This is a genomic window from Arthrobacter sp. YD2 (assembly GCF_030410475.1).
Classification (GTDB): Bacteria; Actinomycetota; Actinomycetes; order Actinomycetales; family Micrococcaceae; genus Arthrobacter_B; species Arthrobacter_B zhangbolii.
Genome location: NZ_JAUHHB010000003.1, coordinates 743408 through 799710, shown reverse-complemented (window position 1 = coordinate 799710; position 56303 = coordinate 743408). Strand labels below are relative to the sequence as shown.

General features: G+C 66.2%; 54 protein-coding genes (2 of these 54 running past the window's edge). 27 read left to right on the top strand and 27 right to left on the bottom strand.

Annotation, left to right across the window (positions count from 1 at the left end):
- On the bottom strand, window positions 1-218 hold the beginning of the coding sequence (locus QWJ37_RS14690; protein WP_290245726.1) for a DUF5692 family protein. 754 nt of this gene lie to the left of the window's left edge; the window shows 218 of its 972 coding nt (coding positions 1-218); its start codon is at window positions 216-218; the stop codon falls past the left edge of the window.
- Window positions 219-344: 126 nt separating this feature from the next.
- Between QWJ37_RS14690 and QWJ37_RS14685 the strand changes: the two genes are divergently transcribed.
- Complete coding sequence (locus QWJ37_RS14685) at window positions 345-956, top strand: TetR-like C-terminal domain-containing protein (RefSeq protein WP_290245725.1); 612 nt, start codon at window positions 345-347, stop codon at window positions 954-956.
- A gap of 75 nt (window positions 957-1031) precedes the next feature.
- Here QWJ37_RS14685 and QWJ37_RS14680 read toward each other — a convergent pair whose 3' ends face one another.
- The gene (locus tag QWJ37_RS14680) at window positions 1032-1673 is read right to left on the bottom strand and encodes a hypothetical protein (RefSeq protein WP_227906035.1); all 642 of its coding nucleotides are present in this window, start codon (window positions 1671-1673) and stop codon (window positions 1032-1034) included.
- Window positions 1674-1787: 114 nt separating this feature from the next.
- Between QWJ37_RS14680 and QWJ37_RS14675 the strand changes: the two genes are divergently transcribed.
- The 3 genes from QWJ37_RS14675 to QWJ37_RS14665 all read left to right on the top strand — a co-directional run bounded on the left by QWJ37_RS14675 (window position 1788) and on the right by QWJ37_RS14665 (window position 5473).
- Window positions 1788-2612, top strand: coding sequence for a histidine phosphatase family protein (locus tag QWJ37_RS14675; protein ID WP_227929228.1), 825 nt, complete (start codon window positions 1788-1790; stop codon window positions 2610-2612).
- Between the two features lie 135 nt (window positions 2613-2747).
- Window positions 2748-4121, top strand: a complete 1374-nt coding sequence (locus QWJ37_RS14670; RefSeq protein WP_290245724.1) for a PIN-like domain-containing protein — start codon at window positions 2748-2750, stop codon at window positions 4119-4121.
- Window positions 4118-5473, top strand: a complete 1356-nt coding sequence (locus QWJ37_RS14665) for a hypothetical protein (RefSeq protein ID WP_290245723.1) — start codon at window positions 4118-4120, stop codon at window positions 5471-5473. The genes QWJ37_RS14670 and QWJ37_RS14665 overlap by 4 nt, the downstream gene beginning before the upstream one ends.
- A 95-nt stretch (window positions 5474-5568) precedes the next feature.
- Here QWJ37_RS14665 and QWJ37_RS14660 read toward each other — a convergent pair whose 3' ends face one another.
- The 3 genes from QWJ37_RS14660 to QWJ37_RS14650 are packed head-to-tail and all read right to left on the bottom strand — an operon-like array spanning window position 5569 to window position 8888.
- Window positions 5569-6489: a ribokinase gene (locus tag QWJ37_RS14660; RefSeq protein WP_290245722.1), complete on the bottom strand. Its 921-nt coding sequence runs from the start codon at window positions 6487-6489 to the stop codon at window positions 5569-5571.
- 24 nt (window positions 6490-6513) lie between these two features.
- A complete protein-coding gene (locus QWJ37_RS14655) occupies window positions 6514-7902 on the bottom strand; it encodes an MFS transporter (protein ID WP_227905832.1) in 1389 nt (462 codons plus the stop codon).
- 38 nt (window positions 7903-7940) lie between these two features.
- Window positions 7941-8888, bottom strand: coding sequence for a nucleoside hydrolase (locus tag QWJ37_RS14650; RefSeq protein ID WP_227905644.1), 948 nt, complete (start codon window positions 8886-8888; stop codon window positions 7941-7943).
- A gap of 411 nt (window positions 8889-9299) precedes the next feature.
- On the opposite strand from QWJ37_RS14650, the gene QWJ37_RS14645 reads away from it, so the two are divergent.
- Window positions 9300-10922, top strand: a complete 1623-nt coding sequence (locus tag QWJ37_RS14645) for an AMP-binding protein (protein WP_290245721.1) — start codon at window positions 9300-9302, stop codon at window positions 10920-10922.
- Window positions 10923-10967: 45 nt separating this feature from the next.
- Window positions 10968-12092, top strand: coding sequence for a hypothetical protein (locus QWJ37_RS14640; RefSeq protein WP_290245720.1), 1125 nt, complete (start codon window positions 10968-10970; stop codon window positions 12090-12092).
- A gap of 11 nt (window positions 12093-12103) precedes the next feature.
- Here the strand turns inward: QWJ37_RS14640 and QWJ37_RS14635 are convergent, their stop codons facing one another.
- Window positions 12104-12355, bottom strand: coding sequence for a hypothetical protein (locus QWJ37_RS14635; RefSeq protein WP_227905655.1), 252 nt, complete (start codon window positions 12353-12355; stop codon window positions 12104-12106).
- Between the two features lie 291 nt (window positions 12356-12646).
- Between QWJ37_RS14635 and QWJ37_RS14630 the strand changes: the two genes are divergently transcribed.
- The gene (locus tag QWJ37_RS14630) at window positions 12647-13738 is read left to right on the top strand and encodes a PLP-dependent cysteine synthase family protein (RefSeq protein WP_290245719.1); all 1092 of its coding nucleotides are present in this window, start codon (window positions 12647-12649) and stop codon (window positions 13736-13738) included.
- Here QWJ37_RS14630 and QWJ37_RS14625 read toward each other — a convergent pair.
- Complete coding sequence (locus QWJ37_RS14625) at window positions 13735-14235, bottom strand: GNAT family N-acetyltransferase (protein ID WP_290245718.1); 501 nt, start codon at window positions 14233-14235, stop codon at window positions 13735-13737. The genes QWJ37_RS14630 and QWJ37_RS14625 overlap by 4 nt on opposite strands.
- Window positions 14236-14312: 77 nt before the next feature.
- Here QWJ37_RS14625 and QWJ37_RS14620 point away from each other — a divergent pair, with 77 nt between their 5' ends.
- From QWJ37_RS14620 to QWJ37_RS14600, 5 genes are all read left to right on the top strand, one after another.
- Window positions 14313-15347 (top strand): patatin-like phospholipase family protein, encoded by a 1035-nt coding sequence (locus QWJ37_RS14620; protein ID WP_290245717.1) that lies wholly within the window; start codon window positions 14313-14315, stop codon window positions 15345-15347.
- A 79-nt stretch (window positions 15348-15426) separates the two neighbouring features.
- The gene (locus tag QWJ37_RS14615) at window positions 15427-16023 is read left to right on the top strand and encodes a hypothetical protein (protein ID WP_290245716.1); all 597 of its coding nucleotides are present in this window, start codon (window positions 15427-15429) and stop codon (window positions 16021-16023) included.
- Window positions 16023-16562, top strand: coding sequence for a hypothetical protein (locus QWJ37_RS14610; protein ID WP_227905665.1), 540 nt, complete (start codon window positions 16023-16025; stop codon window positions 16560-16562). Before QWJ37_RS14615 ends, QWJ37_RS14610 begins: the two co-directional genes overlap by 1 nt.
- Before the next feature lie 74 nt (window positions 16563-16636).
- Window positions 16637-17059, top strand: a complete 423-nt coding sequence (locus QWJ37_RS14605; RefSeq protein WP_227929219.1) for a hypothetical protein — start codon at window positions 16637-16639, stop codon at window positions 17057-17059.
- A 141-nt stretch (window positions 17060-17200) separates the two neighbouring features.
- Entirely contained in the window at window positions 17201-20224 is a 3024-nt protein-coding gene (locus QWJ37_RS14600; RefSeq protein WP_290245715.1) for a glycoside hydrolase family 38 C-terminal domain-containing protein, read from the top strand.
- A gap of 55 nt (window positions 20225-20279) precedes the next feature.
- Here the strand turns inward: QWJ37_RS14600 and QWJ37_RS14595 are convergent, their stop codons facing one another.
- Complete coding sequence (locus tag QWJ37_RS14595) at window positions 20280-20756, bottom strand: hypothetical protein (RefSeq protein ID WP_227905679.1); 477 nt, start codon at window positions 20754-20756, stop codon at window positions 20280-20282.
- Between the two features lie 148 nt (window positions 20757-20904).
- A complete protein-coding gene (locus QWJ37_RS14590) occupies window positions 20905-21738 on the bottom strand; it encodes a DUF1684 domain-containing protein (RefSeq protein ID WP_290245713.1) in 834 nt (277 codons plus the stop codon).
- 167 nt (window positions 21739-21905) lie between these two features.
- Here QWJ37_RS14590 and QWJ37_RS14585 point away from each other — a divergent pair, with 167 nt between their 5' ends.
- Both QWJ37_RS14585 and QWJ37_RS14580 read left to right on the top strand, forming a co-directional pair.
- The gene (locus QWJ37_RS14585) at window positions 21906-22571 is read left to right on the top strand and encodes a peptidyl-tRNA hydrolase (protein WP_290245712.1); all 666 of its coding nucleotides are present in this window, start codon (window positions 21906-21908) and stop codon (window positions 22569-22571) included.
- 35 nt (window positions 22572-22606) lie between these two features.
- Window positions 22607-23863, top strand: coding sequence for an MFS transporter (locus tag QWJ37_RS14580; RefSeq protein ID WP_290245711.1), 1257 nt, complete (start codon window positions 22607-22609; stop codon window positions 23861-23863).
- On the opposite strand, the gene QWJ37_RS14575 is transcribed toward QWJ37_RS14580, so the two are convergent.
- From QWJ37_RS14575 to QWJ37_RS14560, 4 genes are all read right to left on the bottom strand, one after another.
- The gene (locus QWJ37_RS14575) at window positions 23829-24593 is read right to left on the bottom strand and encodes an SDR family oxidoreductase (RefSeq protein ID WP_290245710.1); all 765 of its coding nucleotides are present in this window, start codon (window positions 24591-24593) and stop codon (window positions 23829-23831) included. The genes QWJ37_RS14580 and QWJ37_RS14575 overlap by 35 nt on opposite strands.
- Before the next feature lie 24 nt (window positions 24594-24617).
- Window positions 24618-25088, bottom strand: a complete 471-nt coding sequence (locus QWJ37_RS14570; protein ID WP_290245709.1) for a hypothetical protein — start codon at window positions 25086-25088, stop codon at window positions 24618-24620.
- A 137-nt stretch (window positions 25089-25225) separates the two neighbouring features.
- Window positions 25226-27052 (bottom strand): Na+/H+ antiporter NhaA, encoded by a 1827-nt coding sequence (gene nhaA / locus QWJ37_RS14565; RefSeq protein WP_290245708.1) that lies wholly within the window; start codon window positions 27050-27052, stop codon window positions 25226-25228.
- Window positions 27053-27059: 7 nt separating this feature from the next.
- Window positions 27060-27845 carry a tyrosine-protein phosphatase gene (locus tag QWJ37_RS14560; protein WP_290245707.1) on the bottom strand — a complete coding sequence of 262 codons (786 nt, stop codon included), beginning with the start codon at window positions 27843-27845 and terminating at the stop codon, window positions 27060-27062.
- 169 nt (window positions 27846-28014) lie between these two features.
- Here QWJ37_RS14560 and QWJ37_RS14555 point away from each other — a divergent pair, with 169 nt between their 5' ends.
- On the top strand, window positions 28015-29541 hold the full coding sequence (locus QWJ37_RS14555) for an acetyl-CoA hydrolase/transferase family protein (RefSeq protein WP_227905696.1): 1527 nt from the start codon (window positions 28015-28017) through the stop codon (window positions 29539-29541).
- A gap of 18 nt (window positions 29542-29559) precedes the next feature.
- Here the strand turns inward: QWJ37_RS14555 and QWJ37_RS14550 are convergent, their stop codons facing one another.
- Genes QWJ37_RS14550 through QWJ37_RS14540 form a run of 3 tightly spaced genes read right to left on the bottom strand, consistent with a single transcriptional unit; the run spans window position 29560 to window position 31158 of the window.
- Window positions 29560-29943 carry an RNA-binding S4 domain-containing protein gene (locus QWJ37_RS14550; RefSeq protein WP_290245706.1) on the bottom strand — a complete coding sequence of 128 codons (384 nt, stop codon included), beginning with the start codon at window positions 29941-29943 and terminating at the stop codon, window positions 29560-29562.
- Between the two features lie 13 nt (window positions 29944-29956).
- Window positions 29957-30865: a restriction endonuclease gene (locus QWJ37_RS14545; RefSeq protein WP_290245704.1), complete on the bottom strand. Its 909-nt coding sequence runs from the start codon at window positions 30863-30865 to the stop codon at window positions 29957-29959.
- A 2-nt stretch (window positions 30866-30867) separates the two neighbouring features.
- The gene (locus QWJ37_RS14540; RefSeq protein ID WP_227905704.1) at window positions 30868-31158 is read right to left on the bottom strand and encodes a DUF1540 domain-containing protein; all 291 of its coding nucleotides are present in this window, start codon (window positions 31156-31158) and stop codon (window positions 30868-30870) included.
- A 188-nt stretch (window positions 31159-31346) separates the two neighbouring features.
- Here QWJ37_RS14540 and zapE point away from each other — a divergent pair, with 188 nt between their 5' ends.
- Window positions 31347-32417 carry a cell division protein ZapE gene (zapE, locus tag QWJ37_RS14535; protein WP_290245702.1) on the top strand — a complete coding sequence of 357 codons (1071 nt, stop codon included), beginning with the start codon at window positions 31347-31349 and terminating at the stop codon, window positions 32415-32417.
- Here the strand turns inward: zapE and QWJ37_RS14530 are convergent.
- From QWJ37_RS14530 to QWJ37_RS14515, 4 genes are all read right to left on the bottom strand, one after another.
- Window positions 32414-33403: a hypothetical protein gene (locus QWJ37_RS14530; protein WP_227905708.1), complete on the bottom strand. Its 990-nt coding sequence runs from the start codon at window positions 33401-33403 to the stop codon at window positions 32414-32416. The two genes, zapE and QWJ37_RS14530, sit on opposite strands and share 4 nt — an antisense overlap.
- Entirely contained in the window at window positions 33400-33771 is a 372-nt protein-coding gene (locus tag QWJ37_RS14525; RefSeq protein WP_290245701.1) for a DoxX family protein, read from the bottom strand. Before QWJ37_RS14525 ends, QWJ37_RS14530 begins: the two co-directional genes overlap by 4 nt.
- Before the next feature lie 157 nt (window positions 33772-33928).
- Window positions 33929-34954 (bottom strand): LacI family DNA-binding transcriptional regulator, encoded by a 1026-nt coding sequence (locus QWJ37_RS14520; RefSeq protein ID WP_290245700.1) that lies wholly within the window; start codon window positions 34952-34954, stop codon window positions 33929-33931.
- A gap of 38 nt (window positions 34955-34992) precedes the next feature.
- Window positions 34993-36693, bottom strand: coding sequence for a glycoside hydrolase family 13 protein (locus tag QWJ37_RS14515; protein ID WP_290245699.1), 1701 nt, complete (start codon window positions 36691-36693; stop codon window positions 34993-34995).
- A 292-nt stretch (window positions 36694-36985) separates the two neighbouring features.
- Between QWJ37_RS14515 and QWJ37_RS14510 the strand changes: the two genes are divergently transcribed.
- The 3 genes from QWJ37_RS14510 (at window position 36986) to QWJ37_RS14500 (ending at window position 40926) form a co-directional block, all read left to right on the top strand.
- Entirely contained in the window at window positions 36986-38278 is a 1293-nt protein-coding gene (locus QWJ37_RS14510; RefSeq protein WP_290245698.1) for a maltose ABC transporter substrate-binding protein, read from the top strand.
- Between the two features lie 111 nt (window positions 38279-38389).
- On the top strand, window positions 38390-40006 hold the full coding sequence (locus tag QWJ37_RS14505; protein WP_290245697.1) for an ABC transporter permease subunit: 1617 nt from the start codon (window positions 38390-38392) through the stop codon (window positions 40004-40006).
- Window positions 40003-40926: an ABC transporter permease subunit gene (locus QWJ37_RS14500; protein ID WP_227905729.1), complete on the top strand. Its 924-nt coding sequence runs from the start codon at window positions 40003-40005 to the stop codon at window positions 40924-40926. The genes QWJ37_RS14505 and QWJ37_RS14500 overlap by 4 nt, the downstream gene beginning before the upstream one ends.
- 4 nt (window positions 40927-40930) lie before the next feature.
- Here QWJ37_RS14500 and QWJ37_RS14495 read toward each other — a convergent pair whose 3' ends face one another.
- Window positions 40931-41908, bottom strand: a complete 978-nt coding sequence (locus QWJ37_RS14495; protein WP_290245757.1) for an aldo/keto reductase — start codon at window positions 41906-41908, stop codon at window positions 40931-40933.
- 169 nt (window positions 41909-42077) lie between these two features.
- Here QWJ37_RS14495 and QWJ37_RS14490 point away from each other — a divergent pair, with 169 nt between their 5' ends.
- The 4 genes from QWJ37_RS14490 (at window position 42078) to QWJ37_RS14475 (ending at window position 47764) form a co-directional block, all read left to right on the top strand.
- Window positions 42078-43040, top strand: coding sequence for a CHAD domain-containing protein (locus QWJ37_RS14490; protein ID WP_290245695.1), 963 nt, complete (start codon window positions 42078-42080; stop codon window positions 43038-43040).
- A gap of 25 nt (window positions 43041-43065) precedes the next feature.
- Entirely contained in the window at window positions 43066-44634 is a 1569-nt protein-coding gene (locus QWJ37_RS14485; protein ID WP_290245693.1) for an MFS transporter, read from the top strand.
- 142 nt (window positions 44635-44776) lie between these two features.
- Window positions 44777-45850 carry a peptidoglycan bridge formation glycyltransferase FemA/FemB family protein gene (locus tag QWJ37_RS14480; RefSeq protein ID WP_227929207.1) on the top strand — a complete coding sequence of 358 codons (1074 nt, stop codon included), beginning with the start codon at window positions 44777-44779 and terminating at the stop codon, window positions 45848-45850.
- A gap of 315 nt (window positions 45851-46165) precedes the next feature.
- Window positions 46166-47764 (top strand): threonine/serine exporter family protein, encoded by a 1599-nt coding sequence (locus QWJ37_RS14475; RefSeq protein WP_290245692.1) that lies wholly within the window; start codon window positions 46166-46168, stop codon window positions 47762-47764.
- A gap of 87 nt (window positions 47765-47851) precedes the next feature.
- Here QWJ37_RS14475 and QWJ37_RS14470 read toward each other — a convergent pair whose 3' ends face one another.
- From QWJ37_RS14470 to QWJ37_RS14455, 4 genes are all read right to left on the bottom strand, one after another.
- A complete protein-coding gene (locus tag QWJ37_RS14470; protein WP_290245691.1) occupies window positions 47852-48718 on the bottom strand; it encodes a siderophore-interacting protein in 867 nt (288 codons plus the stop codon).
- A gap of 30 nt (window positions 48719-48748) precedes the next feature.
- Window positions 48749-49426 carry a uracil-DNA glycosylase gene (locus QWJ37_RS14465; protein ID WP_290245756.1) on the bottom strand — a complete coding sequence of 226 codons (678 nt, stop codon included), beginning with the start codon at window positions 49424-49426 and terminating at the stop codon, window positions 48749-48751.
- A 168-nt stretch (window positions 49427-49594) separates the two neighbouring features.
- Entirely contained in the window at window positions 49595-50593 is a 999-nt protein-coding gene (locus tag QWJ37_RS14460; protein WP_290245690.1) for a cation diffusion facilitator family transporter, read from the bottom strand.
- Between the two features lie 2 nt (window positions 50594-50595).
- Window positions 50596-51081, bottom strand: coding sequence for a transporter substrate-binding domain-containing protein (locus QWJ37_RS14455; protein WP_290245689.1), 486 nt, complete (start codon window positions 51079-51081; stop codon window positions 50596-50598).
- A 113-nt stretch (window positions 51082-51194) separates the two neighbouring features.
- Between QWJ37_RS14455 and QWJ37_RS14450 the strand changes: the two genes are divergently transcribed.
- The 4 genes from QWJ37_RS14450 to groL all read left to right on the top strand — a co-directional run bounded on the left by QWJ37_RS14450 (window position 51195) and on the right by groL (window position 54548).
- Window positions 51195-51527 (top strand): DUF3263 domain-containing protein, encoded by a 333-nt coding sequence (locus QWJ37_RS14450; RefSeq protein ID WP_227905743.1) that lies wholly within the window; start codon window positions 51195-51197, stop codon window positions 51525-51527.
- 70 nt (window positions 51528-51597) lie between these two features.
- Window positions 51598-52230 carry a LytR C-terminal domain-containing protein gene (locus QWJ37_RS14445; protein WP_227929204.1) on the top strand — a complete coding sequence of 211 codons (633 nt, stop codon included), beginning with the start codon at window positions 51598-51600 and terminating at the stop codon, window positions 52228-52230.
- A 120-nt stretch (window positions 52231-52350) separates the two neighbouring features.
- The gene (locus QWJ37_RS14440) at window positions 52351-52554 is read left to right on the top strand and encodes a cold-shock protein (protein WP_227905745.1); all 204 of its coding nucleotides are present in this window, start codon (window positions 52351-52353) and stop codon (window positions 52552-52554) included.
- 356 nt (window positions 52555-52910) lie between these two features.
- A complete protein-coding gene (gene groL / locus QWJ37_RS14435; RefSeq protein WP_227905746.1) occupies window positions 52911-54548 on the top strand; it encodes a chaperonin GroEL in 1638 nt (545 codons plus the stop codon).
- 110 nt (window positions 54549-54658) lie between these two features.
- Here the strand turns inward: groL and QWJ37_RS14430 are convergent, their stop codons facing one another.
- Window positions 54659-54949 (bottom strand): WXG100 family type VII secretion target, encoded by a 291-nt coding sequence (locus QWJ37_RS14430; protein ID WP_227905752.1) that lies wholly within the window; start codon window positions 54947-54949, stop codon window positions 54659-54661.
- A gap of 164 nt (window positions 54950-55113) precedes the next feature.
- Window positions 55114-56303 carry the 3' portion of a HAMP domain-containing sensor histidine kinase gene (locus tag QWJ37_RS14425; RefSeq protein ID WP_290245688.1) on the bottom strand. The gene runs 292 nt beyond the window's last position, so only the last 1190 of its 1482 coding nucleotides appear in the window; its start codon lies beyond the right edge, outside the window; it ends in the stop codon at window positions 55114-55116.

Sequence of the window (56303 nt, the reverse complement as noted above, 5' to 3'; positions counted from 1 at the left end):
GAGTACACCTTCACCCAGTGGAACCAGGTGCCCGTGGACGAACCGTCACCGGCAGTCACCGGCCACACGAACACGGTCAGCAGAATGGGCAGCGCCACGAAGAAGGCCAGGCCGGCCCACTTCCAACGTCGTGTCACCTCGTTGAGCGCGATGAGGGCAACCAGGACGACGCCGAACATCGCCCAGGAATACCAGGGAATTGATTCGAACAAGAACATCTTGGACCTCTCCGTTTCGGGCCCGCGGCATGCGTGCCTTCTTCTTCGAAGGTAAAAAAACCGCCCCGAGCAGTCATTAGACAGCTGACGCGATGTGTCCAAAAACGCCCGGTGCTACCGTCAGGCATGACCGACGAGGGCATCGACGCGCAGAGGGGAGCGAGGGCGCGAGCGGCTCTGGCGGCCGCGCTCAAGGCCCGGCTGCGCACCGAGCCGCTCGACAAAGTGACGGTCACGGAACTCACGCGGGACTGCGGACTGACGCGACAGGCCTTCTACTACCATTTCTCGGACGTGCGCCAGCTGGCGGTCTGGGTGTTCGAGACCGAGGTTGCCCGCCAGGTCAGGGCTTTCGCCATTGAGACGGGATGGGCGGACGGGTTAGTCCGGCTGATGCTGTACCTGCGCAACAACCGCGCGTCGACGCTCGGGGTGCTCGACGGCGTGGGGCGGCCCGGGCTCGAGCGCTTCCTGTTCCGCCAGATGCGCCCCATCACCGAGGCAGTCATGGAGCAGGACGGCGGCGGGCCGGTGCGCCCGGAAGACCGCGTGCTGGTGGTCGATTTCTACACCTCGGCCGTGCTCGCCATCGTACTCCGGTGGGTAGCGGACGGCATGGTCGAGCACCCCTACCGTGTGGTCGGCGATTTGGAGATTATGCTGCACGGCGCCGTCCGGGAGTCAGTCCGCCGGCTGGACGCACGGGCGGCTCCGCCGCGTGGACGCCGTCCGCGGTGAGCGTTCCCGCTACTGGGCGGACAGCAGAGTGCCCCGGCCGAAAGCAGCCGGGGCACCCGATAATGTGTGTGGTGACTACTTCAGGGCCACCAGGAAATCGTTGGCTCCGCCGTGGTTGAAATTCACCTTGACCATGCTCGAGGTGTTCGCGTGTTCGATCGGCATCTGCAGCACCGCATCGGCCGTCACCGTGAATCCCTTTTCCACCGGTTGGGCCTTGGTCTCGCCCTCCTTCAAGGCTGACACCGAATTAAACGTGGTGCCATACTCGTCGTCGGTCATAAAACCGCCGTCCCAGTTCTCGTTAACAATAGAGAAATCGGTCCCGACGTTATCAGCCGGCTCATCACCGGTGTATCCCCAGGTCGCATTGATGAACACCCAGGTGTTGCCGGGATCCGGCTCCACCTTTCCAAGGAAGCTGTCCATGGCTTTGAACTGCTCATTGCCGTCAAGGTTGACGCTGTTGACCGTGAGCGTAAAGTCACCGTCGACCATTTCCTCACCCAGGGCATAAGGGTTCGCGAGCGTTCCCTTCTCATCACCGGCCGGCCATTCGGCCGCGGGCGTAGTGGCGGTTTCCGCGGCGACGGGGGCCGGCTCAGCGGGTGCTTCGGCCTCATCGCCGCCGCAGGCGGTGACCGCAAGCAGTGCTGACAGGGCAATTGCAGCTCCCGCGCTTCGGCGGCGGACAGGGTGCTGTGATGTGAGTTTCATTCGTGCGAGTTTACCCAACAGATGAGGCTGACCGAATTCGACGGCGGGAATGGCCAATCCATGCTGCGCATAGGATAAAAACAGAACCTATTTCGTGTATTCCAGGAGGCCCCGATGGTTATGCCCCGCAACCTGTTTCTTGTCCGCCACGGACAAAGCGAAGCGAACGTGATGCAGCGGGCAGCCAAGGCCGGGGACCCGAGCCTGTATACCGAAGAGACGATGACCGTTCCGGACCGTTCGTGGCGGCTAACGGACCTCGGCGTGCAGCAGGCCAAGGTGGCCGGAGCCTGGATCGCGGCACAGAATATCCAGTTCGACCGTGCCATGGTCTCGGTTTATACCCGGACCCGCGAGACCGCCGCCCATCTGGGGCTGGATGTGCGCTGGGAAGAGAACCGGGTGATCCGCGAGCGTTCCTGGGGTGAGATCGGGTCCATGTCGAAGCAGGATTTCGCCCGGAAGTATTCGCAGAACGCCGCGTACCGTGACAGCGACCCGCTGTATTGGGCGCCGCCTGCGGGGGAGTCCATTGCCAACGTTGCCGAGAACCGTGTACGGAATATCCTCAGCACCCTGCACCGCGAGAACGCCCGGGACAATGTGCTCCTGGTAACCCACGGTGAGTTCATGTGGGCCACCCGCCTGGTGCTGGAGCGCTGGAGCGACGAAGAGTTCCTGTTGCGGGACGCCGACAAGGAGCAGGTGATCCACAACTGCACCGTCCTGCAGTACACCAGCACGGATCCGCAGGACCGCAACAACACCCGCGAAAAGCTCAACTGGGTCCGCCGCTGCTGGCCGGTGTGTGTGGACGGCGAGTGGACCATGTTCGTCGGCGAGTGGGAGGAATTCGACCGGAAGTACTACACCGGCGGGGAGCTGCTGGAGCGGGCGGAGGCAAACCGGCATTTCCTCCTCGGCTCCTTCGGGAGCTAGAACGGTTTTTCAGGCTGCAGCCAGACTTGCCTGAACCGCGGCATGTCATTGTCTGGGGTTCCAGCCAAGGCCGTGTAGTTTCATATCAGTCGGCTCGAACGAGTTTTCAGACTGGTCAAGGATGTGGGGGACATCATGAGTATTGCGCAGCGCCAGGAAACCACCGAAAGATCGATTTACTCGGATTTTGTGGAATACCAAAACCTGGATATCAGCGACGCGGCGGACCCTGTTGACGGAACGATTTATGCCATCGACACCAACGTCCTGCTCAACCTTTACAAATACAATCGCAAGACCAGGGACGACGTCATTGGCGCCCTGACGAAGATGTCCAACGTCCTGTTTGTTCCTCACCAGACGCTGCATGAATTCTGGTCCCGCCACGAGGACGTCCAGAAGGGCGGACACCACGGCGAAGCGTCTCATAAGATCGAGACAGCCGCGGCTGACATCAAGCGGACCGTTGACACGTGGCTGGCGCGCACCGGGCTGAGTGACGCGACCGACAGTGAAGCAGCGACCGCTATTGAAAAAGTGGTCGACGAATTGGGAAACGCGGCATCGAGGCTGCGGGACACGATCGATGAAACCAAACGCGAATCCCAGCGGGACGGTTCCGGAATCATCGAGGCATTGGAGAAAATTCTTAGCGGGCGGGTCGGGCCGGCGCCTTCGCCTCAGACGCGGCAAAACCTACTGGAAGTCTTCCGGAAGCGCGTGGATGCAGGCATTCCGCCGGGAACCAGAGACGTCGAGATAAAAAAAGGACAGACAGAGAAGGCCGCCGGCGATTTCTTGATCTGGCAGCAGTGCCTAGACGAAGCCAGCCGCAGAAAAGCAGTCGCCGGTCAAACATTCGACCTCACGCTCATTACCCATGACCTCAAGGATGACTGGGTTCGCGGCAAGCACACCTCGCGGCCGCTCGCCCAGCGTGCTCTCCTCCGCGAGTATGCAGAGAACGTCGGCGGAGTATTCCGCATCGCGACCACACTGAACCTGTTGGACACGGCCTCTGCGCACTTCGGTGCCACAGTATCCGAGGAAGCCAGAGCGCAGGTGAAGGAAGTCGATGACGCAGGCGGTACGGCCGGGTGGACGGTGGATAGCGCCCGAAAGTACCTCGGCGCTCTCTGGAGCAACGACAACTACAGTGGGCAGCTCGCTGTTCTCCTGGCTTCCTACGGCGCAGCGATGGAAGAACTTCCTCCCCTCAGCGTTGACGAGGCCCGCCTTGTCTCGGACCGTGAAAGCATGGCGGGTTTCTCCCGCCCGTACAAGACGATTCTCACGACAGCCAACATTGTTGGGGTTGGTGGCGACGACATAACCCTTCCGATGCTCAGCCGCGAGTTCGACGAAGACCTGAACGATTGGGCATACAAACTGCAAGGCGATCCGCTGACGGCCTTGGGCGAGGCCATCGCCCGCGAGCCTGATTACGTCCGGATCCTTACCGAAGCCACGGAACAGTTGAACACCATCCGACAGGCCGCCGACGGATGAGCGTCAGCTGCAGGCTGGTCCTGATATGCGATGTACGGCTCATCGGCGGGGCTGAAAACCTGTCCGATGAATGGCAGCCGGGCCCGTTCGTGGAGACCTACACCGATCACATGGGCCGGGACGTCAGAACCGACGCCGCCACCAGGGCCACGAACTTTCCCGCAAGCCTGGCCGGAAGACTCTTCGGCACGCCGGCCTCACAGCAGGTACGGTTTTCAACCGGAATTCTCGACGTGCCCTGGGACCGGGAGCTGCCGTGGACTGATGAACCGATCTTGCCGGCATCGACGACCCTACGGCATGCTGAACTCCTGGTCGCGGCACCCGAGGCGGAAAACCGGGAGGGCCAGCGGCCGGGAATCCTGGCCCTGCATCTTGACGTCGAGGGGGCAACCTTTGCGGACGCGGTGGGCGTGGCCAATCGCCTGGCCCGCCAACGTGGAGGTCAGGGCGAGTCGGCACTGCACGGTGCCCTTACGTACAAAAGGCTGCGGTCGCTGCATGCTTCAATGTGCGGCGGGGTTATGTTCCCCACGGATGATGACGCGGGTGCTGAAACCGAGTCCTCGATCTACTCCATGATCATGATCGACCAGGAGCCTGGCACAGGCCCGGTGGAATTGGACATCGAGCAGGCCTACAGTGCGGCATCGTGCCAGGACCCCGGAAAACTGCATGCATCCCAGAATGCACTGGAACGGGCCGCGAGTTCAGTCGAGCGGCTCAGTCGGAGCTGGAGTGCGCTGTTCCTGCGGCACGGTGCCGCCTTTATGGTCCACACCGATCCCGACGATGCCTTCCGGCGATTTATGCCGATCTACTTCGGCACGCTGTACACAGACGCCGTTATGCTCGTCCGTCTTCAGATGCTCATCGTGCGGCAGATGGAACTGGCCGCTGAATCTTTGCTGGAACGCGCGGCCGGCAACCCCCATCTGGGAGCTGTTTCTGAGGATTTCGACCACTTGGACCGAAGCCTGGCGATCAATTCAGCGCGTTACTGGATGAGGCGTTCAGAGTCCAACGCGGGGAACTCCATCAAAATAGTCCATCGAATCCAGGACGCCATGTCCTTCCCCACCCGGCTGGGCGCACTTGACGCTCACATTGACGGCCTGGCGCGGTTGTCGGATGCCGATGCCCAGAAGACCTACTTGGCGGCCCAGAACAGGCTGGCCACTGTGGTTGCCCTGATAGGAACAATCGCCGTTCCGGTCACGATTGCCATCGACGGATTCCAGCTACTGGAATTAGCGGTCACTCCGGGCAACATGGCTGGCTTGGCGGGGGCCATCCTGCTGCTGGGCGGCGGCATGTGGACCTGGCTCAGCAGATTGCTGCCCAGGACATAACTCTGAGCCGGTGCGGTTAGTACGCGCCGGTAAGGCAAAGGGCCCGGCATCCGCACGCTATGCGCGGATACCGGGCCCTTCTTGGTGCCGTGGAACTAGGCCGGTGTGGCCAGCTCCAGCAGCGCAGAGTATGAGGACTGCGCGCCCTCCCGGGTGGCAGCCAGTGCACCGGCCCGCGCAGCAAACGCGGCGGCGTCGGCCAGGGAATCCCCGGCGGCCAGCCGGGCGGCGGTTGCCGCCGTGAAGGCATCCCCGCAGCCGGTGGTGTCCACCGCGGTGACCCGGGTGGGGGCAATGGCCACGACCCGGCCGGCGCCGGAGGCGGTGCCGTCGAGGACAACGGCGCCGTCCCCGCCGAGGGTGATGATGGTGCGCCGCACGCCCAGCGCGTCCAGGGCGGCGATGACCGCTTCCCAGTCCGATGCGGGGTCCGCCAGGCCGGTCACAAGCGCTGCCTCATGGGTGTTCAACAGCAGCACATCGGTCAGGGCCAGCAGCTCCGGCGGAACCGCCCGGTACGGGGAGAGATTCAGCAGCACCTGTGCACCGGCGTCGTGCCCCGCCCGTGCCGCGGCGGTGACCGCCTCGAGCGGGACCTCCAGGCTCAGTGTCAGCACGGCAGCGCCGTCGAACAGGTCCGCCGGCAGCTCAGCCCCGGTGACCGTGCCGTTGGCGCCGGGGGAAACAATGATCGTGTTCTCCCCGGACGCGTCCACCACGATCATGGCCGTGCCCGTGGCGGTGCCGCTGCGGCGCAGGACGCGGGAGGCGTCCACCCCGGCACCGGCGGCCGCCTTCAGCAGGAGATCCCCGTGCCCGTCGGCGCCCACGGCACCGAAGAGCCGGACATCGGCGCCGAGGATCGCGGCGGCCGCCGCCTGGTTGGCGCTTTTGCCACCGGGCACAATCACCAGTTCCGAACCGTTGAGCGTCTCCCCGGGGGAGGGGAAACGTTCGGTACGGACGGTGAGGTCAGCGTTCAGCGACCCTACAACTACAACTTTTCCGGCAGGCATACGGGGATTCTCCTTGACGTGATGTCAGCGGTCGGCCGGCACGGCCTTGGCGGTGACCTCGGCGTTGACGGGCTTGGGGATGAGGAAGGACGTGGCCAGGGCCAGCACCAGGATCACCAAACCGGCAATAATACCGGCGTAGTAACCCGAGGTGCCCCCGCCGTCGGCCGGCGTGGCTGCAGTCTTCACAGCGTAGATGACCGCAAAGCTCAGGCCCGCACCCAGGTTGAACGCGCCGGCGTTGAGCCCGGGCAGGAAGCCGGGGTTTTCCTTCGGGGAGAGCACAATGCCCAGGCCGTTGAGCATGATGTTGCCGATGCCGGCGTAGGTGACGCCGATCAGCACTGAGACGCCCAGGACTCCGAGCCTGGAGTCGCTGCCAACTACCAGCAGCATCAGCGTCAGGGCAATCACGGAGCCGATCATGCCGATCCGCAGCACCTTGCCGTAGCCCCAGGTGGCTGCCAGGCGTCCGGCGATCGGACCCAGCACCAGACCCGCGATGGCGTACGGAGTCAGCGTCCACCACGCGGACTCCTCGGCGCCCATGCCAAAGCCGACGGCGCCGTCCTGCGCCAACGCGGGAATGATGCCGTTCATCACGGCAAAGACACCGGTCATGGTCAGCAGGGTGGTGAGCAGCAGCGCCCAGGTGGAACGTTCCTTGAGCAGGTGCGTTGCCACCAGGGGCTGTTCGGTCCGGTTCTCCACCTTCCAGAAGATCACGAAGGCAATGACGGCAACCACGATCAGGCCGATCACCAGCGGCCAGTTTGCGGCCCCCAGCTTGCCGGCCTCATTGAAGGCGGTCAGCAGGGTGCCCACGGAAATAACCAGGGGCACCACACCCAGCCAGTCCATCTTCTCCTTCTTCTCGGCCGTGGATTCAGGGGCCAGGAAGAACAGCAGGGCAGCAGCGACGGCACCTACGGCGGCCATGACCCAGAAGACCGAGGCAAAGCCGTGGTTCTGTGCCAGGTAGCCGCCGGCAATGGCGTCCACCCCGGCAATGCCGCCGTTCACGGCCGTAATAACACCCATCAGCGTGCCGTACAGCTTCGCGTCGGGGATTTCCACACGGAGCATGATCAGGGTCAGCGGGACCACCGGGCCGGAAACGCCCTGGATCAGGCGGGCAATAAAGAGGACTTCGATGCTCGGAGCCAGGGCGGCAACCACCGAGCCGATGGTCAGGACCACCAGCATGCCGGCAAGGACCTTCTTGCGGCCGATGATGTCGCCCAGCCGCGGCAGGAACAGGGAGAAGAGCGCTGCGGCGGTGAAGAACGCCGTCTGGCTCAGGCCTACGGCCGCCGAAGTGGTGTTCAGTTCCTCTTCGATGGTGACGAGGGCGGGGGAGAGCATGGAGGCATTGAGCTGGAAGGCCACGCAGGCTGCCAGCAGTGCCGTCATCAGTGCGCCGACGTTGACCCGGCGCCGGGTGGTTTCACTCACAGGTCTACCTCACCGATTCGTTCGAGTGCGTCAACAACAAGGCCCCAGAACTTTTCATGATCCAGGTCCACAGCCACCGAGGTGGTGCAGTCGGCAGGTGCCGGGGCGCGGAAATCCGCCACGGTCATACCGAGGGTCAGGGTGCCGGTGAGCTCGACGTCGAGCGGCACGCGGCGGGTGGTCATCACGGAGGGGTCAATCACGTAGGCCACTGCACAGGGATCATGCACGGGCGGGAAGTCAAAGCCCTGGGCATCCTTGTAGGTCTGGCCGAAGAATTCCAGGAGTTCACCGACGAACTTTGCCGGCTTGGTGCCCACGGCGGCGATGCGGGCCGCTACCTCGTCGGTGGCAAGTGCCTGATGGGTGAGGTCCAGGCCGACCATCACCAGCGGCCACTTCTCGTTGAAGACGATGTGGGCTGCTTCCGGGTCAATCTTGATGTTGAATTCAGCGACAGCGGACCAGTTGCCCACGTGGTAGCCGCCGCCCATCAGGACAACTTCCTTCACGCGCTCGGCGATGCGCGGTTCCTTGCGCACCGCGAGGGCAATGTTGGTGAGTCCTGCCGTGGGCACGAGGGTCACGGTTCCGGGCTCATGGGACATCACGGTGTCGATGATCAGGTCCACCGCGTGGCGGGGGTCCAGTTCCAGCGTGGGCTCGGGCAGGACGGGGCCGTCCATGCCGGACTCGCCGTGGATATCCGGTGCGTTTTCAATGGTCCGGACCAGGGGGCGGTCGCAGCCTGCCGCGAAGGGGACGCCTGTGATATTTGCGACACGGGCAATCGCCAGCGCGTTGCGTGTCACCTTCTCCAGAGTCTGGTTTCCGACGACGGTTGTCACCGCGAGGAGGTCGATCTCCGGGCTGCCGTGGGCCAGCAGCAGGGCGACCGCATCATCATGGCCGGGATCGCAGTCCAGGATGATTTTGTGGGGCATTGCATCTCCGCTTCGTTGAGGGTTCCCGCGCCGGAACCGAAATTCCGGCGGTGCAGCGCCCCGCTCCGGCAGGACCGCCGGGCGCGCAGCATTGCGGACCGATGGTTTTTGCGGAGTGTCTAGGGCTGGCCGGCCGACCGGAATGCCGGGCGGCGGGTGCCGGTAAGCCCCGGTGGGGGCGGGCACTGCGTTTTAACGATATCGGCGTTGGAGGGGTTCGGCATCCGCCGCCTGCACCAACCCCGTGTGCCTCCGCCGGAGGATTTGCCTGGCTGGAAACCGGTCCTTATCCTTTGCGCGGCAGGCAGCGCAAATCCCGCCGTCTATGTTTCCCGGCACTACGGACCGGATGTGATCCGCACCTCATTTCCCCTGTAGCGTGGAAGGCCCGTTACACCTCAAAGGAGAGACATGACCGGTCTGGATACCGCTTTGACCCCGCTTCGCTTTCTGGAACGTGCTGCCTCGGTACATCCGGACAAGCCGGCCGTGATCGACGGCGAGCGGCGGCTGACGTACCGGGAATTCGCTGCGGCGGTCACCCGGGCTGCCCATGCACTGCGTGCCTCCGGCCTGACCGAGGGGGCCCGCGCCGCGTTCCTCGGAACCAACTCGGCGGAGCTGCTTATTGCCCACTACGCGGTGCCGCTGGCCGGCGGCGTCCTGGTGCCCCTGAACACCCGGCTGTCCCCGCCGGAAGTGGCGTATATCTGCAACCACTCCGGGGCCACCCTGCTCTTCGGCGATCCCGATCTGCTCCGCGGACTGGGGTCCCTGGCCGCTCCGGAACTGGAAACCGTCACCGAAGTCATCGCGGTGCCCCTGCAGGACGGCAGCGAGGAGACAGTGGAGGGCACGACGTCGTACGCCACATTTGCGGCACGCGGCACCGACACGCCGCTGCCGTGGGAGGTCGAGGACGAAAACACGGTGATCAGCCTGAACTACACCTCCGGCACCACCGGCCGGCCCAAGGGCGTGATGTACACGCACCGCGGCGCCTACCTGAACTCACTCGGCGAGGTGCACCACCAGGGCTTCGACGCGGACACCACCTACCTGTGGACGCTGCCGATGTTCCACTGCAACGGCTGGTGCACCACGTGGGCGCTGACCGCCGCCTCCGGCACGCACGTCTGCCTGCGCGCCGTCCGGGGCCCGGAAATCTGGCGGCTGATCGACACCCACGGCATCGACCACCTGGCCGGAGCCCCCACCGTGCTGTCCGCCATCGCCACCGCGGAGGAAGCACACGTGCTGGAGCATCCCCTGACCATCGTCACGGCCGGTGCCCCGCCCAGCCCCACCGTCATCAACAAGATCCACCAGCTGCAGGCAACCGTGGTGCATGTGTACGGGCTCACCGAATCCTACGGACCATATGCTGTCTGCGAGCCGCAGGCGGCGTGGGTGGACCTGGACGCCGACGCACTGGCGAAGAAGATGGCACGGCAGGGCGTGGGAATGCTGACCTCCGAGCGGCTGCGCGTGGTCAAGGACGCAACCGGTGCTGACGGCGAGCTGGCGGACGTGGCGGGCGACGGCGTCGAAATGGGCGAGATAGTTATGCGCGGCAACTGCGTGATGGCCGGCTACTACCGGGACGAGGCCGGAACGGCCGACGCTTTCCGCGGCGGCTGGTTCCACACCGGCGACCTGGGCGTGATGCATCCGGACGGCTACGTGCAGCTGCTGGACCGTTCCAAGGACGTGGTGGTCTCCGGCGGCGAGAACATTTCCACCATCGAGGTGGAGCAGGCACTGGCCAGCCACCCCGCCGTCGCCGACGTCGCCGTGATCGGCGTGCCGGACGAGCGCTGGGGTGAGCGGCCCAAGGCGTTTGTGGTGCTCACCCCCGGCACCGAGGTCACCGGCGAGGACCTGCTGGCCCACGTGAAATCCCAGATTGCCAGTTATAAGGCACCGCGGTCAGTGGAGTTCATTCTGGAGCTGCCCAAAACCTCGACCGGCAAGATCCGCAAGAACGAGCTGCGCTCGCAGGAATGGGAGGGCCTGGAAGCCCGGATCAACTGATACCCCGGCCTTGCCGGAGGAGACCGTGCGTTCTAGCTTGTAGCCATGCAGCCTCCTTCCGAACGCGCGGTCGCCGCCCCTGGGAACACCCCGTTGGCACAGGCCCGTACCGGCGGGCCTTCCGGCAGCCCTGAAGACGGTGCCTCCGGGAGGCGCTTCGACGGGGAGACGGATCACCTGCGGATTTGGCGGTCGGAGGACTTCCGGGAGCAGGCACTCCACTGGATCGCGGTCCAGCTCGCCGGCGGGCACACTCCCGTCCCTGTCCACGGCCCGCTGAGCCTGCACCGGGTCCGCTTCTGGTCCGCGGTCTTCACAGTGGAGACCGGACGCGGGCGCCTGTGGTTCAAGGCGGCCAACCCCGGACAGGCATTCGAAGCGGCACTGCTGCAGGAACTGGCCAGACTGGTGCCCGGGCACGTCATCTCCCCGTTGGCGGTGGACACCGTCCGCGGCTGGCTGCTGCTACCCGACGGCGGAACCGTCCTTGCAGGGGAGGGGGAAAGCACCGCAGCTCAGTGGCGGGGCCTGCTGGAGCAGGCCGCCCGGATGCAGGCAGACCTGGCACCACACGGGGAGGAACTCCAACTGGCCGGGTTGCCGGTGCTGCGCGCGGACCAGGCGGAGCACTACGCCGCCGGGATGATCGAGGACCTTGCCATGCTGCCGGCATCCCACCCCCAGCATCTCTCTGCGGCGCAGGCCTGCCTGCTGGAGGCCGGCCTGAGCTCCGCCGCGGGTGCCTTCAGGGCATTGGATGAATCCGGGATTCCCCACTCACTGCAGCCCAACGACGTCACTTTGCGAAACGCCTTCCGTGCCCGCAACGGTGCCGGCCTGCGGCTGTTCGATTTCGGGGACGCCTTCTGGTCCCACCCCTTTGCAGCACTGCAGCTGCCGCTTCGGATGGCCGCCGGGAGCTGGCCGGATCCTGCGCCGCCCGACGACGCCGTCGTCCAGCGTATGCGCAGGTCCTACCTCAGCCAATGGCCTGCGGTGGAAGGCGACATCCGGCGTGTGCTGGAGGGAGCTGACCGGCTGGCAAGCCTGCACCGCTGCGAATCCTGGCGGCGGCTGCTGGCCTGCACTCATCCGGAGGCACTGGGCACCCGGACACCGCGGCTGGCCGACTGGCTGGCGGACGCGCTCCGGCCCGCCAGCCAGTCCTGAGGAAGCAAGCCCTACCAGCGCACCTTGCGCTCGCGGGGGCCCTGCCTACCGGTTGACTGGGTGGGTTTATGCCCCTTGCCCAGGCTCTGCCACCCCGGAAGCGCCGACTCGGCGGCGCCTCCGGCTGTCGGCAGGGCCTGACCCGCGTCGTGGAGGCGCGCCTCCGCCGACGGGGCCAGATGGATTTCCAGTCCCGGTGCAGGCTGCCGGACGGGTTGGACGGTTGGTTCGCTGCCTAACAGTTTCTTCTTGGGTGCACGCATGGCTTCACTCCTGTAACTGGCGCTGCCGACGCCGGCACGGGCCCTTCCGGGCAGGCCGCTATCACGGGCCATAAACGGGGACTTGCAGACGGAAGGACTCGGAGGCCGTGCCTCAACAAGCGGTGGATGGTTGTCTGCGAAGGTTCGAGAGGGCGCGTGCGCTCGCTACTCGAAAATCAGGATCTCCATGCCGGGAACCCTAGCACCGGGGCGCTCCTGCGGATAGCCCTTTTCTGAAAGCGGGAGGGGGTGCGCATCCTGTCCTCAGATCCGGGCACGTAGGCTGGACGGGTGATTACCCCTATTGCCCGGGACCGCAGCTGGTCCGAGGCCGCCATCCGCCGGATCGAAGCAGAAGCCGCCCGGTCCGCGGACACCCACCTGTTCCAGATCCCGGTGCCGGCAGGCTGGGCGGTAAAGGTCTATCTCAAGGACGAGTCCACCCACCGCACCGGCAGCCTCAAGCACCGGTTGGCCCGGTCCCTGTTCCTGTTCGGACTGGTCAACGGCTGGATCACCGAGGGCACCACCGTGGTGGAGGCCTCCAGCGGATCCACTGCAGTCTCGGAGGCATACTTCGCGCAGCTGCTGGGCCTGCCGTTTATCGCCGTGATGACCCGGACCACCAGCGCCGAAAAAGTAGCCCTGATCCAGCAGCACGGCGGCACCTGCCACTTCGTGGATGACCCGTCCGAGGTGTACGCCGCAGCGGAGGACATCGCCCGGCGGACCGGCGGCCACTACATGGACCAGTTCACCTACGCGGAGCGGGCCACGGACTGGCGCGGGAACAACAACATTGCCGAATCGATCTTCAACCAGATGTCCCTGGAAGAGCACCCGCTGCCGGAATGGATAGTCGTGGGCGCCGGCACCGGCGGAACCAGTGCGACCCTGGGACGCTATATCCGCTATCACCGCCATCCCACCCGGCTGGCAGTTGTGGACCCGGAGAACTCCGCGTTCTTTCCCGCCTGGCGGAACCCGGCGGCCCCCGCCGCCGGCGGGCCGTCCCGGATCGAGGGCATCGGCCGGCCCCGGCCGGAGCCGAGCTTCATCCCCGCCGTGATCGACCATATGATCCAGGTTCCGGATTCCGCGTCCGTGGCCGCGGCCCAACACCTGCGGCGGACCGCCGGGCTGCATGCCGGCCCGTCCACAGGAACCAATCTTTGGGGTGTCTGGCAGCTTGCCGCGGCCATGGAGGCCGAGGGCCGGGCCGGCAGCATCGTCTCGCTGATGTGCGACTCCGGTGACCGGTATGCCGCCTCATACGGCGACGGCGCCTGGCTGGCTGCCCGCGGCCTGGATCCCGCTCCGGCCACCGCCGTCCTGGAGGAACTGTTCAGGACGGGGCGGTGGCCCGCGGGAAACCCGGCTTAACGAGTAGGCGCCTGTGCCAGGAAACGCTTGAACCCGATGTGCGATGCCTCGAAGCCCAGGCGTGTGTAGAAACGGTGGGCGGAGTCCCGGCGCTTGTTGGAGGTGAGTTGGGCCAGGCCGGCACCGTTGCGCCGGCCTTCGCCGACGGCCCAGTCCATCAGCGCCGTGCCCAGGCCGCGCGAGCGAAGATCCGCACGGATGTGGACAGCTTCGATCTGCAGCCGGGTGGTTCCGCCGGCGGCCAGGCAGGGGATCAGCGTCAGCTGCAGGGTGCCGGCGAACCGGCCGTCTGCATCCTCAACCGCGGCCAAAAAATGGGCAGGATCAGCGGCTATAGCGTCGTAGGCCTGCAGATAGGGTTCCAAACGGTGCTCGCCGGTCCCGGCCGGTCCAAGGCCGTCTGCCTCCAGCAGTTCCACTATCTGCGGCACGTCAGCCCGTACCGCCGGGCGCACCGTGAATGCCCCGTTGAGCAATGAGGTCTCCCTGATGTCCATGCCCGCAGTCTTGCACACCGGCATCCGCCAAACGGGCCCGTTCCATTGACCCGGCCAGCCGGAGCCGGGCAGGGTTAATGGACCACCGGACCCGCGCCGTACGCCGTCAGGAGCCGTTTATGCTTCGCATCCTCTCCATTGATGGCGGCGGCATTCGCGGCATCATCCCCCTGACCTGGCTGATGGCGCTGGAAGAGCAGACCGGCCAGCGCACAGCGGAACTGTTCGATCTGGTGGTGGGAACCTCAGCCGGCGGCATGGCGGCCCTGGCGCTGGTTTCCCCGCAGCACAACGGGCACGGCTACAGTGCCGAGGAGGTGCGCCGGTTGAACCTGGACAGTGCCTCGCAGGTTTTTCCCCGGTTTCCCGGGCACCCCGCGCATGCCGCTGCCCCTGCCGGGGCACCAAGGTATTCCGCGGAGCCGCTGAAGCATTACCTGGACGAGGCACTGGGCGATCTTCCGCTTTCCGCTGCGGTCCGCCCGGTGGCGGTGACCACCTGCGACCTGGCGCATACGGAGGCGCTGCACTTCGCCGGTGGTGGCCTGGAACCCTCCGTCCTGGGGGATGCACCGATGGCGCTGGCAGCACAGGCGACGGCGTCGCTTCCCCGGTATTTCCCGGCCGTACCGTTTACGGACACCGAGGGCACCGCCAGGCAGCTGGTGGACGGCGGGCTGGCCGCCGATGATCCGGCGTTGCTGGGATACTCCCTCGGCACGGTACTGCCTGAGGCGGTGGACGGGGTACTGATGGTCTCGCTGGGGACCGGAACCAGTGCCGGAAACCGGAACGCGGGGCTGCGGCTGGGAGCTGAACAAACCCAGCAGACACCGGAACTGCAGGTACTGGAGAAGGACCTCTCCATGGTGCTCAGCGGCCCCGGGCAGGTGGCACGCGATTGCCTTGAGCTCATCCTGGGAGACAGGTACGTGCGGATCCAGACGGAGCTGTTGCCGGACGCGAGCCACGATTCGGATAACGCAGATGAAGAGAACCTGCAGCGGCTGATCGCCACGGCAGAACGAATGGTCCGGGACACCGCTGCGGACCTGGACCGGCTGGCCCGGCTGCTTCCGCAGGGGCCGGGACCTTGGCTGGCAGGGGAATGAGGGGAAGAATGGCGGGAAAGCGTTTTTGTGCCGTTCCGGACGGCTCGGCCTTCCCTGCCGGACATAAACCGGGACCATCATGGAGGTAGCTGTGGGCAGGAACCTCAAGCGAATCCGCCGAATTGCGCAGGCGCAGTTCGGTCATCCCGGCACGGGAGACAATTTCACCCAGACCTGTGCCCGGCTTGATGCAGCCATTTCCGCCACCGCCGCCAGCCAGAGCATGCTCAGGAACCAGACCCGGGCAGCCTGGGAAGTGCTGCGGCATTACAGTGCCGTTACCCGCTCCTATGAAACACGGCTGCGGTGCCTGGAAGAGGTCATCGCCGAAGAACGGCTCGACGCCGGGGAAACCGTCAGCCTTGCCCAAACCGCGCGCCGGATGCACGATCTTGCGGCCCGCATCGAAGCCACGGCACGCCAGCACTTTGACGTTGTCCGTTCCAAGGAATCCCGTGTGGAGGATTTGATGCACAAACTGACAAGTTCCAAATCCCAGCTAAAACTGGCCCAGACAGCCCAGAGCCATCGAAACCGTCTGCGCACCCTGGAAACCGCCGTTGGGCAGGACCAGATAATCCATAGCAGGGATGTCTACGACCATGAGCTCAGGGCGGCGTCCCGGCTCGCCCGCGAAGCCGAAGCGCTCGCCGGGCTGAAAGGCGGCTGGTCCTGATGTCGGCACAGATCAACCCGGTACTTATTGCCCTTCCCCTGAGTCCCCGGCGGACCCACTCGGTTCGAACGCTGGTTGGGCTGAGCATGGCAGCGGTGCTCTTCCTTTTCCTGGGCGGCGGCGACCTCGTGACCGTCCTCATCGGGATGGGATTCGCCGTCCATCCGGTGCAGGCCGCGGTGGACCGGCTGGTCCGCTGGCCGCGCCAGGACCGGACGGATGCCCAGGCCCTCACCGGGGTGGTCCGGGAATACTTTTACAACGCCCCGGAAGTGGACGCCAGGAGTGTCCGTGATCTGGTGCGGAAACGGCAGCTGCAGGTGAACGACGACGGCGGCGGGCAGCTGCGCATCGGCCTCACCGGGCGGCGGCACGCCACCGCATCCGGCAGCCGTCCCGAGGCCCGGCTGTCCTACAAATGTGGCGACGTAGGCCTGACGGATTTCGACCGTCTGCTGCAGAACGCGGAGCGGGACCCGCAGGTGCGCCGCGCCACCACCCGGATGCGCCGTCCGGACACGGGCACAGCCGCTGCGTGACCCGGGTGCTCTGCGGACACTGATGTGATGCACGCCCGGCAACGGACGGGCTCCGGGGCTGGGATCATGGAGGTATGCGAAAACTCAGCCTTCAGGAAGCCACCCGCCTTGCCGAACAGACCGCCGGGGTAGCCGAAGGCCACATCCCCTACGGCTCCGGGCTGGGAGCCCCTGCCTCCTTCACTCTGGCCTGGCTGCTGCAGGAAGCCGGAGTGGAGGAGATCCGCGTTGCCAGTGGAAGTTCCGGTATGGGGGATCACTTCTGGGTGGAAACGGACCAATGGCGGATCGATCCGACGCTCCGGCAGTTCGCCCATCTGAACAGCCGTCCGCTGGTGGAACCGGTGTCCGAGCCCGGAGGATTCCCGGCCGATAAGTACCATGCCATTCCCCGTTCCCGCCAGGAAGCTGTCCGCGAGGTGTCCTACGGATTCCGCAATGCGGCAGAAACCGAACAGTTTGTCCGCGAAATGGAGGCGGCAATCCGCCTGCAGTGACGGGCCGTCGTCGCACACCCGTAGAGCTATCCGCGGCCGTGTACTAGCCTCGGGCAGACCGGCAGGCACACGGCTCGGGCTGCGTCCTGCCGTAGCCTCGGGGTCCTCTCGCGCCGAGCGGGAATGAAAGGGCGTACCGCGATGCATAACAACCGCGAACTGGTGGAAGCCCGGATCAGCAGGTTCCTCCGTGACCGCCTCACCGGGAGCGTCTGGCGGGACCGGCGTCCGGCGGACCTCACCGCCCTGGACCTGCCCGGTGAACCCGAGCCCTTCGAGGTGGCCGTGGTCGGGCAATTCACGCCGTTCAGCACCGGCACCCCCTGGGGCGCCCCGTGGGGCACCACCTGGTTCCACGTTTCCGGCACGGTGCCGGCGGACTGGGAGCTGCAGGACGGGGACCGCCCGGAGCTGCTCCTGGATCTGGGCTTCAGCGACGGCGGCCCGGGATTCGGGGCCGAGGCACTGGTCTACCGGCCGGATGGCAGCATCGTAAAAGCCGTGGAACCGCGGAACCTGCACATTCCCCTGCCGCGGGAACCCGGGATGCCCTTCGGGTTTTATGTCGAAGCGGCATCAAATCCCAACGTGGCAGCGGGATTCAGCTTCGCGCCGACACCGCTGGGGGACCGGACGACGGCGGGGACCGCGCCGCTCTACATCTTTCGTTCCGCTGACGTGGCCGTGCTGGACGCCGGTGTGTGGAACCTGGCCCGGGACTTTTGGACGCTGAACGGGCTGATGCATGAACTGCCGATGGACCTGCCCCGACGGCACGAAATCCTGCGGGCGATGGAACGGGCCGTGACCGCCGTGGACCCCGCCGATGTTTCCGGAACAGCTGCTGCCGGGCGGCAGCAGCTGGCACGGGTCATGTCTCTTCCTGCCTACGCCAGCGCACATCGGGTACACGCCGTCGGGCACGCGCACATAGACTCGGCCTGGCTGTGGCCGGTGCGTGAAACGGTCCGGAAAGTGGCGCGCACGTTCGCCAACGTCCTGGAGCTGATGGACGCAGATCCGGAGTTCGTTTTCACGGCATCCTCGGCGCAGCAGTATGCCTGGCTGCAGGAGTACTACCCGGACCTGTTCGCCCGCGTGGCGGCGCGGGTACGGGAGGGACGGTTTGTGCCCACCGGCGGTATGTGGGTTGAGTCGGACACCAATATGCCAGGCGGGGAGTCCCTGGCCCGCCAGTTCGTGGCGGGCAAGCGGTTCTTCATCGAGGAGTTCGGGGTGGACCCGGAGGTGGTATGGCTGCCGGACTCCTTCGGCTACTCGGCGGCCCTGCCGCAGATTGCCCGGGCAGCGGGATCGCGCTGGTTCCTGACACAGAAGATCTCCTGGAATGAAACAAACACGATGCCGCATTCCACCTTCCTCTGGGAAGGCATCGACGGCACGCGGTTGTTCACCCATTTCCCGCCTGTGGACACCTACAACTCCGAATTGTCCGGGCGCGAACTCGCCCTGGCGCAGCGTCAGTTTGCCGAAAGAGGTTTCGCCAACACCTCCCTGATTCCCTTCGGCTGGGGCGACGGCGGGGGCGGCCCCACCCGGGAAATGCTTGCCGCCGCGTACCGCACGCAGTCCTTGGAAGGATCACCGTCGGTCCGGCTGTCCAGCCCGGAAAGGTTCTTTACCGCGGCCGAGGAGGAACTGGCTGATCCGCCGGTCTGGTCCGGGGAGCTCTACCTGGAATTCCACCGCGGCACTTACACCAGCCAGGCCAACACGAAGAAGGGCAACCGGCAAAGCGAGTCACTGCTGCGCGAGGCCGAAGTGTGGTGCACCGCAGCCGCCGTCGGTGCCGGTGCCGAGTACCCCTACCGGGAACTTGAAGAGGCCTGGCGGACAGTGCTGCTGCAGCAGTTCCACGACATCCTGCCGGGCACTTCGATTGCCTGGGTGCACCGGGAAGCGGAGCGGAACTATGCCCGGGTAGGCCGGCAGCTGACGGAACTGATCGGCACCGCGGCCCGGGCCCTGCTGGGATCCGGCAGCCGTACTGCGGTTCTGAACGCCGGGCCCTATCCGGTGCAGGGTGTGCCGGCATCCGGTGCCGGACCTGTCCCGGACCCGGGACTGTGGCGGTGGGAACCGTCCGGGGACGGCTGGAGCATCAGCAGCGGCAGGCTGAGGCTGCAGGTCAGTGCAGAGGGCCTGTTTACCTCCCTTGTGGAGTCCGGCTCCGAGCGGGAGGTTTTCCCGCCGGGACGCCCGGGCAACCTTTTCCAGCTTTTCCGGGACACCCCCAACCAGTGGGATGCCTGGGACCTGGATGCCCATTACCGGTTCAGCAGCACCGACCTGATGCAACCGGATGCCATGGGATCCGAGGACGGCGGACGGGTGCTGAGGATCGAGCGGAGCTTCGGTCATTCACGGATCACGGAGCGGGTGGCACTGAGCCCTGACGGATCGGCGGTGGACCTGGACCTTGAGGTGGACTGGCATGAGCGGCAGAAACTGCTCAAGCTCGCCTTCCCGCTGGACGTCCATGCTGACCGGGTGGCGTCGGAAATCCAGTTTGGGCACATCTTCCGGCCAACGCATGCAAACACGTCCTGGGACGCGGCACGGTTTGAAACCGTGGCGCACCGGTGGATTCACGTGGGGGAGCCCGGCTTCGGTGTTGCGGTGGCCAATGATTCGACGTACGGGCATGACACCTTCCGGGAGGTTTCGGACGGGAGGAGCTGCACCGTCCTGCGGCTTTCGCTGCTGCGCGCGCCGCTGTTCCCGGATCCGGACTCCGATCAGGGAGTACACCGGTTCCGGTATTCGCTGCGGCCGGCAGCGGAGATTCCCGACGCCGTGGCGGAGGGCTACCGGCTCAATCTTCCGTTGCGCACCGTCACCGGCATAGCTGCGGCGGATCTGCCGTCGCTGCTTACTACGGATAATCCTGCAGTGGTGGTGGAGACAGTGAAGCTGGCGGAGGACCGCAGCGGAGATGTGGTGGTCCGTCTCTACGAGGCACACGGCAGCCGGACGGAGGCGCGGTTGCGGACGGGATTCGAGTACGTGGCCGCCTGGGCTGCCGATCTGCTGGAGCGTCCGGTGGAGTCGGAGGTGCTCTCCGGTGCAGCGTCGCGGGACTCCGACGCGGTGCTGCGGCTGCGGCCCTTTGAACTGGTCACCCTGCGATTCCGCCGGGACTGACGGACTGCCGCGCCGGCCCGTCGGGGAGCTGAGACCACAGCGGGCCCGGTGCCGGCTACTTTGCGATGTTCTCTTCCGCCACGCTCAGCAGCTGTTCCTCGTTGGTGCGCACGTCCACCGGGCGTTTGCCGGAGAGCTGCCGGTTGGGCGTGAAGAACCACAGCGCAATCTGTTCATCCGGCCAACCCGCGTAGCGACCCATCCGGATCACGTCCTTGACGGCGGGGATGACCCGGGCGCTCGCCGAATCGAACTGGAACCCTGGATACAGGAAGTGTTCGCCACGCTTTACGGCAAGAACACGTCCCTTCCCGGTCAGCTGCCTTGCCATGGCATTGGGCCCGCCTCCGAACCCCAGCCGCTGCGCTATCTCGGCCACGGTGAAAAGGCCGCCTTCACGCTCCATAACCTGCCACTGCTTCTCAGCTTCACGATCGGCGGCCGGGTTTTTGCCGGCACCGCGTTTCGCCGCCGGTGCAGTGCCCGGCACCGCCTTCTCGGAGCTGTGCCGCTGGGGTTGACGATCGTTCATGGCGGCAACGCTACCGCCGCTGTCCGGCCAGCGGCAGGGGAAGGGACAACATTGGTCCGGTAACCGTCCAGAGGCATGTCCCGGGCCGGCTACAGGCAGGCCCCGGGCAGCAGCGGCCGGGCAGATCCCAGGCGGCGCCCGGCCGCTTTCAGGCAGCGTCCGGGCGCTTTTCCCCCGCCTCTACGGCGGCGGGTATCCGGTTGCCCTCGACCGGCATGGGACAGGTGCCGAACTCGGTAAACGCGCTGGGATAGTTCACGGCCCGGTTGAAATCGAGGACCAGCGGACCGGCTGCCGCCCCGCCGTTGGGTGCCGGGAACGTCAGGCTGCGCCACCCGGCCGTGGCAGCGCCGTTGGTCTCGTCATGGAAGGTCAGGTTGAGCCTGCCCGGTCCGGCCGCGCTGACCTGCAGGCGAAGCTCCGCAGCGGCTCCCGGCAGGGAAAACACCACTTCACCCACTGATCGCTGGGTTCCCGGGACCTGCGGATGGGCGGTGTGAATGGCCACGTCCACGGGCCGGGGGTAGTGCTCGAAGCGACCGGGGAGAACCCACCCGGGGGCATAGTCATAGACAGGCACTGAGCTGAAGGAAACTGCCACCGGTGATTCCGCATCCCGCGGGCGCACAGCGTAACGTCCGCCGCGCCTCGCCAGTTCCACAACCACGCGGTGGCCGTCCGGCCCGCCGTACCGGACCCACAGCAGCGACTCCTCATCGTCCAGGGATGCGGTGAACAGTCCGTCCACCGGACGCCCGGTCTCCACAAACGCCACCCCGTCCCCGGGACGGGCGGCCAGGGCCGCTTGGCCACCGGTTGCGGACCACAATCCCGGCAGCGTGCCCAGGGCGGCAGGGGAGTCCGGCAGCCAATGGAAGCCGGTGAGGCTCAGCCAGCCGTGGTCCTGCTTCAGGTCTGCTTCGCGCCGCTGCCGGAACACCTCCCATTCCCGCCGTGCCGTTGCTGCTTCTGTCTGGTCCACGAATCCTCCTCCGCCCTGCCGGTGCCGTCCTGTCCCAGCATGACCGATCACCCTGGCGCCGGTCATCTTTGGGGCGGGGGTTTCCGGCGGGCCGTCCCCGGCGGGCAAAACCCGGTGGCTCCGGCCGGCGGGGATCAGGAGCTGCCCATGCATGGAAAACTGGAAGGATGCAGCCGTTCGACAAAGTTCAGCCCATTGTCCTGCTCGTGGATAAGTCCGAGCCTGCCGCCCACCGCGATGCCGTAGCGGCAGCCGCCGTGGCCAGTGTGCGGTCCTATGCGGCAACCCATGACAGCCAGGCGTGGGAGAACTGGCTGTACGGACGGTTCACCAAGACCGTCCGCCGGGCTAATCCCAGTACCTTCGAGCGCCTGGCAGCCGAGGCGCCCTCGGGCCCAGTGTCCGTGGGACGGGCACAGGCCATTGCCTTCGAGCCGGTTACCTACGGGGAGATGCCGAAAAAGCTGGCCAAACTGCAGGTCTCCGGCACCCAGCTGCCCGATGAGCCGCCGGCACCTCAGCCGGATACTGCGCCCTGCGTCATCCTGAACCTGGATCTGGAGATGTCCACCGGCAAGGCGGCGGCACAGGCAGCCCATGCACTGCTGTCCTGGTATCTGGCGCTGCCCCTCCCCGAGCAGCTCGCGTGGGAACACGCCGGCTGGCCTGCTGCGGTCCAATTCATCCCCGGCGCCCGGTTCACGGAGCTGGCGGCAGGGCCTGGGGCAGGGCCGTTGATTGTTGATGCGGGGATGACCGAAATAGCACCGGACACCGCCACGGCCTTTGTCGCCCGGGCGGACGCAGGTTCGGCCGCAGCCTCGACCGCCTGACGGACTGCCGCCGGGGTCCGTGATAGAAAGAGCCGGTGAGCGAGACCCAGCGGACACCGGCAAAAAACACCGGACGTGGGCGTCCGCTCCCGTTCTGGATGGTGCTCCTCGCGGTGATCCTGGTGGCAGTGAACCTGCGGCCCGGAGCGTCCTCAGTGGGTCCGGTGCTGGCCGAACTGCAGGCCGCGCTGGGATTGGACGCCACGGCTGCCGGTGTTTTGACCGCACTGCCCGGGCTGACGTTCGCGGCCGTGGGCGCCTTCGCCGTTGCCCTCTCGCGCAGGACCGGAATCAACGGTGCCGTGGTCCTCGCCCTGGGCGTGGTGGCGGCGGGCCTGCTGGTGCGCGCCGTCGTCGGAACAGCGGTGCTGTTTATGCTGCTGACGGTGCTGGCCTTTGCCGGCATGGCCATCGGCAACATCCTGGTTCCCGCCTTCATCAAACGCCACGGCGGCAGGCGGCTTCCCCTCCTGAACTCCGTCTATGGCACCAGCCTGGCGCTGGGTGCCACCCTTCCACTGCTGTTCGGCGGCGTGCTGGCGGGTACGGGCCCTCAGGGCTGGCGGCTGAGCCTCGGGATCTGGGGTGCCGTGGCCCTGTTGGCCTTTATCCCGTGGGTTTTCCTGATGTGGCGGGCCGGACGGGATCCGGTGGCCACTGCCCGCAGGACGCGGACGGGGGCCAAAATGCGCTCCTCACGCATCGCCGTCGCCCTCAGCATTTTCTTCGGCGTGCAGTCAATGCATGCCTACGTCCAGTTCGGCTGGGCAGCCCAGATCTACCGGGACGCCGGGCTCGGGCAGGGCCAGGCCGCGCTGATGGCAGCGATCATCGCCGGGCTGGGCATTCCCGGCGGGCTGCTTATGCCTGTCCTGGTGGCACGCTCACCGCGGCTGCGGTCCTACATTGTCGGACTCGGTATCTGCATGGTTGCCGGCTACTCCGGGCTGCTGCTGGCGCCGAACACCCTGCCCTGGCTCTGGGCCGTGTGCCTGGGAGTTGGCGGTTTCGCCTTCCCGACGGCGCTGGCGCTGATCACCGCCCGGTCCCGGGAGCCGCAGGTTACCGCACGGCTTTCCGGTTTCATCCAGCCGGTGGGCTATCTGCTGGCGGCCATGGGTCCCTTCGCCATCGGTGCCCTCCACGACATTTCCGGCAGCTGGACGCTGCCGCTGGCGCTGCTGATCGCCTCGGCGGCGGTGATGGTTGGCGCCGGCATCATCGCGGCCGCTCCCGGGTACGTTGACGATGAACTGGCTAGCGGAGGTACGAAGCCCCGTTCACATCAATGATGGTGCCGCTCACCCACTCCGGGGCGTCAACGGCCAGCCACAGGACCGCGGCAGCGACCTCTTCGGGTTCGGCCACGCGGTTGAACGGACTCTGTGCACGGATGGCGACGCCGCTCTCTCCTTCCAGTGCCGGACGGCCCATCCGGGTGTCCACGAAGCCGGGGGCAACGGCGGTGGAGACTATTCCGTGCGGCGCCAGCGCCACGGCCAGTGACTGGGTGAGGGCATGCAGGCCGGCTTTGCTGGCTGCGTAGGCCGGCGTCTCGGCTTCGCCGCGGAACGCGCCCCGGGAGCCAACATTCACAATCCGGCCGCGGCCGCCCCCGCCGTCCTGCGCGCGGTTGATCAGGTGGTCCGCCATCAGCCAGCTCAGGTTCGCGGGAGCAAACAGGTTGAGGTTCATGGTCTGCCGCCACACATCCTGCCAATTGGCGTAGGAGGTGCCCGGCACGGGATGGGGCCGGTAGGTTCCGGCGTTGTTCACGAGCACATCCAGCCCGCCCAACCGGTCAGCAGCCTCCCGGAAGACCCGTTCGCATTCGGCCGCAGTGGAGAGATCCCCGATGACAACGGTGTGGCCGCTGCCGGGCAGGGAAGCTGCCACCTTGCGCCCCGCCTCGGCGTCATGACCAGCGTGGACCGCCACGCGGTGACCGGCTCCCGCAAGTGCGGCTGCAATGGCTGAACCGATGCCCCGGCCGGCGCCGGTGACCAGGCTGTGTGTACTCATGCACGCGAGCGTACCGGGCCGGGTCTAACCACAGGTATATGTGACGCCGTCCACGAAATGCTCACCCGGGCCCAGGTCATTGCAGACCTCAACCAGGTGCGCGATCACGGTAAAGAAGAAGATCCCGAAAATGATCGTTCCGAGGATGGACAGGATCGAGAGCACAATACCGATGACCGCGGGGATGTTTCCCATGCTGGCCCGGCGGGATTTACGCAGGCCCAGGATGCTCACGATCAGGCCCGCAATGTTGGCCACGGGGAAAAATGCCAGCACCAGGCCCACAACGCCCAGCACCATTCCCGGATTTTGCGGGGGCTGTCCGTAGGGCTGGACGGGATAGCCCGGCTGGCCGGGCTGCTGGCCGGGGTAACCCGGTTCCCGGCCGGCGGTCTGCCCGGGATATTCCCCGGGCGGAAGGGGTGGGGGCTGCTGCGCAGGTGTGCCCCGCCCCTCGGGATCCTGCCCGCCGTCGTTCTCCTGATACTGGCTCACCTGGTGCCGCCCTTCCCTACCCTTATTCCGGTTGCTTATTCCTGTTGCCGGGCCCAGAGTAGCGCCGCGCCGGCCCGGTGGCCCGGGTAACCGGTGGCGGATACTGCCGGCGGGGGCGGATACTGCCGGCGGGCAGATCAGGCTTCCTGTGGCCGGTCAGCCTCCAGCAGCCGGATGAGGGTGGCGGAGTCATAGGGGCCGTGGTGCCGCCGGTTGCCGATGAAAAAGGTGGGCGTGCCGTGCAGGTCCATGGACTCGGCGTCCAGGGCATCATCCAACACCCGGTTACGGATGTCTGCTGAGCGCAGGTCCGCTTCGAACCGGTCCGGATCCAGCCCCAGGGTCTCTGCCGCCGTGAGCAGATCTTCAGGGTCCAGCTGCTCCTGATGTTCGAAAAGGTAGGCGCTGTAGGGAAAGAACTGTCCCTGCCGATGTGCCGCTTCGGCCGCCTCTGCCGCGGCAACCGCGTGCGGGTGCACCCGCGTCAGTGGCAAATGGCGCCAGACGTAGCGCAGCTCGGAGCCAAAGTGGCGGCGCACCTCGGAGATGGCGCCTGTGGCCCGGCTGCAGAACGGGCACTCGTAATCACCGTATTCCACCAGGGTCAGCGGTGCGTCAGGGTTGCCGGCAACATGGTCCCGGGAGGCATCAACGGGTCTGGCCAGGACCTGTCCGGGAGGAACAGCAGGGCTCCGTTCCACAATCCTGAAGATGAGGGTACCCGCGGCGAATGCCAGCACCGATGCGGCCAGGACACCCACGCGTGCTTCGTTCTGCACGGCGGGGTCCGGGATGGCGAGACCGATGATGAACAGGGAAATGGTGAAGCCGATACCGGAAAGGGCAGCCCCTCCGGCAATCCGTCCCAGTGTCAGGCCGGGACCGAATTCCCCGGCGCCCAATCTGCGCAGCACCGCGGAAGCACCGAAAATGCCAAGGAATTTTCCCAGAACCAGACCGCAGATGATGCCCCAGACCAGGGGCGAGGTCACGGCGGATGCCACCGTGGAGCGGTCAAGCCGCACACCGGCGTTGGCGAGGGCGAACAGCGGCAGGATGGCGTAATTGACGTAGGGCGTGTACGCGCCGTGCAGCCGCTCGTTGATGGAAATGGACTCGCGAAGCCCGGACGCCGCCGCCCGGGCGTACCCCGAATTGGGGGACTGGCGGAAGACCTGTGCCAGCTGCACCGCATCTTCAACCTCCCGCCGGCCCGGCTGGAAAACGGGAACCAGCAGGGCAATGCCCACACCGGCCAGGGTTGGATGCACCCCGGACGCGTAGAACGCCAGCCAGGTGAGCACCGCCAACCCTGCATAGGCGGGACCCCGCCCGGCGGGCAGGTACCGGGCGCAGTACACCGCGGCCAGCCCGAGCAGGGCCAGCGGCAGCGGCACCCACTCCAGCCGCGCCGTATAGACCAGGGCAATGATGCTCAGCGCGGCGACATCATCCACCACCGCCAGGGTCAGCAGGAAAATCCGCAGCCGGCCGGGGAACCGGGGGCCGGCAATGGCCAGTGCCCCGAGCAGGAAGGCCGTGTCGGTGGAGATGACAACGCCCCAGGCGGCGGCGTTGCCGGTGCCGGCGGTGAACAGCAGGAAAATCAGTGCCGGCACCAGCAGACCCGCGGCAGCGGCCGCCACCGGAACCGCTGCCCGGGCACGGTTGGTCAGCTCCCCGAGGGCGAACTCCCGCCGCACCTCCAGGCCCACCACAAAAAAGAACACGGCCATCAGCGCATCATTGACCAGTTCCCGGAAGGACAGCTCCAGGACCATGCCGCCGGCACGCAGTTCGGCGGTGGAGTGCCAGAACTCCTCATAGGAGGCCGCGAACGGTGCATTCGCCCAGGCCACTGCCAGCACGGTGGCCAGCAGCAGCAGGGCTGCGGGCCGTTTGTCCGCGGACCCGCCGCCCGACGGCGCCGCGAGGCTGGTGGACCGGCCTGAACGGCGGGGCACCGGGATCCTAGAGCCCTGAGGGGACCGGCTGCACCAGTTTGCCGTGCAGCCGGCCGGCCAGGTCCGTGGTCAGCCCGCCCGCACGCAGCACCCCGGTGATCCCGCCGGAATGTGAGTCCAGAACGGCGAGCATGGTCCGCATTGCCGCCGGATGGGCGGCCAGCACGGGGTGGTCCAGGGGAATGTCTGCGCCGGCGCTGAGCTCGGAAAGGCCCATCCTCCGGTAAACCTCCGGCAGGCGGTCCTGGGTCCGGGAGTAGTCATCGGCAATGTCCTCGGGATCGGCACCCAGCACGGCGAGCAGGGCGGCTGCAAACATCCCGGTCCGGTCCTTGCCGGCAGCGCAGTGGAACAGCACCGTGCCGGGGGCATCGGCCACCGCCTCCAGTCCCCGGACCAGGGCTTCCTTCCGGCCGGTAAAGATTTTGGCGTACCACTGGCCCACATGCTCGGGGGTGCGGACGGACGCAAGGAACTGTCCGGCCAGCTCCGGGGGCGCGGCCTCCGCATCGGTCAGGGGCAGCGCCAGATACCGGAGCGGATGATCCGCCGACGGGCCGCGTCCGGTGCGCTGCGCCTCCTGCGCGGAACGCAGGTCGATGATGGTGGACAGACCCGCCTCCACCAGCTCGGCGACCTGGGCGGGCGTGGTGGTGGCGACGTCGTCCGAGCGCAGGACCAGGCCGGGGCGGATGCGTCCGCCCCGGACCGGGATACCGCCCAGATCACGCAGATTCGCCAGCGGGGCTGGAGCGGGGGCGGACGCAGAGGCTGGACGGGTTGCTTCGGACATGGGCGGGTTTTCCTTCCGGCAACGGTGGCGCGCCCGGCCGTGCCGGGGCCGTGGAACGTTTGGGACCATCTTAGGACGGCTTGGAAAAGTGTGCGCGGACACCCGAGTATGAGGCACGGCTCACAGGGAGATAGGGTGAATTGATCAAGTTCTCTGAAAGGCCCTCTCCATGCACCGTCGCATTGCCCATCCCGGACTCCAAAACCTCGTTATGTCAGCAGAGCAGGCCGCGGCCATGATCAGGCCGGGAATGACGGTGGCCATGAGCGGTTTCACCGGGGCGGGGTATCCCAAGGCTGTGCCGGGGGCGCTCGCAGCCCAGATGGAAGCGGCGCATGCCAGGGGCGAAGACTTTCAGATCAAGGTGCTGACCGGGGCCTCCACTGCGCCGGAACTGGACGGTGTCCTGGCCAAGGCCGGCGGCATGGAGCTGCGCCTGCCCTACCAATCCGATCCCACGCTGCGGAAGCGGATTAACGACGGCGAACTCGAGTACATCGACATCCACCTCGGCCACGTGGCCCAGTACACCTGGTTCGGGTTCTACGGGCACGTGGACCTGGCCGTCATCGAGGTGGTGGGCATCAATGAGGACGGCAGCCTCATCCCCTCCTCCTCGGTGGGAAACAACAAAACCTGGATTGAGCAGGCGGACAAGATCATCCTCGAGGTCAATCTCCAGCAGCCCGAGGCCATGGACGGCATGCATGACGTCTACTACGGCACGGCACTGCCGCCGCACCGCAAGCCCATCATGCTGGTGAACCCGGATGACCGGATCGGCGAGCCGTACCTGCGCCTGGACCCGGAGAAGGTCATTGCCGTGGTGGAAACCGACGCCCCGGACCGGATGACGCCCTTTGCCGCCCCGGATGAAACCTCCCAGCAGATTGCCGGGCACCTGCTGGACTTCTTCGACAGCGAGATCAAGGCCGGACGGCTGACGGATAAGCTGCTGCCCCTGCAGTCCGGGGTAGGCAACATTGCCAACGCCGTGCTCGCCGGGCTTTCCACTGCGGGTTACACCGGACTGACGGCGTACACCGAGGTGATCCAGGACGGCATGCTGCACCTGATCCGCGACGGCGTCATCCGCGTGGCGTCAGCAACGTCCTTCTCGCTGAGCCCGGCCGGAATCGAGGAGTTCAACTCCAACATCGACTTCTACCGCGAACGGATCATCCTGCGCACCCAGGAGATTTCCAACCATCCCGAGCTGATCCGCCGGCTGGGCTGCATTGCCATGAACGGCATGATCGAAGCGGACATCTACGGCAACGTGAACTCCACCCACGTGGCCGGCACTGCCATGATGAACGGCATCGGCGGGTCCGGGGACTTTGCCCGCAACGGCTTCCTCTCCGCCTTTATGTCCCCTAGCACCGCGAAGGGCGGAAAGATTTCCGGCATTGTGCCCATGGCGGCACACGTGGACCACACCGAGCACGACACGATGCTTATCATCACCGAGCGCGGGCTCGCGGATCTGCGCGGACTTTCACCCAAGCAGCGTGCCCGCACGATCATTGAAAAGTGCGCCCACCCGGACTTCCAGCCCCTGCTGCAGGACTACTTCGACCGCGCCAGCCGGGAGAGCTTCGGCAAGCACACTCCGCACCTGCTCGATGAATCCCTGTCCTTCCATCACCGTTTTGTGGAAACCGGCACGAGCCTGCCGGCAACGGCAGGCCTCTAGGCCAGGTGCCGCGGCGGGTCAGCTCCCGCCGCGCAGCCGGTCCAGTTCGCGGCGGTCCCGCTTGGTGGGACGGCCGGCACCGCGGTCCCGGACCGGAATTCCGAGCGCAGGAACGGCGGGGCGCGGCGGGGTATGGTCGACAAAACAGTGCGCCGCCGCCTCGGCCCCCACACGCTTGCTGATCAGCTGGCGGACTTCCAGGATCCGTTCAAAGCCGGGCTGGCGCACCCTGATGGTGTCCCCGGGCTGCACGGAATGCGCCGCCTTGGCCGGGCTGCCGTTCAGCCGGACGTGGCCGGCGCGGCAGGCTGCGGTGGCAGCGGAACGGGTTTTGTAGGCGCGTATCGCCCACAGCCAGGCGTCGAGCCGTACGGTCTTGGAAGTGCTTGCTGGAATGCTCATGGAGCCTCCGAGTCTAACGAAGTCCGCGCAGCTTGGCAGCGTCCTCCAGGGACTGCTGCTGATGCGCGCTCACCACGCTTCCCGGGACCGGACCCGCTGCGGGCGGGGCAAAACCGCCCGTGTCCTGCCCGCCGGCCAGCATGCGGCGCACTTCGGCGGGTGTGTAGGGGACGGGAACCCGGGTATGCGCCACGGCATGGCAGGTGGGGCAGAGCGGCACCAGATCAGACACCGGGTCCAGCTCATACCCGTCGGACAGATCTGCTCCGGGGAGAAGATGGTGGATCTGCAGCACGTGTTCCGCGCCCGGGCCGTAACGCTCCCGCGGCACGATTCCGCAGGCGGCGCAGGAGCCGCCGTGAAAGGCCAGGCACACCCGGCGCGCGGCGGCGTCATGCTCATAGCGGTTCACCGGCCGGGCAGAGCGGACCCGCGGGTCCGTGGTGCCGGGCAGGGGAGCGAGCGGATCCGTGTGGGCGAGGTCCAGTGATGCCAGATGTACCGACCATGCCCGCCGCAGCGGCGGAAGGCCCGCAGGCGGAACGGTTCCACCGGTCCTCAGCGCGCCCCAGCCGACTTCGGGTACGGCGGTCCGGAGATCAGCGACCGGCAGGTGTTCCCCCAGCGGCAGCAGGAGGTCAAAGCGGATCTGCCCTGCCCCGGCACTGCCTGCTGCCGGGCCTTCCGTCGCGTCTGCCTCGCCCGGGACGAATCCATGCCCCAGCAGCCCGCCGCCGGCAGTGCTTCCGGCGGCAAACAGCCACACCTCGTCACCCGGAGCTGCCGGTGCCTGCAGGTTCTGCGCCGGAGGGCAACGCCAGGAGAATTCTCCGGTGGCAGCCACGGCGGCGACAGCCGGCCCGTAGCCGCCCGCCCAGGCATCCGGCCTGCCGGTATCCCAGACCAGCAGGACCGAACGCACCGTTAGCGCGGCTGGTAGGTCAGGCAGTCGGCCATTTCCGCGCCCGGCCCCACCCGTACGTCATGTGCATCACACATCAGGTGATTGTTGAACGCGCACTCATTGCGCTGGCAGGCGCCCACCTGGGCCAGGACCTTTGGCAGCCCGCCGGTTGCCGAGGTGTCGATAAAGGTGGAGCAACTGGCATGGTCACGTGTCCCGCCCACGGTGATCGCGTAGGCGGTGCACCCGTCGTGGTTGAAGTCGCAGTTCGAAACGGCGCAGTCCTGCACATGGGCAACATGATCGGTCATGATTCCTCCAGCGGGTATCCGGTGTGGCGGGGTATCTTTCCGTGCCTGGCTTTCGAACGTACCACCGTGGCAGCTGAATAATTAGGGCGAATTTGCTGCACCTATTTCCCGTCGGAGCCCTGGCCGGCCGGGGAGTGCATACCGGCGTCGTTTTGTTGTGCGGCGCCGGGGTTGGGTAGAACGGGAGTATGACCGCAACGCAGGCCGCACAGGTGGCCCACAGCATCCGCAGCAGAGCCGAAGCGGAGGGTCTGGTCCTGGATGATGCCCAGCTGGCGGTATTGCCGGCGCTATCCGCAGCCGCTGCCGCAGCTCTCTCCCCGGACCCGGCACCGGGTTCTGCATCGCTGTACCTGTGGGGTCCTCCCGGACGGGGTAAAACCTGGCTGCTGGACGCCCTGTATGACGGTGTTGATGTTCCGGAGAAGCGGCGCCTGCATTTCCATGATTTCTTTCGTGAACTCCATGAGCGGGTTTTCCAGGGTTACGGTGCTCCCGGCTACCGGAAGGACTCGGCCTTTGCCGCAGCCCTGGAGCAGATGCTGGGGTCGGTGCGGCTGCTGTGTTTTGATGAATTCCACGTCAACGACCCGGCGGATGCCGCATTCATCACCCGGATGCTGCGTACCGTCCTGGACCGCGGGATAGTCCTGGCAGCTACCTCAAACTACGCTCCCCAGGAGTTATTGCCGGATCCGATGTTCCACCATCTGTTTGAACCGGGCATCGCCATGATCACCGATCAGCTGCAGGTCCTGGCATTGGACGGGAACGTGGATTACCGCGACAGGCCGCGGGACGGGGCCAAGGCCGGGTTCGCCGCCGGGCACCACCTGCGCCAAGCTAACCCGGAGTCCCTCGCCTGGGCAGGACTGGTGCCGCCCGCCCACGGAGAGTCGGTGACGCTCACCCCCGGCAGCCGGGCGCTGCGGGCCCTGCGCGCTGCGTCCGGGCAGCTGTGGTTCGACTTCGAGGATCTCTGCCACGCACAGTCGGCCACCTCTGACTATCTGCAGCTCTCGCGGACCTACCCGCACTGGGTGATTTCCTCCGTGCCATCCACCGCGGGCTCGAACCCGTACGGCTGGCAGCGGTTCGGGAACGTAGTGGACGTGCTTTACGACGGCGGCTGCCGGTTGGACGTTATCGGGCTGCCGGATTATTCCGGCGTCTTTCCCGGAACGGCGCACCCCACTGACCTGGCCAGGATCAGAAGCAGGTTCGGGATGCTGCAGCGGAAGCCCACCGACGCGGACTAGGCCTCGGTCTCTGCTGTTTGGCTGGCCTCAGTGAGCTTCTGCCGGGCCTTTTCCGCAGCCCGGCGTGCCGCCCGGGCCGTACGCCGGGCGTTGTCCCGAACGCGTTCGAGCCTGCCGGATTGCCGGTCCACGGAAGCGACCTCCCGCTCCAGGGTCCGGATACGTTCTCGGAGCTCATCAATCTCATCGGTAAGGTCATCCCGCCGGGCGGCGGTTTCCTCGACGTCCCGCTGGGCCGCGTCCAGGGCGTCCTGCGCTTCCTGCTCCCCGGCCTCCGCTTCCTCGAGATGCTGCCGGGCTTTTTCCACGGCACGCTCGGCCGCGGCCCGGCGCCGCCGCGCCGCGGCGCTGTCGGTTACGGCGCTCTTTCCGGGTGTGCCCTGGCCCGATGTGCCGGCGTCCGGTCCGCGTCCCCGGCCGGGACGGAGCCCCTCTCCGTGCTTCACCGAGCCTGCATCCGCGACCGCGTCCTGGAGCTCCACCTCCTCCCAGCCGCTGGCCTGGAGCGACCGGACGAGCTGACCGCTGGCCACGACGTCGGACGCAGCCGCATCGGCCATCGCAGCCCACAGCGTCTGTTCCGCTTCGGCCGCGATGCCTTCGCTGACCGGGTGGTCCAGCTCGGCGGCCAGCTCGCGGGCATCCCGGATAATCGCCCGCAGCAGCCGCTGGCGTTCAACGCTGAGCCTGCGCAGCTGCTTCTGGTCCAGATCCTCCTGTGCCTCGCGCAGCGCCGCCCCGAGTTCCAGGACGCCGTCCAGTTCCTCCCTACGCCGGTGGGCCAGCAGGTTTACCAGCCACGCAGCCATGGACGGTTTCGGCAGCCGCTTGATCCGTTGGGCGAGGTCTTTGTTGCCATCACGTCCTGCCGCAGCGGATCTGGCATTCCGGGCCGCCGTGAAATCCGAGGGCAGCAGTGCGTAAAGCTCTGCGATAACTTCGCCCAGCCCCGGAGTTTCCTGCGGATGCTTCGCAGGCGACGTCACCCGAAGACTCCGAACCGTCCCAGCGCCACCAGCAGGGACAGGACCATGAGGATTGCCGCCAGCGCTATGCGGTTCCGTTCCCCGCGGCGCATATGGACAAAGATGGCCAGCGCCATCAGCACGGTCAGCCCTGAAGCGGCCACCGGCGTCAGCAGGGGAAGGGTCCCGGTTGCCTCGGGGACAACCAGCCCCACGGCAGCCAGTACTTCCAATATGCCGATGAGTTTTACGGTGGCCGGCGGGAAATCCTCCGGCCAGCGCAGGTTCTCGGCCAGCCGTTTATGGCGCTGGGTAATCTTCATAAAACCGACGCCGGCAAAAAGTAACGCCAGGACCAGCTGGACGAGCCATAGGACCAGAGACAGCATGGATGGGCGACTTTCTCGGTAAAAGGGTCAGGGACGGCGCAGGAACCGCCGTGAAACCATAACAACCCAAGCATGGTCTGCAGCCGGGGAACTGCGCAATAACGGGCGTGGCGCGGCCGCCGTGCCGCGGGCCCGTAAGGGGTGTCTGCGGCTGTCGTCAGGCCCTCAGACTGCCGGGCACGGCCGTGCTGGAGCGCACCACAAACTCCGTGGGATAGAACCCCGATTCCCACAGCGGGTCCGTCGGTTCGTTCTGCATCAGCGCCAGGACCGCTGCCACCGCGGCGGCGCCCTGCCCAACGGGGTCCTGGCCAATGGTGGTGAGGCCGAAGACCTCACCCATATCGTGCCCGTCGATCCCGATCACTGAAAGATCCTCCGGGACCCGGAGCCCCAGTTCGCGGGCTGCGAGGATGGCACCCACGGCAATTTCATCCGCGGCGCAGAAAACCGCGGTGGGCCGCACATCCGGCCGGGCGAGGAGGGCCTTGGCGGCCCGGAACCCGCCGGCAACCGAGAACTCGGCACTGGAGATCCAGCTTGCCTCCGGAGTCAGCCCGGCGTCCCCCATAGCGGATTCGTAGCCGTTGCGCCGGGTGCCGCCGAGCTGGAAATCCCGTTCCAGCTCCTCCCCGCCGCCGATGTGCGCAATGCGGGTGTGCCCCAGGGAGATCAGATGCCGGGTGGCCAGGGAGGAGATCCCGGCGTCATCCACCCGGATGGTGGTGGTGCCGGGCAGCGGGCCGCCGATGGCCACGATGGGCTTATCCACGGCCCGAAGCTGGGCCAATTCCTCCTCGGTCAGCCGCAGGGCGACCGTGATCACTGCATCCACCCGCTTGCGCCGGAGCATCTCAGTGAGCACGCTTTCCCGGTGGCCGGGCCCGTCGCTGGTGTTGTACAGCGTTAGGTCATAGCCTGCCTCGATCAGCGCCGAGGCAGCTCCTTCCAGCACCTGGGCAAAGTACCAGCGGCCGACGCTGGGCATCACCACTCCCACATTGCGGGTACGCCCCGAGGCGAGGGAGGAGGCGTTGTAGGAAATGACAAAACCCAGTTCCTCGGCAGCACCGAGCACCCGTTGGCGCGTCGCTTCCGAAACGGCGCCGTTGCCGCTGAGCGCGCGGGAAACGGTCGCCGAGGAGACGCCGGCGCGGGCGGCTACCTCTTTGATTCCTGGCAAGGTTTCCCTCTTCTACTCTTTGGCGGGCAGGGGTCAGCTTAGTCGAGTCGAACCCAGGCACTGTTGTCGGGAAGCAGGAAGCCGTCGTAGACAGCGCCGTTGCGGCTGCAGGCAATCAGCTCTCCCTGGGGCAGGGGAACGGCGTCGCTGCCCATGTTCATCAGGGCCGCGATGTTGCCATTGACGTAGGCAAGCACGCTGTCCGGGTATCCGGTGAGCCAGGCGAGGGATCCGTTGCCCAGGTCCAGCTTCCGGCGCAGATCCAGGGCCGTCCGGTAGAGGTTCAGTGTCGAATCGCGGTCCTGCCGCTGGACGTCCCGCGCCAGGTGCTGCCACTCCTCCGGCTGCGGGAGCCAGGAACCGCCGGCAGCACTGAAGCCGAGGGCGGGCGCCTCCGACGTCCAGGGGAGCGGAACCCGGCAGCCGTCCCGGCCCAGGCGTTCCCCGGCGGTGCGGTGGAAGGTGGGGTCCTGGCGGAACTCGTCCGGAAGCAGGGTGTGGTCCGGCAGTCCCAGTTCCTCGCCCTGGTAGAGGTAGACGCCGCCGGGCAGGCCCAGCATCAGCAGCGTGGCGGCGCGGGCCCGGGAGATACCCAGCCCGTGGTCCGGCTGCGGGTCGGCGGCTCCTATCCCGTCACCGGGCCGATCCTGATGCGTGGTGATACCAAAGCGGCTGACATGGCGGACGACGTCGTGGTTGGAGAGCACCCAGGTGGTGGGGGCACCGACCTGGTCGAAGGCGCGCAGGGAGGATTCGATGACGTGGCGCAGCGCCGGGGCGTGCCAGGGGTGGTGCAGGTAGGCGAAGTTGAACGTCTGGTGCATCTCATCGGCGCGTACCCAGTCGGTGAGGCGTTCGATCGGGTCGATGGTCGCTTCGGCGCAGAGCACCCGGTCCCCGTCGTAGGAGTCCAGGATGTTCCGCCAGGACCGGTAGATGTCGTGGATGCCGGGCTGGCCGAACATGGGTGCTTCGGAGCCGGGGTAGCCCTCGGAGGAGGATCCGTCGGCGCGTCCGCCCCAGTCCGGCAGGCCGGTCTTTTTGATCAGGGCGTGGGCGACGTCCACACGGAACCCGCCGACGCCGCGGTCCAGCCAGAAGCGCAGGATGCGTTCGAATTCGGCGTGCACGGCGGGGGAGTCCCAGTTGAAGTCGGGCTGGGAGGAGTCAAAGAGGTGCAGGTACCACTGTCCGGGGGTGCCGTCAGGTTCGGTGATGCGGGTCCAGGCCGGTCCGCCGAAGTGGGACTGCCAGTTGTTCGGCGGGGTGTCCCCGTTTTCGCCGGTGCCGTCGCGGAAGATGAACATGTCGCGTTCGGGGGAGCCGGGTCCTGCGGCCAGGGCTGCCTGGAAGAGGGGGTGGGCGTCGGAGCAGTGGTTGGGGACCAGGTCCACGATGACGCGGATGTGGTGGCGGGAGGCTTCGGTGATGAGGGCGTCGAAGTCCTCCAGGGTGCCGAAGATGGGGTCTACGGAGCAGTAGTCGGCGACGTCGTAGCCGGCGTCCTTTTGCGGGGAGCGGTAGAAGGGTGAGAGCCAGACGGCGTCGATGTCCAGTTCGGCCAGGGTGGCCAGTTCGGCGGTGATGCCCTGCAGGTCACCGATGCCGTCCCCGTTGAGGTCCCGGAAGGAGCGCGGGTAGATCTGGTAGATCACTGATGAGCGCCACCATTCACGGTCTCCGGAGGACGGATGAACGAGGGTGAGCGCCGAAGAATCGTCGAGTACAGAACTGAGCATGCCCACATCCTAGGGTGCTTTTCGGCAAAAACTGCAAACGCTTCCATTGCGTTTTCCCATGTGCCCCTTTTGGCCGCGTAAACCCCTCCGTAAGCGCCTTTCACGGCAGAAAATCCTCAGCATGCTGATGCATTCTCAGCGGCAAAAAAGCAGGTGTTGGACGGATTGTGTGCACGCGCTTACACTGACCTGTGTCGTAGCTCGCATCCGCAGTGCCCGGGCAGGGTCCCGTGCTTCTTCGCGGCAGCGATCATTTCCCCTTTACCGGGGTCCAAACAGAAGAGGTTCACCAATGAAGGTGCACACAACGGGTACGCCGGCCATCCGCCGCCGTACTTTTGCTCTCGGTGCCGTGTCGGTCACCGCTGCTCTTGTCCTCTCGGCCTGCGGAGGCGGCGACGCTGCCGACTCCGAGTCCGATGCCAAGGATCTCGCCTCGGGCGGAGCCACCACGCTGACGATGTGGGTGGACGCGGAACGCTCCCCGGCGCTGACCGACGTCACCGCCAAGTTCAAGGAAGATACCGGAATCGAAGTCAAGCTGGTCACCAAGGACTTCCAGCAGGTTTCGGATGACTTCATCACCCAGGTGCCCACCGGCAAGGGACCGGACCTGATTGTGGGTCCGCATGACTGGGTTGGAAAGTTTGTGCAGAACGGCGTGATTGCTCCGATCGAACTCGGTGACAATGCCGACAAGTTCCAGAAGACCGCCGTCCAGGCCATGACGTATGAAGGCAGCACCTACGGCGTTCCATACTCGATTGAAAACATCGGTCTGCTGCGCAACGCGGACCTCGTGCCGGAACCTGCCGAGACCATGGACGAAGTGATCGCCAACGGCAAGCAGGCCGTCGCCGAGGGCAAGGCCGAGTTCCCGTTCCTGGTGGGCCTGGACCCCAAGCAGGGCGATCCGTACCACCTCTACCCGTTCCAGACTTCGCTCGGAGCACCCGTTTTCGGCACCGATGAGAGCGGCAGCTACGACGCCACCAAGCTCGAGCTGGGCAACCCGGGCGGCGCCGAGTTCGCGGCAAAGCTGAAGCAGTGGGGCGAGGCAGGCGACGGCATCCTCAACTCCAGCATCACGCCGGACATTGCCAAGGAAAAGTTCAGCGCCGGAGCGTCCCCGTACTTCCTGACCGGCCCCTGGAACGTTCCGGATGCCGAAGAAGCAGGCATCAACCTGGTAGTGGATCCGATCCCCACCGCCGGCCCGAACCCGGCCCAGCCCTTCGTGGGCGTCAACGGCTTCTTCATCAGCGCCAAGAGCCAGAACGCCCTGGCAGCCAACGAGTTTGCCCTCAACTACCTGAGCACCGAGGCAGTGCAGGACGAAATGTTCAAGGCCGGCGGACGGCCACCGGCCCTCACCGCGTCCTTCGACAAGGCCGCCTCTGATCCCGTCGTGGCAGCCTTTGGCGAGATCGGCATCAACGGCGTGCCGATGCCCGCGATTCCGGAAATGGAACAGGTCTGGGCGGATTGGGGCGGCACGGAGCTGGCCCTGATCAAGGGCCAGGGCGACCCTGCTGACTCCTGGGCCACCATGGTCTCCAACGTTCAGTCCAAGATCAGCAAGTAGGTAGGCGCGGGCCAACCTGCACTAACCGGCGGCGCAGAGCCGCCGTCCGGCGCGGACCGGGGCGCGGTGACATGCCGCGCCCCGGTTCGCCGCCCGTTCAAGGAGAACAAGATGGTTGATCAGCTGGATACGCCGGTGAACACAACCGGCCCCGGCGCCGGACGTGCACTGCGGCCCGGACGCGCGGCACGGAGCGATTCGCTGGGCGGCACACTGGCCAAGATTATTCTGCTCGGCATCACCGATGCCTTTGCCGTTTATGTGCTGATAGCGCTGTTCCTGAATGAAAAATGGGCGGTCCTGACCGTGGCAGCCCTGGTCACTCTGCTGATCAACTGGATCTACCTGCGGCGTGGGGGCCTGCCCGCCAAATACCTGGCCCCAGGTGTCCTTTTCCTGGCCGTATTCCAGGTTTTCGTGGTGGCCTACAGCGGGTATGTCGCCTTCACCAACTACGGCGACGGACACAACAGCACCAAGGCCGATGCCGTGTCGGCAATCCAGATGACCGCGCAGAAACGCGTGCCCGATTCCCCCTCCTACCGGATTACCGTGGTGGAAAAGGGCGGGACACTGTCATTGCTGGCAACGGATCCGGACGGAACTGCCGAACTCGGCAGTGTGGATGAGCCCCTTGAGGAAGTCACTGCGGAGAAGGATGCCTCCGGCAAGGCCGTGGCCGTCGACGGGTATGAAACCCTGCAGTTCTCCGACCTGCTGCAGCGGCAGGACGAAATCCTGGCGCTCACCGTTCCGTTCTCCGAGGACCTGGACGACGGCACGCTCAAAACGTCCGACGGCGCGACGGCCTATGTCTTCAAACCGTCCCTGGTTTACGACGAGGCAGCCGGAACCTTTACCGACTCCGAGAACGGAAAGGTCTACTCCGACATCGGCGAAGGAGCCTTTGTAGCGGAGGACGGCGAGCGGCTGCCCACCGGTTGGAAGATCAACGTCGGTTTCGACAACTTTGCGCATGCCTTCAGCGACCCGGACCTCCGCGGCCCGCTGGTTGCCGTCATCATCTGGACCTTTACCTTCGCCGTGATGTCCGTGCTGCTGTGCTTCGGGCTGGGGCTGTTCCTGGCAGTTACCTTCAACCACGCCACCCTGCGCGGAAAGCGGATCTACCGAACCATCATGATCCTGCCCTACGCCTTTCCGGCGTTCCTTGCCGGGCTCGTCTGGTCCGGAATGATGAACCAGGACTTCGGGTTCATCAACAACACGTTCTTCGGCGGGGCCGACATTCCCTGGCTCAGCGACCCCTGGCTGGCCAAGGCAAGCGTGCTGCTGGTCAACACCTGGCTGGGGTTCCCCTACATGTTCCTGGTGTGCACCGGCGCCCTGCAGTCGCTGCCGGAGGAAGTCAACGAGGCCGCCCGTATGGACGGCGCCTCGGCCTGGCGCATTTTCCGCTCCATCAAACTGCCGCTGCTGCTGGTTTCGACGGCGCCGCTGCTGATTTCAACCTTCGCGTTCAACTTCAACAACTTCAATGTGATCTTTATGCTCACCGGCGGCGGGCCGCGCTTTGAGGATACGTCCATGGACATCGGCGCCACCGACCTGCTGATCACGCTTGTCTACAAGGTCGCCTTCGGGCAGGGCACCGGACGCGACTACGGCCTGGCCAGTGCGCTGGCCGTGCTGATCTTCATCATTGTGGCCATCATTTCCGCGATCAGTTTCCGGCAGACCAAGGCACTGGAAGAAGTGAACTCATGACAAACCTGCAGACGCTCCGCAAGTCACCGGCACGCCCCGCCGAGCCCGCGCCGGCGAAGCGCGCATCAGCCGGGGCATGGCTGAAGGAGAAGGGGTGGCGGCACCTGGTGGGCCTGGTCATTGGCGCCTTTGCGCTGCTGCCGCTGGTCTACGTGCTGTCCGCCGCCCTCAGCCCCACCGGAACGCTGGTTTCCACCAACGGGCTTTTCTCGACGGTCTCCCTCGATAACTTCTCCGCCCTGTTCTCCGACCCGCAGAAGCCGTTCGCCAAATGGTTCCTGAACACCCTCGTTATTGGACTGGTCACCAGCATTGGCACCGTCTTCCTCGGCGCCCTGGCTGCGTACTCCTTCTCCCGAATGCGCTTCCGGGGCCGGCGGATGGGCCTGCTGAGCCTGATGCTCCTGCAGATGTTCCCGCAGATGCTGGGCGTCGTCGCGATCTTCCTGTTGCTCAGCGGCATTTCCGACGTCGTTCCCTGGCTCGGCCTGGGCAGCCAGATCGGGCTGATCATGGTCTATCTGGGCGGCGCGCTGGGGGTAAACACGTACCTGATGTACGGGTTCTTTAACACGGTGCCGGTGTCCCTGGACGAAGCAGCACGGATTGATGGCGCAAGCCACATCCAGATCTTCTTCACCATCATCCTGCGCCTGGTCACTCCCATCCTGGCCATCGTCGGACTGCTGTCCTTCATCACGGCCACCGGCGAGTTCCTGATCGCCTCCATCGTGCTCAATGACCCGGATACCCAGACCCTCGCCGTCGGACTGTATTCCTTTGTGGGTGACAACCAGTCCCGGACCTGGGGAGTGTTCTCTGCCGGTGCGGTACTGGCGGCACTGCCGGTGATGGCGCTGTTCCTGTTCCTGCAGCGCTACATCACCTCCGGGCTGATTGCCGGGTCGGTCAAGGGCTGAATGGTCAGAAGCCAACCACGGGCCGGGGCCGGTAGGCCTCTTCAAGGACCGCGTATTCCTCCTCGGTGAACCGGATCTCGAGGGCCTTGATGTTCTCGTCCAGGTGGGCGGCGGCGGTGGCGCCGATCAGCGGGGCGGTGACCACCGGGTTGGCCAGGACCCAGGCCAGGGCCACCTGGGCACGGGTGGCGCCGAGTCCCTCGGCCACGTTGCCGACGGCGTCCACGATGCGGCGGTCGGTCTCCTCGTTGCCGCGATAGAGCTCATAACCCTGCTCATCGAAATCCTGCCGGGCCGTCCGGGCGCCCCACGGGCGGGCCAGCCGGCCGCGGGCAAGCGGGGAATAGGGCAGGGCGCCGATCCCGCGGTCCGCACACAGCGGCAGCATCTCCCGTTCCTCCTCCCGGTACAGGAGGTTGTAGTGATCCTGCATGGTGACAAAGGGAGCCCAGCCGTGCTCCTCCTGGAGGAACAGTGCCTTCGCGAACTGCCAGGCATACATCGACGAGGCGCCCAGATACCGCACCTTGCCGTCCCGGACCAGCTGGTCCAGGGTCTGAAGCGTCTCTTCCAGCGGGGTGTTCCCGTCCCAGCGGTGTACCTGGTACAGGTCGATGTAGTCCGTACCCAGCCGCCGCAGACTCTGTTCCACCTGCCAGATGATGTGTTTCCGGGACAGGCCCCACTCATTGGGCCCCGGGCCCATTTCGCCGTGGACCTTGGTGGCAATCACCACCTCGTCCCGGCGGCAGTATTCGGCGACGGCAGCACCCAGGATCTCCTCGCTGTGCCCGGCCGAGTAAACGTTGGCCGTATCGAAGAAATTGATGCCCAGCTCCACGGCGTGCCGCAGCAGGGACGTGGCCTCATCCTCGCGCAGAGTCCAATTATGGGCGCCCCGGCCAGGGTCCCCGAAGCCCAGGCAGCCCAGCCCAATGGCAGAGACCATCGCTCCCGATCTGCCCAGTCTGGCGTACGTCATCGCAGTCATCGGCCAAGCCTCCGCCCAGATTGTCTCCGCGGTCCACTAACCGGTGATGCTACCCGTGACACCCCGGGCAGGATAGGCCCGGGGCCGCCTGGACAAAGGTAGGGCCCGGGGACGCCCGGGGGCTCCCTGATGCGGCCGCTGCAGTCCTATACTTGCCCACATGGTCACCCAAGCAGGTACCACACCCGGGGAACCCGGACCGGACACGGAACCCGCAAGGGGAGCCCCTGCCGGCAGGGAACCAGAACCTCCCACCGCCGACGGGCCGGTGGGCGCACTGCTGGTGCAGTACCTGCGCGGACAGTACCGGGAACTTCTGCACCACGAACCGCGGGTGCGCCGGAATGACGCGGACGGGGTGCACAAGATGCGGGTTGCCACCCGCCGGCTCCGTTCGGCACTCTCGAGTTACCGCTCCACGATGCAGCCCGAACCCGCGCGCTCGCTGCGCGGTGAACTCCGCTGGCTGGCGGGAGTCCTCGGCGAGGCCCGGGACGCCCAGGTGATGCGGCACCGGCTGAAGGAGCTGATTGCCGGTGAGCCGGAGGACCTGGTGATGGGTCCGGTGAGCGCCCGGGTGGATGAAGAACTGCTGCATGACTACCGCCAGGCCTACGGGCTTGTCATTGAGGCGCTGGACTCGGAACGGTATTTCCGCCTCCTGGACGGCGTGGAGGCGCTGGTGGACGGGCCACCCTGGAACGGAACCGCAGAGGAGCCGGCCGGGACGGCGGCTGCCGCCATGATCCGCCGCGACCGCAAACGGCTTCACCGAAGGGTGCGGATGGCACGCGGACTCGCCGGCGAGGAACACGCAGAGGCACTGCACGAAGCACGCAAGGACGCCAAAAAACTGCGCTACGCGGCCGAGGTCTGGGAGGCTGTGCAGCCGGTGGAAGCCAAAGCCATGGTAGAGGCCGCGGAACACATCCAGAAGATCCTTGGGGAGCACCAGGACAGCGTCGTGACCCGGCAATACCTGCGCCGGATGGGCGCGTCGGCGTCCGCCGCAGGGGAAAACGGCTTCACCTACGGCCGGCTGCATGCACTGGAACAGGCGAACGCCGCGGCGGCGCGGGAGCGGTTTGCCCATGCCTGGAAAGGCTTCCCGTCCAGCCCCTGACCGGGCGGTACACGAAGGGATCAGGATGGACTCGCCATGGGCGCCGCTGCGGCGGCGGATGTTCCTTATCCTCTGGGTAGCGCAGTTGGGCTCCAATATCGGCACCTGGATGCAGACCGTGGGAGCGCAGTGGTTCCTGGTGGAGAACAGCGACAACCCGGCGCTGGTGTCCCTGGTCCAGACAGCCAACCTGGCCCCGTCCCTGTTGCTGGGCCTGGTTGCCGGGGTGCTGGCGGATGCGTTCAACCGGCGCCGGCTGATCCTCGGGGCAAATATTTTTGCCGCAGGTGCTGCGGCTACCCTCACCGTGGTGGCAGCCCTGGGATTGCTGAACCCTGATTCACTGCTGCTCTACACCTTCCTGATCGGCTGCGGAATGGCACTGAGCGCACCGGCCTGGCAGGCCATCACCCCGGCGCTGGTGCCGCGCAAAGAGGTCCAGGCCGCCGCGGCGCTGGGCAGCGTGGCCGTGAACACCGCCCGTGCGGTTGGCCCGGCCATCGCGGGGCTGCTGGTGGCCCTGATCGGCCCGGCGTTCGTTTTCGGGCTTAACGCCCTCTCCTTCATCGGTACGGCAACAGCCATTTATTTCTGGCGCGCTCCGGCACAGGATTCAGCGGAGCGGGAGCACATGCGCGAGGCGCTCGCCGCAGGCATGCGCTATATCCGGGCGGCACCGCGGATCCGGCGGATCCTGCTGCGTAACGGGCTCTTTATGTTCCCGGCCAGCTCCCTGTTTGCGCTCCTGCCCATCGCCGTCAACGGACACCTGGGGCTCGGCTCCACCGGTTACGGACTGCTGCTCGGCGCACTGGGGGCCGGAGCCATCCTGGGGGTGCTGCTGCTGCCGTCGGCCCGGAGGCTTTTCAGCGCCAACGCACTTCTGGGGATCAGTTCCGTGGTTTTCGCCGCGGGTGCCTTCGCCGCCGGTTACTGGCCGGCCTGGGCGGTTGCCCTGCTGCTGGTACCGGGCGGAATCGCCTGGATCTTTACCTTCTCCACGCTCAACGCCGCCATGCAGCTGACCCTGCCCGAGTGGGTGCGTGCCCGCGGGCTGTCCGTCTACCTCATGATCTCGGCCGGCTCGCAGGCCATCGGCGCCATGTTTTGGGGATCCGGGGCAACCGGCGCCGGCTACGCACCCACCCTCGCCTTTGCCGCCGTCGTACTCACCCTGTCCGGGGCCAGCGTGCTGGTGCTGCCGCTGCTGCCGGGAACCGGGAGACTGGACCGCAGTGTTGCCTCGGCGCCAAACCCTCATCTGGATGTTCCCGAGGAGCCGAAGCCCGACGCCGGTCCGGTGACGGTCCTGATTTCCTACGATGTGCCGGCGGATCGCAGCGACGCCTTCCTCTTGGCGATGCATGAGGTACGCCTCACCCGGATTCGCACCGGAGCCACGGACTGGGAGCTGGTGCACTCCATCACCGAGGAGGAGCAGTTCCGGGAGATCTATGACGTGCCGACCTGGCGGGAATACCTGCGCCAGGAGCAGACCAGGACTACGGGGGAGGACCGCCGGCTCATCCGGGAGGCCTGGGACCTGACCGATGCCGAGCCCCGAGTGCGCTGGTTCCTGCCTGCACCGACCTGAGGTCCGGTCCCGGGGTTTCGGTTCGCCGGCAATGCAACGGATAGACTGGGAGCCGGTCCGAAGGCCGCTTCACAGGCGGCCGGTGCATGCGGGGTGGGTGCGCCGAAAACGATGCAGTGAACAAACCATTAGTTGAGGTATTTTGCGAGATTTTAGTGCACGCCTGGCCACTGCCGAAGAGATCGACAACTGGGATAAACACGTGCTGGCGAACCCCGGGGGCGGCAACGTCCTGCAGTCGGCCTCCTTCGCCGAGGTGAAGTCCCACCACGGCTGGAATCCCGTCTACCTCGCCGTCACCGGACCCGATTACGTGACCTACACGCTCGCGATCGAGAAGAGAGTCCGCGGCCTGGGCAGCCTGTGGTACCTGATCAAGGGTCCCGACGTCGCGGCACCCGAAGACGTGCCGCTGGTGGTGAACGCGCTCGTCCGCTTTATCCGGGAGAACCGGCTGCGGGTCTTTGCGATCAAGGTGGAGCCGGACATTGTGGACAGCGAGGAGGTGCGGGCACTGTTCACCGGCGCCGGGTTCATCAAGACCTTCAACCTGCAGCCCAACGATTCAACGGCACTGCTGGACACCTCTCCGGACTCCGAGCAGCTGCTCAAGAACCTTTCCTCCCGGGGCCGCAACGCCGTCCGCCGGGCTATCCGCGAAGGCGCCGATGTGCGCCGGGTGGAACCCACGGAAGAGAACATGCGGACCATGTACCGGCTGATGGCCCATATTGAGGACCGTTCCGCCGCACGCCTGCGCTCCTATGAGTACTACCACCGCTTCTGGTCCAACTTCGTGGCCGCCGGACAGGGACGCTTCTACTTCGCGTTCGAGGACGGAGAGCCCACGGTGGGCGCGTTTGTGATCGCCTACGGAAACAAGGGCACCTATAAGGACGGCGGGTCCAAGCCGAAGCGCAGCCAGTACGGAGATTCGCACCTGGTCCAGTGGACGGCCATCAACGAACTCAAGGACGAGTGCGGCATCACCTCCTATGACTTCTGCGGCACCCCGCCGAGCGACCGGCTTAAGGACAAGAGCCATCCGCACCACGGACTGGGCCTGTTCAAGACCAGCTTCTCAAAGACGGTCACCGACTTTGTGGGTTGCTATGACTTTGTGGTGGACCCGGTCCGGTACCGGATCTGGAACACCATCGGCGAAAAGGTGGCCCGGCAGATTTACTGGCGCCGCCACCAGCAGCCGTTCTACTAAAACCAGCAGGGCACAAAACACAGGAACCGGGCGGAGCCCCGGGCCACCATGCGAAAGGGTGAGTCTTTGGAGAACACATCCGGTCCGGGCCGAGGCAGGCCCGGGCCGAAGCCGGATTCGGCACCCAACCCGGACCCGGTTGCGGGGCTGATACCCGTAGTCAGCGTCCCGGCCGGGCGGGGAGCCCGGGCCGGGAAAGGGCCGGGCCCGGGAGCGGAATCCCGGGGACAGGGCGCAGCGGCAAAATCGCTGGGCGCTGCAGCGAAGGCGCCCGCCCCGCCGTCGACACCGCCGGGCCGCCAGCCCACCGGAGAGATGCCCACCGCCGCGCTGCGCAGCACCCGCCCCAAGCCGCCGCCCCCCACCACCTCGGTCATCCGGCCTGCCGGCGCCAAAGCGCTCAAGCCGGAGCGTGGACGGAAGACGGCGGATCCCCGTGAAAAACGGCCCGCCCGCACACGGAAGACGGTTCCTTCGGGGATAGCTCCGGCCGGCTCCACGGCGGTCCGCACCGACCGGTCCTCGGCGGCAGCGCGGCGGATGCTGCGCCGGCTCGTCCAGGGCGAGAGCCCGCCGACCCAGGCCATGTCCATTGTGGAGCGGCTGGCGGGCAGTCCGTACGCCAATCCGCTGGTGCGCTCGGGCACGGATGCCAACGCCCGCAAGACGTTGGACCTTGCCCTCAGCCTGGCTGAAACCATGTTCCGTTACGGTGCCGGTGCCCTGGAAGTTGAAACCGCCATCATCGCCGTGACCGCCGCATTCGGGCTTGAGAGCATCGAAGTGGACATCACCAACCAGTCGGTGCTGCTCAACTATTCACCCAAGGACCAGACACCCATCACCGTCATGCGGGTAGTGCGCTCCTGGACCAACAACTATGCCGGTCTGGGCCTGGTGCACCAGCTCGTGACCGAGATTATCGACGGCGGGCTCAGCCGTGCCGAAGCGGCGAACCGGCTCAACGAGATCACGCACCGGCCCAAGCCCTTCCCGCGCTGGGCGGTGACCTTCTCTGCAGGCATCTTCGCTGCCGCGATTGTCGGCTTCATCGGCGGCGGTCCGCTGGCCTCGCTGGTGGGCTTCGCCGGAACGGTCATGGTCAGCCTGCTCCAGCGGGTGCTGGGCCGCTGGCGGGTGCCGGATTTCTTTACGACGGCGGCCAGCGGTTTTGTCGTCACGGCGATGGCGATGATCTTCTGGTCCATGGAAGTGCCAATCTCCCCGGGCATTGTGGTGGCCGGCGGGATCCTGCTGATGCTGCCCACCGGGCGGCTGGTATCCGCGGTCCAGGATGCCATCAACGGGTTCCCGGTGACGGCCTCCGGCCGGTTCCTGTCCGCGTTCCTTACCTTCGGCGCGCTGGTGGCCGGGATCGCCGTGGCCCTGGTCATGGGGGCCCTGTTCGGGATGGCCCGGCTGGATGTCACGGATGTGGCCTCGTCCCAGTATTCCTTCCCGGTGACGCTGCTGCTGCTGGCCGTTGCCCTGGCCACCATCTGCATTGTGGAACAGTCCCCGCGTGCGCTGGTGCTGCCCACGGTCCTGATCGGTCTGGCCGGATTCCTGGTGTACCAGATAGCCGAAGCCGGGGGAGTGGGGCCCCGGCTTACACCCGCCGTGTCCGCTATCTTCATCGGCATGGTGGCACGGATCGTTGCCCTGCGGATGGGTGCGCCGCAGCTGATCGTGGCCGTCCCGGCGGTGCTTTTCCTGTTCCCCGGACTGGCGATCTTCCGGTCCATGTACGGGCTGAGCATTGACGCCGAGGACATGTACGCGGGGGCGGTGGGGCTGTTCGACGCCCTGACCGTCATCCTGGCGATCTCCGGCGGCGTTGTCCTGGGCGATAACCTGGGGCGCCCCTTCACCCGCAACCTGAACGGCAACGACAGGCGCAACCGGCGCCGGTAATGGCCGCCGCGGAACGGTTCGGTGAACCGCAAAGGGCCGGGTCCGCTGTGCACTGCACGGCGGACCCGGCCCTTTGGCTATGCGTGACTAGAGGATCTTGCCCACTGGCGTGCGCTTTTCGGCCTGGAAGACGTCTTCGGTCCGCCCGGCAGCCCAATAACCGGAAAGGGATACCTGGGACCGTTCCAGGCCCCGGTGGCCGAAGAGCACATCCCGGAGGGACTTCATGGCCTCCCGCTCACCGTGGGCAAAGACCTGCACGGTACCTTCGCGCCACTGGACCGCAGCCACGGCATCCGTGAGGACGGTGCTCCGGCCCGCGGGAGCACCGTTGCGGTACAGCCAAGTCAGCTCAACACCGGCCGGCGCGCTGATCGGCTGGCGGTCAGCGGGACCAGCCACCTCAAGGAGCGCCTGGCCGACGGCGTGTGCGGGCAGTGCCTCCAAAACGGTGGCCGCGGCCGGAAGCGCGGATTCGTCGGCGGCGAGCAGGTACCAGTCCGCCTCGGGGTCCGGGTTGAAAGCTCCGCCGGGACCGGAGAACGTCAGGGGCTCTCCGGGCTGTGCCGCAGCGGCCCAGGGGCCGGCGAGCCCTTCGTCACCGTGCACCACAAAGTCAATGCTGATTTCCCGGGCGTCCAGGTCCACCCGCCGGATGGTGTAGGTGCGCGAAACGGGCCAGTGCTCACGTTCGCTCCGGGCCCGGATGGTCTCCAGATCCTCCGTGCCGTCCAGCGGACGTCCGTCAGGACCAAACCAGATCTTGCAGTAGGCGTCGGCGCAGCTGTTGGGCCGGAACCGGTCGAAGCCCGGCCCGCCTGCGGTGATCCTGACCATGTGTTCGCTGATCTGTTCGCGCCGAAGAACCTCAAGGGTCAGCAGGGGACGCTGCGGCCGGGACGTTGCCTCCCGGGGGCGTCCCGGCTCCTGCGGGGCGGACATTGCATCGGGCATGAGTGTTTCTCCTAGGGAAGGGCCTGCAAACTACCGTACCGTGCCCAGCTGCCAGTCCACCGGCCCCGCCCCCTGCCGGGCAAGCAGCTCATTGACCCGGCTGAACGGCCGGGAACCGAAGAATCCGCGGCTCGCTGACAAGGGACTGGGATGGGCGGATTCAACCGTAGGTGCCCCGTCGAGGAAGGGTTTGATGCTTTGGGCATCGCGCCCCCACAGCACGGCAACCAGCGGCAGCCGTGTGCCGTCAGGTCCGCGGCGGGCAGCCAGCGAACGCACGGCCAGTTCAGTGATTTCCTCCCACCCGCGGCGGCGGTGGGACCCGGCAGCGCCGGACCTGACGGTCAGCACCCGGTTCAGTAGCAGGACGCCCTGGTCCGCCCAGGCGCTGAGGTCACCGGACGGGGAAGGGGAGATGCCGAGGTCCGTCTGCAATTCGGTGAAAATGTTCTTCAGGCTCCGGGGCAATGGTCGAACGTCTGCACCCACGGAGAAGGAGAGTCCGACGGCGTGTCCGGGCGTGGGGTACGGGTCCTGGCCCAGGATCAGGACCTTGACCGAGGACATCGGGCGCTGGAACGCCCGCAGGACGTTCTCCGGCGCCGGAAGTATCTCATGGCCCAGGGCGCGGTCGGATTCCAGGCCGGCGGCAAGTTCATGGAATCTTTCCGTGAGCGGGCTTAGCGACTCCGCCCAGTCAGCTGCCATCAGGCCGGAGACACCTGCCGGAGCGGCGAAGGGAATCGGAGCGCCGGGCGCAGCCGGAGCCGCGTAGGAGAACAGCGGGGGCTCGTTGATTGCGGGCTCGTTAGTGGTCACTGGTCCATCCTGTCATTGCCTGCGGCGCCTGCAGCCCGCCACGACTCCGGCCTGGACCTACCCGTCCTTCTCCGCCTGATGGAAGCTGCCGCTGCCGCCTGTTTCATCAGGCAGCGAATCCACCGGGATGATGACTGTGTCCCGCAGTTTCCAATCCAGGTCCATGCAGCCGGCCCGGGCGGCGTTGATGCGTCCGAGCGTCAGATCCTTCTCCCGGCGGGGCACAACGAATGCCTCCACGTGGAATACCTGGCCCTCGTCGCGCACACGGACACCGGCGTCGCCCACCCAGTCCAGGCTGCGCAGGTACTCCCGGACCTTTCCGCCCAGGGGATGCGGGCCGTCGTCGTCAAAGGTGGTTGCGGTGGTGTCCATCAGGTCGGTGACCGCGCCGCGCATGTTCCGCAGCCCGTCGCGAAGGATGCTGGCCGCAATGAACAGGGCGGCCGCGGCGTCGGCCCACCAGAATCCCAGCCCGATCCCTGCGACGCCCACAATGGTGCCCACCGAGGTCATCCAATCCGCCTTGTTCATGTCGGCGTCCGCATACAGCACCTTGTTGTGCAGCTCGCGGGCCAGCTTCATCTTGGCCCGGCCCAGGAAAACGGGAGGCGCCCCGGTGATCGCCATGACTGCAATCATCAGCCAGCCAAGCCACACGGATTGTCCGAGCAGCTCAATGGTCCCGATGGGAGGGTGTTCCCCCTTCAGCAGGCCGCTGCCGGAGTCGAAGATAAGGAACGCGCCCATCGAGACCAGGGCGACGGCGGCCACCAGATGGGCCACGCCGATGGAGCGGTGGTAGCCGTACGGGTAGCGCGCGTTGGGGCGTTTTCCGGCGATCCGCACTCCCATCAGGAAGGCGAGCGGCGGGATGAAGGAGAGTGCGTCCTCGATACCTGCGGCCTTCATCGCCTGCGAATTGCCCATAACGGCAAAAACCAGGGTCACCGTCACGGCAAGGATGGCAATGGTGAGCCATTCGAGGTGGACGGCGCGGCGAAGGATCTTCTCCTGTTCCGCGTTGAGTTCGGTACGTCCAATCCAGGTGCTCACTGCTACTCCCCGTGTTCTGCCAGGAATTCCTCCAGCCGGACCAGGAAGGCGTTTTCCCCCAGCGGTGCCGCCATCACGAGCTTGCGCTGCTTGCCGTAACCATCCGTCACATCGGCATAGGGCCGGGTGAGGGCCGCCTTGTCGGTCCACGGGCTGGAATCGCTCAGGCCGCCAATGACCAGGTCAAGATCGCCTTCCGCGAGCCGCTGCATCAGGTGTTCCTCGCCGGACTCGAAGAATTCCACGTCCGCGTCTACGGATGCGGCGAAGTCACGAACCAGGTCCGTTTCGCTTCCGGCGGGTTCCCCGTCCCCGTCCACCTCCGTGAAGGGTGGGGCGTTGGACACACCCACGCGCAGGGTGCCGCCGGAAACACGCTCCAGTGTTCCCTCCGGATCCGCGGGCAGGGCACTGCAGGAAACCGTGAACGGCACCACCGTGCAGGCGAGGAACAGCAGCCAGACAAAACCGGGAAAGCGTCGAGTCATAGTCTGACCATAGCGCTGTTGCCTGCACAGCGTCCTTGTCCGCGGCAGTGCACTAAATGACAAGCCTGTTATTCCCAATTAGCATGTCTGAGTAGGCAGGACAAGGATCTTTCATGGGAGCACGTGTGGCTGAGGCAGCGGAAGCATCATCGGAAACCGGGCGGTTTTCCCTCGATGAATCGGTGGATCCGGACAGTCCGCTCGGCGTCAGGGAACAGCAGATGCTCGCACTGGAGCGGGCATGGTGGAAATACGCCGGCGCCAAGGAACAGGCCATCCGCGACCTGTTCGGGATGTCGGCCACCGCGTACTACCAGGTGCTGAACGCCCTCATCGATACCGAAGAGGCGCTGGCCCATGACCCGATGCTGGTCAAGCGACTGCGTAGACTACGTACGACCCGCCAGAACGCCCGTACCGCCCGCCGTATGGGCTCCGGCATCTAGCTCCGGTCCACCAACCACCATTTGGCGGCCCAGGATGCGGCGCCACCAGAACAAGGATTGATTCTCCACTATGAGCCAATACCCCAGGGACGAGTTCGACAAGGTCCCCGAAACCTCGGCGCGGCAGGGCGTGCACCGTGAACGCCTCATTCCGTCGCGTTCACGCGGCCTGGGCCTGCTGATCACCGTGGGCGTACTCGCACTGGTCATCGGCCTGGCCGCCTACTTTGTGGTGCCGCGCCTGGGCATTGACCTGGGTGGCGCAGATCCTGAAGCCTCTTCGACGGCGTCGGCACCCGCCGAGCCCGCGGCTTCCCCCACGCCCACACCTGAGGACACCGCCGGCGAGACAGAGGAAGCCGAGGAAACCGCGGCGCCGAGTCCCGCGGCCACGCCCGAGCCCACGCCCTCAGCCGAGCCCGAACCGGCGGTGGACCGGACGCAGCCCGTGACAGTGCTTAACGCCAGTGGAATCAGCGGTCTTGGTGCCTCCGTTTCCGGCCGGATCTCCGGCGCCGGGTGGCCGGTGGGGACGGTGGGTAACTGGACCGGAGTGCCCCAGCAGGCCTCGGGTGTCTATTACAGCTCACCGGACCAGGCAGCCAACGCCCGCGAGGTTGCTGCGCAGCTCGGCATCCCCACGGTTATGGAAACACCCGGATTTGCCGTAGTTACGGTGGTCCTTGGACCCGGATTCCAGTAGCCGCACGGCGAAAAACACCAAAACGTTATCCTCCTGCCCGCATGTGATGCAGAACACCATGGTTAGAGTAATGCCAGCCGCCGGAGGGCGGCACTGAAAAATCACGGTTGGAGAAAGAGCATGGCGCAGGGGATCGTCAAGTGGTTCAACGGGGAGAAGGGGTACGGCTTCATTACCCTCGACGAAGCGGAAACGGATGTATTTGTTCACTGGTCCTCGATCCAGGCCTCGGGTTACCGGACCTTGGAAGAGGGTCAGCGGGTCGAGTTTGAAATAGGCCAGGGGCAGAAGGGTCCCCAGGCTGAAGAGGTCCGGGCCGTATAGCGGCCCGGCGCGGGCCTTGCCCCGTCCCGTACAGGGGAATAAAAGCAGCGGTGGAGTATCAGCTCCGCCGCTGCTTTTGCTTCTCCGGCAGCCTGTACAGGGGATCACTGTGAGGCGCCCGGCAGGGCGGCGTGATGGCTTGCACTCAGTGTGCGGGAGTGCTAATTATTGACTTAGCACTCTTGCCGGATGACTGCTAAAAGTCCGACGGCGTTGAGTGAACCAGCAACCCACTGGGGTGAGGTCAGGGGAGCGCGTAAAGAGATCGCGCGAGCCTGGCCGTCCGTCGCGGGCACCTCGGCAGGAATGCAACATTTTGCTCCAAGCATGACTGTTCCGGAAGGACGATAGCCGTTATGGCCAAGATCATTGCATTTGAAGAAGAGGCACGCCGCGGCCTCGAGCGCGGGCTGAACACCCTCGCCGATGCCGTCAAGGTGACCCTCGGCCCGCGTGGCCGCAACGTGGTTCTGGAAAAGAAGTGGGGTGCCCCCACGATCACCAACGATGGTGTTTCCATCGCCAAGGAGATCGAGCTGGACGATCCCTACGAGAAGATCGGCGCAGAGCTGGTCAAGGAAGTTGCCAAAAAGACTGACGATGTTGCCGGTGACGGCACCACCACGGCAACCGTCCTGGCCCAGGCACTGGTTCGGGAAGGCCTGCGCAACGTTGCCGCCGGCGCCGACCCGCTGAGCCTGAAGCGCGGCATCGAGAAGGCCGTTGCGGCCGTCACCGAAGAGCTGCTCGCTTCCGCCAAGGAAATCGAGACCAAGGAGCAGATTGCTGCTACCGCTTCCATCTCCGCCGGTGACCAGCAGATCGGCGACCTGATCGCCGAGGCACTGGACAAGGTGGGCAAGGAAGGCGTCATCACGGTCGAGGAGTCCAACACCTTCGGCCTGGAGCTGGAACTCACCGAAGGCATGCGCTTCGACAAGGGCTACATCTCCGGTTACTTCGTCACCGACGCAGAGCGCCAGGAAGCGGTCCTCGAGGATCCGTACATCCTGATCGTCAACTCCAAGATCTCCAACGTCAAGGATCTGGTTGCCGTCCTCGAGAAGGTCATGCAGTCCGGCAAGCCGCTGCTGATCATCGCCGAAGACGTTGAGGGCGAAGCCCTTGCCACCCTCGTGGTCAACAAGATCCGCGGCACCTTCAAGTCCGTAGCCGTCAAGGCACCGGGCTTCGGCGACCGCCGCAAGGCCCAGCTGGCTGACATCGCCATCCTCACCGGTGGCCAGGTCATTGCCGAAGAAGTTGGCCTGAAGCTTGAAAACGCCACGCTCGACCTGCTCGGCAAGGCCCGCAAGGTTGTTGTCACCAAGGACGAGACCACCATCGTTGAAGGTGCAGGCGACGCCGAAGAGATCGCCGGCCGCGTGAACCAGATCCGCGCCGAGATCGAGAACTCCGATTCCGACTACGACCGCGAGAAGCTGCAGGAACGCCTGGCCAAGCTGGCCGGCGGCGTTGCAGTCATCAAGGCCGGTGCCGCAACCGAGGTTGAGCTGAAGGAACGCAAGCACCGCATTGAGGACGCCGTCCGCAACGCCAAGGCTGCCGTTGAAGAAGGCATCGTCGCCGGTGGCGGCGTTGCACTCATCCAGGCCGGCCTGAAGGCCTTCGCCAACCTGAACCTTGAGGGTGACGAAGCAACGGGCGCCAACATTGTCCGCGTTGCCATCGACGCTCCGCTGAAGCAGATCGCCTTCAACGCCGGCATGGAGCCGGGCGTTGTGGTGGACAAGGTCCGCGGCCTGCCCGAAGGCTTCGGCCTGAACGCAGCCACCGGCGAGTACGAAGACCTGCTGGCAGCCGGCGTCAACGATCCGGTAAAGGTGACCCGCTCTGCCCTGCAGAACGCGGCCTCCATCGCCGGCCTGTTCCTGACCACCGAAGCTGTGGTTGCGGACAAGCCGGAGAAGGCCGCTCCCGCCATGGGCGGCGGCGACGAAATGGCCGGCATGGGCGGCATGGGCGGCTTCTAAGCCCCCGGTTGCTCCCAGCTGGCGCGTAAACAGGCGCGGTACCCGGACAGGGTGCCGCGCCTGTTGCGTTACCCCGGACCGGAGGGCCCTCCGGGGCGGTATTCCGCAGGCTAATGCATGAACAGCGAGGTGTTTGCCGCTTCGGTTTCGGCGTACTGGGCGGACGCGAAAGCCAGGGCCTGGTTGATGCTGTCCAGCGACTCCTCCACCCGTGCCTGCGTGGCGCGCCAGTCGGTGACCAGCGACTGGAAATTGGCCGACGCCGACCCCCGCCAGATCTCGCTCAGCGACGCGAGCCCGGTCTGCATTCCGTTCACGTCCGCCCGCAGGCGTTCGATGGTTCCCTGCACTTCGGCGCTTTTGGCGGAGAGCGCCTCACTGTCCACAGCAAATAAAGGCATGTCTTTTCCTCCTGGTAGGAACTCACTATCGGTACCGGGAAGGCTAATACTCGCTGCTGAGCCGCTGGACGGCAGGGGCGGCGTTGTGGGCGCACTGCCCTGCCCGCAGGCCGCCTGCAGGGCTGGGGAGGCCGGGTGGACCACAGGGTGATCCGGGTCCGGAGTCAGGATTCCGGGTTGTCCCCGGTATCCGTGTGATGCTCGTGCTCGGGCAGCTGCTCCGGTGCCCGGTACGGGAGCCGGATGGAGAGGGTGGCTCCGCCGCCCTCGGTTTCCACGAGCCGGACGGTTCCGTCATGCTGGGCCACCAGTGCGGCCACAATGGCCAGTCCCAGGCCCGTGCCCCCGGTTTCCCGGTAGCGGGAGGAATCCGCCCGGTAGAAGCGCTCAAAGACCCTGGCGGCGTCGTCCTCGGAAATGCCGGGACCGTGGTCGCGTACCTCCAGCACCGCGTCCATGCGGTCATGGATCACCGGGGCCACGCCCACGGCCACCTCGATGGGGGAGCCCTCGGGGGTGTACCGCAGCGCGTTGGTCATCAGGTTTGCCACCACTTGCCGCAGGCGGGCTTCATCGCCAATGGTGGGCGCGCTCTGCGGTCCGTTGCCGTCCAGGCCCACCACCCTGATGTCGCGGTCCGGGGCGCTGGCACGTGCGTCCATGGCGGCGTCGTTGCCCAGGATCATCAGGTCCACCGGTGCATACTCCAGCGGACGCTGTTCATCCACGCGGGCCAGGGTAAGCAGGTCCTCCACCAGCTGGCCCATCCGCTTGGCTTCGCTTTCAATCCGGCCCATGGCGGCCGCTACCTCTTCGGGTTTCTGCAGGGCACCGTGCCGGTACAGCTCCGAGAAGCCCCGAATCGTCACCAGCGGGGTGCGCAGCTCATGCGAGGCGTCCTGGATAAAACGGCGCATTTTGCGTTCGGACTGCGTGCGTGCGGCGAAGGCCGTTTCGATGTGCGCCAGCATGGCGTTCAGCGAGCGGGACAACCGGCCGATTTCGGTGGCGGGGTTGCCGACCTCCACACGGCGGCTCAGGTCTCCGGCGGCAATGGCAGCGGCCGTTTTCTCCACCTGGCTCAACGGCCGGAACTGCCGGGTCACCGCCCAATAGGCAATTCCGGTGGCGCCGAGGGTACCCAGCAGCCCTACGGAAAAGACCAGGGAGGCCGCCTCATCAACCGTGGCGGCCACGGAGTCCAGCGGAACCGCCACGGCCACGGAGCCGGGCAGATTCGCAAAATCGTAGATCCGCACGCGCCAACCTTTGGACAGCGGAGCCGTGCCGCGGACATCAAAGCCGCGCGTATCCATCTCTGCCACCTGCTCGGCGGTGTAATTGCCCAGCAGCG

Coding starts and splice junctions, on each gene's coding strand:
- QWJ37_RS14685 (WP_290245725.1), top strand. CDS start 345: ATGACCGACGAGGGCATCGACGCGCAGAGGGGAGCGAGGGCGCGAGCG.
- QWJ37_RS14680 (WP_227906035.1), bottom strand. CDS start 1,673: ATGAAACTCACATCACAGCACCCTGTCCGCCGCCGAAGCGCGGGAGCT.
- QWJ37_RS14675 (WP_227929228.1), top strand. CDS start 1,788: ATGGTTATGCCCCGCAACCTGTTTCTTGTCCGCCACGGACAAAGCGAA.
- QWJ37_RS14670 (WP_290245724.1), top strand. CDS start 2,748: ATGAGTATTGCGCAGCGCCAGGAAACCACCGAAAGATCGATTTACTCG.
- QWJ37_RS14665 (WP_290245723.1), top strand. CDS start 4,118: ATGAGCGTCAGCTGCAGGCTGGTCCTGATATGCGATGTACGGCTCATC.
- QWJ37_RS14660 (WP_290245722.1), bottom strand. CDS start 6,489: ATGCCTGCCGGAAAAGTTGTAGTTGTAGGGTCGCTGAACGCTGACCTC.
- QWJ37_RS14655 (WP_227905832.1), bottom strand. CDS start 7,902: ATGACGGCACTGCTGGCAGCCTGCGTGGCCTTCCAGCTCAATGCCTCC.
- QWJ37_RS14650 (WP_227905644.1), bottom strand. CDS start 8,888: ATGCCCCACAAAATCATCCTGGACTGCGATCCCGGCCATGATGATGCG.
- QWJ37_RS14645 (WP_290245721.1), top strand. CDS start 9,300: ATGACCGGTCTGGATACCGCTTTGACCCCGCTTCGCTTTCTGGAACGT.
- QWJ37_RS14640 (WP_290245720.1), top strand. CDS start 10,968: ATGCAGCCTCCTTCCGAACGCGCGGTCGCCGCCCCTGGGAACACCCCG.
- QWJ37_RS14635 (WP_227905655.1), bottom strand. CDS start 12,355: ATGCGTGCACCCAAGAAGAAACTGTTAGGCAGCGAACCAACCGTCCAA.
- QWJ37_RS14625 (WP_290245718.1), bottom strand. CDS start 14,235: ATGGACATCAGGGAGACCTCATTGCTCAACGGGGCATTCACGGTGCGC.
- QWJ37_RS14620 (WP_290245717.1), top strand. CDS start 14,313: ATGGACCACCGGACCCGCGCCGTACGCCGTCAGGAGCCGTTTATGCTT.
- QWJ37_RS14615 (WP_290245716.1), top strand. CDS start 15,427: ATGGAGGTAGCTGTGGGCAGGAACCTCAAGCGAATCCGCCGAATTGCG.
- QWJ37_RS14610 (WP_227905665.1), top strand. CDS start 16,023: ATGTCGGCACAGATCAACCCGGTACTTATTGCCCTTCCCCTGAGTCCC.
- QWJ37_RS14605 (WP_227929219.1), top strand. CDS start 16,637: ATGCGAAAACTCAGCCTTCAGGAAGCCACCCGCCTTGCCGAACAGACC.
- QWJ37_RS14600 (WP_290245715.1), top strand. CDS start 17,201: ATGCATAACAACCGCGAACTGGTGGAAGCCCGGATCAGCAGGTTCCTC.
- QWJ37_RS14595 (WP_227905679.1), bottom strand. CDS start 20,756: ATGAACGATCGTCAACCCCAGCGGCACAGCTCCGAGAAGGCGGTGCCG.
- QWJ37_RS14585 (WP_290245712.1), top strand. CDS start 21,906: ATGCAGCCGTTCGACAAAGTTCAGCCCATTGTCCTGCTCGTGGATAAG.
- QWJ37_RS14575 (WP_290245710.1), bottom strand. CDS start 24,593: ATGAGTACACACAGCCTGGTCACCGGCGCCGGCCGGGGCATCGGTTCA.
- QWJ37_RS14560 (WP_290245707.1), bottom strand. CDS start 27,845: ATGTCCGAAGCAACCCGTCCAGCCTCTGCGTCCGCCCCCGCTCCAGCC.
- QWJ37_RS14555 (WP_227905696.1), top strand. CDS start 28,015: ATGCACCGTCGCATTGCCCATCCCGGACTCCAAAACCTCGTTATGTCA.
- QWJ37_RS14550 (WP_290245706.1), bottom strand. CDS start 29,943: ATGAGCATTCCAGCAAGCACTTCCAAGACCGTACGGCTCGACGCCTGG.
- QWJ37_RS14540 (WP_227905704.1), bottom strand. CDS start 31,158: ATGACCGATCATGTTGCCCATGTGCAGGACTGCGCCGTTTCGAACTGC.
- zapE (WP_290245702.1), top strand. CDS start 31,347: ATGACCGCAACGCAGGCCGCACAGGTGGCCCACAGCATCCGCAGCAGA.
- QWJ37_RS14525 (WP_290245701.1), bottom strand. CDS start 33,771: ATGCTGTCTCTGGTCCTATGGCTCGTCCAGCTGGTCCTGGCGTTACTT.
- QWJ37_RS14515 (WP_290245699.1), bottom strand. CDS start 36,693: ATGCTCAGTTCTGTACTCGACGATTCTTCGGCGCTCACCCTCGTTCAT.
- QWJ37_RS14510 (WP_290245698.1), top strand. CDS start 36,986: ATGAAGGTGCACACAACGGGTACGCCGGCCATCCGCCGCCGTACTTTT.
- QWJ37_RS14505 (WP_290245697.1), top strand. CDS start 38,390: ATGGTTGATCAGCTGGATACGCCGGTGAACACAACCGGCCCCGGCGCC.
- QWJ37_RS14500 (WP_227905729.1), top strand. CDS start 40,003: ATGACAAACCTGCAGACGCTCCGCAAGTCACCGGCACGCCCCGCCGAG.
- QWJ37_RS14495 (WP_290245757.1), bottom strand. CDS start 41,908: ATGACGTACGCCAGACTGGGCAGATCGGGAGCGATGGTCTCTGCCATT.
- QWJ37_RS14490 (WP_290245695.1), top strand. CDS start 42,078: ATGGTCACCCAAGCAGGTACCACACCCGGGGAACCCGGACCGGACACG.
- QWJ37_RS14485 (WP_290245693.1), top strand. CDS start 43,066: ATGGACTCGCCATGGGCGCCGCTGCGGCGGCGGATGTTCCTTATCCTC.
- QWJ37_RS14475 (WP_290245692.1), top strand. CDS start 46,166: ATGCCCACCGCCGCGCTGCGCAGCACCCGCCCCAAGCCGCCGCCCCCC.
- QWJ37_RS14470 (WP_290245691.1), bottom strand. CDS start 48,718: ATGCCCGATGCAATGTCCGCCCCGCAGGAGCCGGGACGCCCCCGGGAG.
- QWJ37_RS14465 (WP_290245756.1), bottom strand. CDS start 49,426: ATGGCAGCTGACTGGGCGGAGTCGCTAAGCCCGCTCACGGAAAGATTC.
- QWJ37_RS14455 (WP_290245689.1), bottom strand. CDS start 51,081: ATGACTCGACGCTTTCCCGGTTTTGTCTGGCTGCTGTTCCTCGCCTGC.
- QWJ37_RS14450 (WP_227905743.1), top strand. CDS start 51,195: ATGGGAGCACGTGTGGCTGAGGCAGCGGAAGCATCATCGGAAACCGGG.
- QWJ37_RS14445 (WP_227929204.1), top strand. CDS start 51,598: ATGAGCCAATACCCCAGGGACGAGTTCGACAAGGTCCCCGAAACCTCG.
- QWJ37_RS14440 (WP_227905745.1), top strand. CDS start 52,351: ATGGCGCAGGGGATCGTCAAGTGGTTCAACGGGGAGAAGGGGTACGGC.
- groL (WP_227905746.1), top strand. CDS start 52,911: ATGGCCAAGATCATTGCATTTGAAGAAGAGGCACGCCGCGGCCTCGAG.
- QWJ37_RS14430 (WP_227905752.1), bottom strand. CDS start 54,949: ATGCCTTTATTTGCTGTGGACAGTGAGGCGCTCTCCGCCAAAAGCGCC.